51 protein-coding genes, 5 tRNA genes and 1 pseudogene (2 of these 57 running past the window's edge) are annotated in these 57671 nt (G+C 65.6%); 34 read left to right on the forward strand and 23 right to left on the reverse strand.

Annotated elements, in window-relative coordinates; all coding sequences use genetic code 11:
- The 5 genes from QTH86_RS19805 to QTH86_RS19825 form a co-directional block, all read right to left on the reverse strand.
- Window positions 1–569, reverse strand: the beginning of a protein-coding gene (locus tag QTH86_RS19805) for an ABC transporter substrate-binding protein (RefSeq protein WP_286647948.1). Its footprint begins 601 nt before the window's first position; the window shows 569 of its 1170 coding nt (coding positions 1–569); its start codon is at window positions 567–569; its stop codon lies off the left edge, out of view.
- On the reverse strand, window positions 566–1366 hold the full coding sequence (locus tag QTH86_RS19810; RefSeq protein ID WP_286647949.1) for an alpha/beta fold hydrolase: 801 nt from the start codon (window positions 1364–1366) through the stop codon (window positions 566–568). The genes QTH86_RS19805 and QTH86_RS19810 overlap by 4 nt, the downstream gene beginning before the upstream one ends.
- Entirely contained in the window at window positions 1363–2937 is a 1575-nt protein-coding gene (locus QTH86_RS19815) for a benzoate-CoA ligase family protein (protein ID WP_286647950.1), read from the reverse strand. The genes QTH86_RS19810 and QTH86_RS19815 overlap by 4 nt, the downstream gene beginning before the upstream one ends.
- A 61-nt stretch (window positions 2938–2998) precedes the next feature.
- Window positions 2999–4552 (reverse strand): 3,4-dehydroadipyl-CoA semialdehyde dehydrogenase, encoded by a 1554-nt coding sequence (locus tag QTH86_RS19820; RefSeq protein WP_286647951.1) that lies wholly within the window; start codon window positions 4550–4552, stop codon window positions 2999–3001.
- 4 nt (window positions 4553–4556) lie between these two features.
- Complete coding sequence (locus tag QTH86_RS19825; protein WP_286647952.1) at window positions 4557–5024, reverse strand: 4-hydroxylaminobenzoate lyase; 468 nt, start codon at window positions 5022–5024, stop codon at window positions 4557–4559.
- Window positions 5025–5235: 211 nt separating this feature from the next.
- Here QTH86_RS19825 and QTH86_RS19830 point away from each other — a divergent pair, with 211 nt between their 5' ends.
- The 33 genes from QTH86_RS19830 (at window position 5236) to QTH86_RS19990 (ending at window position 40084) form a co-directional block, all read left to right on the forward strand.
- Window positions 5236–6138, forward strand: coding sequence for a helix-turn-helix transcriptional regulator (locus tag QTH86_RS19830; protein WP_286648405.1), 903 nt, complete (start codon window positions 5236–5238; stop codon window positions 6136–6138).
- A gap of 154 nt (window positions 6139–6292) precedes the next feature.
- Window positions 6293–7966 (forward strand): 2,3-epoxybenzoyl-CoA dihydrolase, encoded by a 1674-nt coding sequence (boxC, locus tag QTH86_RS19835; protein WP_444813994.1) that lies wholly within the window; start codon window positions 6293–6295, stop codon window positions 7964–7966.
- A gap of 127 nt (window positions 7967–8093) precedes the next feature.
- The gene (boxB, locus tag QTH86_RS19840) at window positions 8094–9521 is read left to right on the forward strand and encodes a benzoyl-CoA 2,3-epoxidase subunit BoxB (protein ID WP_286647953.1); all 1428 of its coding nucleotides are present in this window, start codon (window positions 8094–8096) and stop codon (window positions 9519–9521) included.
- A 5-nt stretch (window positions 9522–9526) separates the two neighbouring features.
- Entirely contained in the window at window positions 9527–10804 is a 1278-nt protein-coding gene (gene boxA, locus QTH86_RS19845; RefSeq protein WP_286647954.1) for a benzoyl-CoA 2,3-epoxidase subunit BoxA, read from the forward strand.
- Between the two features lie 141 nt (window positions 10805–10945).
- The gene (gene gph, locus QTH86_RS19850) at window positions 10946–11575 is read left to right on the forward strand and encodes a phosphoglycolate phosphatase (RefSeq protein ID WP_444814040.1); all 630 of its coding nucleotides are present in this window, start codon (window positions 10946–10948) and stop codon (window positions 11573–11575) included.
- Between the two features lie 211 nt (window positions 11576–11786).
- Entirely contained in the window at window positions 11787–13289 is a 1503-nt protein-coding gene (trpE, locus tag QTH86_RS19855; protein WP_286647955.1) for an anthranilate synthase component I, read from the forward strand.
- A complete protein-coding gene (locus QTH86_RS19860; protein ID WP_286647956.1) occupies window positions 13289–13678 on the forward strand; it encodes a GxxExxY protein in 390 nt (129 codons plus the stop codon). Before trpE ends, QTH86_RS19860 begins: the two co-directional genes overlap by 1 nt.
- Window positions 13675–14259, forward strand: a complete 585-nt coding sequence (locus tag QTH86_RS19865; protein WP_286647957.1) for an aminodeoxychorismate/anthranilate synthase component II — start codon at window positions 13675–13677, stop codon at window positions 14257–14259. Before QTH86_RS19860 ends, QTH86_RS19865 begins: the two co-directional genes overlap by 4 nt.
- Before the next feature lie 4 nt (window positions 14260–14263).
- The gene (ltaE, locus tag QTH86_RS19870) at window positions 14264–15313 is read left to right on the forward strand and encodes a low-specificity L-threonine aldolase (RefSeq protein ID WP_286647958.1); all 1050 of its coding nucleotides are present in this window, start codon (window positions 14264–14266) and stop codon (window positions 15311–15313) included.
- Between the two features lie 10 nt (window positions 15314–15323).
- Window positions 15324–15983, forward strand: coding sequence for a LysE family translocator (locus QTH86_RS19875; protein ID WP_286647959.1), 660 nt, complete (start codon window positions 15324–15326; stop codon window positions 15981–15983).
- A 13-nt stretch (window positions 15984–15996) separates the two neighbouring features.
- Window positions 15997–17022, forward strand: a complete 1026-nt coding sequence (gene trpD, locus QTH86_RS19880; RefSeq protein ID WP_286647960.1) for an anthranilate phosphoribosyltransferase — start codon at window positions 15997–15999, stop codon at window positions 17020–17022.
- A gap of 20 nt (window positions 17023–17042) precedes the next feature.
- On the forward strand, window positions 17043–17843 hold the full coding sequence (trpC, locus tag QTH86_RS19885) for an indole-3-glycerol phosphate synthase TrpC (RefSeq protein WP_286647961.1): 801 nt from the start codon (window positions 17043–17045) through the stop codon (window positions 17841–17843).
- On the forward strand, window positions 17843–18550 hold the full coding sequence (locus QTH86_RS19890; protein WP_286647962.1) for a uracil-DNA glycosylase: 708 nt from the start codon (window positions 17843–17845) through the stop codon (window positions 18548–18550). The genes trpC and QTH86_RS19890 overlap by 1 nt, the downstream gene beginning before the upstream one ends.
- A gap of 135 nt (window positions 18551–18685) precedes the next feature.
- Window positions 18686–18771: transfer RNA gene (locus QTH86_RS19895), tRNA-Tyr, on the forward strand.
- A 65-nt stretch (window positions 18772–18836) separates the two neighbouring features.
- Window positions 18837–18910: transfer RNA gene (locus QTH86_RS19900), tRNA-Gly, on the forward strand.
- A gap of 38 nt (window positions 18911–18948) precedes the next feature.
- A tRNA-Thr gene (locus tag QTH86_RS19905) sits at window positions 18949–19023 on the forward strand.
- A gap of 75 nt (window positions 19024–19098) precedes the next feature.
- Window positions 19099–20292, forward strand: a complete 1194-nt coding sequence (gene tuf / locus QTH86_RS19910) for an elongation factor Tu (RefSeq protein WP_286647092.1) — start codon at window positions 19099–19101, stop codon at window positions 20290–20292.
- Window positions 20293–20301: 9 nt separating this feature from the next.
- A tRNA-Trp gene (locus QTH86_RS19915) sits at window positions 20302–20377 on the forward strand.
- 134 nt (window positions 20378–20511) lie between these two features.
- Window positions 20512–20895, forward strand: a complete 384-nt coding sequence (gene secE, locus QTH86_RS19920) for a preprotein translocase subunit SecE (protein WP_286648407.1) — start codon at window positions 20512–20514, stop codon at window positions 20893–20895.
- Window positions 20896–21501 (forward strand): transcription termination/antitermination protein NusG, encoded by a 606-nt coding sequence (gene nusG / locus QTH86_RS19925; protein WP_286647963.1) that lies wholly within the window; start codon window positions 20896–20898, stop codon window positions 21499–21501. It begins immediately after the preceding gene.
- 142 nt (window positions 21502–21643) lie between these two features.
- On the forward strand, window positions 21644–22075 hold the full coding sequence (gene rplK, locus QTH86_RS19930) for a 50S ribosomal protein L11 (protein WP_219211526.1): 432 nt from the start codon (window positions 21644–21646) through the stop codon (window positions 22073–22075).
- Entirely contained in the window at window positions 22076–22774 is a 699-nt protein-coding gene (rplA, locus tag QTH86_RS19935) for a 50S ribosomal protein L1 (protein ID WP_286647964.1), read from the forward strand.
- 252 nt (window positions 22775–23026) lie between these two features.
- A complete protein-coding gene (gene rplJ, locus QTH86_RS19940) occupies window positions 23027–23557 on the forward strand; it encodes a 50S ribosomal protein L10 (protein WP_262076741.1) in 531 nt (176 codons plus the stop codon).
- 44 nt (window positions 23558–23601) lie between these two features.
- Window positions 23602–23979: a 50S ribosomal protein L7/L12 gene (gene rplL, locus QTH86_RS19945; RefSeq protein ID WP_286647965.1), complete on the forward strand. Its 378-nt coding sequence runs from the start codon at window positions 23602–23604 to the stop codon at window positions 23977–23979.
- Window positions 23980–24229: 250 nt separating this feature from the next.
- Complete coding sequence (rpoB, locus tag QTH86_RS19950; protein ID WP_286647966.1) at window positions 24230–28354, forward strand: DNA-directed RNA polymerase subunit beta; 4125 nt, start codon at window positions 24230–24232, stop codon at window positions 28352–28354.
- Between the two features lie 21 nt (window positions 28355–28375).
- The gene (gene rpoC / locus QTH86_RS19955; RefSeq protein WP_286647967.1) at window positions 28376–32605 is read left to right on the forward strand and encodes a DNA-directed RNA polymerase subunit beta'; all 4230 of its coding nucleotides are present in this window, start codon (window positions 28376–28378) and stop codon (window positions 32603–32605) included.
- A gap of 134 nt (window positions 32606–32739) precedes the next feature.
- Complete coding sequence (locus tag QTH86_RS19960) at window positions 32740–33336, forward strand: lema family protein (protein WP_286647968.1); 597 nt, start codon at window positions 32740–32742, stop codon at window positions 33334–33336.
- A gap of 68 nt (window positions 33337–33404) precedes the next feature.
- Window positions 33405–34757, forward strand: a complete 1353-nt coding sequence (rsmB, locus tag QTH86_RS19965; protein WP_286647969.1) for a 16S rRNA (cytosine(967)-C(5))-methyltransferase RsmB — start codon at window positions 33405–33407, stop codon at window positions 34755–34757.
- Between the two features lie 43 nt (window positions 34758–34800).
- Entirely contained in the window at window positions 34801–35394 is a 594-nt protein-coding gene (locus tag QTH86_RS19970; protein WP_286647970.1) for a DUF4390 domain-containing protein, read from the forward strand.
- Window positions 35391–37709 carry a sensor histidine kinase gene (locus tag QTH86_RS19975; protein ID WP_286647971.1) on the forward strand — a complete coding sequence of 773 codons (2319 nt, stop codon included), beginning with the start codon at window positions 35391–35393 and terminating at the stop codon, window positions 37707–37709. Before QTH86_RS19970 ends, QTH86_RS19975 begins: the two co-directional genes overlap by 4 nt.
- Window positions 37710–37784: 75 nt before the next feature.
- Complete coding sequence (locus QTH86_RS19980) at window positions 37785–38483, forward strand: response regulator (RefSeq protein ID WP_286647972.1); 699 nt, start codon at window positions 37785–37787, stop codon at window positions 38481–38483.
- 18 nt (window positions 38484–38501) lie between these two features.
- Window positions 38502–38577 (forward strand) — tRNA-Phe (locus QTH86_RS19985).
- A 172-nt stretch (window positions 38578–38749) separates the two neighbouring features.
- The gene (locus QTH86_RS19990) at window positions 38750–40084 is read left to right on the forward strand and encodes a tyrosine-type recombinase/integrase (RefSeq protein ID WP_286624612.1); all 1335 of its coding nucleotides are present in this window, start codon (window positions 38750–38752) and stop codon (window positions 40082–40084) included.
- Here QTH86_RS19990 and QTH86_RS19995 read toward each other — a convergent pair.
- Window positions 40026–40388 carry a helix-turn-helix transcriptional regulator gene (locus QTH86_RS19995; protein WP_353505949.1) on the reverse strand — a complete coding sequence of 121 codons (363 nt, stop codon included), beginning with the start codon at window positions 40386–40388 and terminating at the stop codon, window positions 40026–40028. The genes QTH86_RS19990 and QTH86_RS19995 overlap by 59 nt on opposite strands.
- Window positions 40389–40447: 59 nt before the next feature.
- On the opposite strand from QTH86_RS19995, the gene QTH86_RS20000 reads away from it, so the two are divergent.
- Entirely contained in the window at window positions 40448–41587 is a 1140-nt protein-coding gene (locus tag QTH86_RS20000) for a hypothetical protein (protein ID WP_286624616.1), read from the forward strand.
- Here the strand turns inward: QTH86_RS20000 and QTH86_RS20005 are convergent.
- The 17 genes and pseudogenes from QTH86_RS20005 to QTH86_RS20085 form a co-directional block, all read right to left on the reverse strand.
- Window positions 41566–41796 (reverse strand): DUF2274 domain-containing protein, encoded by a 231-nt coding sequence (locus QTH86_RS20005; protein WP_286624617.1) that lies wholly within the window; start codon window positions 41794–41796, stop codon window positions 41566–41568. The genes QTH86_RS20000 and QTH86_RS20005 overlap by 22 nt on opposite strands.
- Window positions 41793–43079, reverse strand: coding sequence for a TraB/TrbI/VirB10 family type IV secretion system protein (locus QTH86_RS20010; RefSeq protein ID WP_286624619.1), 1287 nt, complete (start codon window positions 43077–43079; stop codon window positions 41793–41795). Before QTH86_RS20010 ends, QTH86_RS20005 begins: the two co-directional genes overlap by 4 nt.
- Before the next feature lie 2 nt (window positions 43080–43081).
- Window positions 43082–44104 (reverse strand): P-type conjugative transfer protein TrbG, encoded by a 1023-nt coding sequence (trbG, locus tag QTH86_RS20015; RefSeq protein WP_286539697.1) that lies wholly within the window; start codon window positions 44102–44104, stop codon window positions 43082–43084.
- Window positions 44101–44814, reverse strand: a complete 714-nt coding sequence (trbF, locus tag QTH86_RS20020; protein ID WP_076196625.1) for a conjugal transfer protein TrbF — start codon at window positions 44812–44814, stop codon at window positions 44101–44103. Before trbF ends, trbG begins: the two co-directional genes overlap by 4 nt.
- 22 nt (window positions 44815–44836) lie before the next feature.
- Complete coding sequence (gene trbL / locus QTH86_RS20025; RefSeq protein WP_286647973.1) at window positions 44837–46207, reverse strand: P-type conjugative transfer protein TrbL; 1371 nt, start codon at window positions 46205–46207, stop codon at window positions 44837–44839.
- A 3-nt stretch (window positions 46208–46210) separates the two neighbouring features.
- Window positions 46211–46549 carry an EexN family lipoprotein gene (locus QTH86_RS20030; RefSeq protein ID WP_353505977.1) on the reverse strand — a complete coding sequence of 113 codons (339 nt, stop codon included), beginning with the start codon at window positions 46547–46549 and terminating at the stop codon, window positions 46211–46213.
- Between the two features lie 9 nt (window positions 46550–46558).
- Window positions 46559–47287, reverse strand: a complete 729-nt coding sequence (gene trbJ, locus QTH86_RS20035; protein ID WP_286647974.1) for a P-type conjugative transfer protein TrbJ — start codon at window positions 47285–47287, stop codon at window positions 46559–46561.
- A complete protein-coding gene (trbE, locus tag QTH86_RS20040; RefSeq protein WP_286647975.1) occupies window positions 47284–49722 on the reverse strand; it encodes a conjugal transfer protein TrbE in 2439 nt (812 codons plus the stop codon). Before trbE ends, trbJ begins: the two co-directional genes overlap by 4 nt.
- A gap of 7 nt (window positions 49723–49729) precedes the next feature.
- Window positions 49730–50002 carry a VirB3 family type IV secretion system protein gene (locus QTH86_RS20045; RefSeq protein ID WP_076196635.1) on the reverse strand — a complete coding sequence of 91 codons (273 nt, stop codon included), beginning with the start codon at window positions 50000–50002 and terminating at the stop codon, window positions 49730–49732.
- Window positions 49999–50331, reverse strand: coding sequence for a TrbC/VirB2 family type IV secretion system protein (locus tag QTH86_RS20050; RefSeq protein ID WP_076196637.1), 333 nt, complete (start codon window positions 50329–50331; stop codon window positions 49999–50001). Before QTH86_RS20050 ends, QTH86_RS20045 begins: the two co-directional genes overlap by 4 nt.
- A pseudogene (trbB, locus tag QTH86_RS20055) lies at window positions 50328–51319 on the reverse strand (P-type conjugative transfer ATPase TrbB). Before trbB ends, QTH86_RS20050 begins: the two are co-directional and overlap by 4 nt.
- Window positions 51320–51329: 10 nt before the next feature.
- A complete protein-coding gene (locus QTH86_RS20060; protein WP_286625023.1) occupies window positions 51330–51815 on the reverse strand; it encodes a CopG family transcriptional regulator in 486 nt (161 codons plus the stop codon).
- Window positions 51812–53815 carry a conjugal transfer protein TraG gene (locus QTH86_RS20065; RefSeq protein WP_286625022.1) on the reverse strand — a complete coding sequence of 668 codons (2004 nt, stop codon included), beginning with the start codon at window positions 53813–53815 and terminating at the stop codon, window positions 51812–51814. Before QTH86_RS20065 ends, QTH86_RS20060 begins: the two co-directional genes overlap by 4 nt.
- Before the next feature lie 274 nt (window positions 53816–54089).
- Window positions 54090–54977, reverse strand: coding sequence for a LysR family transcriptional regulator (locus tag QTH86_RS20070; protein ID WP_286539704.1), 888 nt, complete (start codon window positions 54975–54977; stop codon window positions 54090–54092).
- A 649-nt stretch (window positions 54978–55626) separates the two neighbouring features.
- On the reverse strand, window positions 55627–56016 hold the full coding sequence (locus QTH86_RS20075; RefSeq protein WP_286539706.1) for a nuclear transport factor 2 family protein: 390 nt from the start codon (window positions 56014–56016) through the stop codon (window positions 55627–55629).
- A 568-nt stretch (window positions 56017–56584) separates the two neighbouring features.
- Window positions 56585–56986, reverse strand: a complete 402-nt coding sequence (locus QTH86_RS20080; protein ID WP_286539709.1) for a tautomerase family protein — start codon at window positions 56984–56986, stop codon at window positions 56585–56587.
- 88 nt (window positions 56987–57074) lie between these two features.
- Window positions 57075–57671: the 3' portion of a saccharopine dehydrogenase family protein gene (locus tag QTH86_RS20085; RefSeq protein ID WP_286647976.1), read on the reverse strand. 543 nt of this gene lie beyond the right edge of the window; only the last 597 of its 1140 coding nucleotides appear in the window; its start codon lies beyond the right edge, outside the window; it ends in the stop codon at window positions 57075–57077.

Consider the following 57671-nt stretch of genomic DNA (forward strand, 5'->3'; position numbering starts at 1 on the left):
TTCTCGAAGCCTTCCTTGAAGCCGTTCGTCGACTCGTCGCCGGCCGCGTACTTCCAGGTGATGGTGATCGCTTTCTTCTTCTTTTCCTGCTTGGCCGCGACCTCGCCCATCGCGTAGGCCGGTTGCCAGTTCGAGAAGGAGCTGCGGAAGATGTTGGGCGCGCACATCGGCCCGGTCACGGCGTCGGCGCCGGCGTTGGGCACGATCAGCGTGGTGCCGCTTTCCTTCGCGGCCTTGGCCATCGCCATGGCCACGCCGGAGTGCACGGTGCCGACGATGACGTCGACGTTGTCGCGCTTGATGAGCTTGTTGACGTTGTCGGTCGCCTTGGCCGGGTCGGACTCGTCGTCGACCTTCACGTACTCGATCTCGCGGCCGCCGAGCTTGCCGCCTTGCTCCTCGACGCGCAGCTTGAAGCCGTTCTCGATGGCGACGCCGAGCGCGGTGTAGGTGCCGCTGTAGGGCAGCATCAGGCCGACCTTCAGCTTGCCCTGCTGGGCGTGGCCGAGCGTGGCGATGCAGGCGAGGGTGAGCGCGGTCAGCGCGGTGCGAAGGTTCTTCTGGCTCATGGTTGTCTCCATTGATGGATGAACGAAAGGGTCGCGCTTATCACCTGCTCCGGCTGGTCCCGATGAGGGGAGTGGCCGCAGTCGGGCAATTCGAGGAGCTGCGTGCGATCGACCCGCGATGCGATGCCGCGGATCTGCTGCAGGGTGCCGTATTCGTCGTCCACGCCCTGGATGGCGAGCACCGGGCAGGCGATGCCGTCGAGTTCGGGCTCGATGTTCCACTGGCGGAACGGCGGATGCAGCCAGATGCGATTCCAGCCCCAGAAGGCCGAATCGGGGTCGTCGTGGTAGCGGCCGAGCTTCTTGGGCAGATCGGTCTGCAGGTACGCGACGCGCGCTTGCTCGATGTGCTCGACCGTGACGTCCTCCACCAGGATGTGCGGCGCCAGCAGCACCAGGCCGGCCACGCGCTGCGGAAAGCGCGCGGCATACAGCAGGGCGATCGATCCGCCATCGCTGTGGCCGAGGAGCCAGGGCGGCTCGTCGATGCCCAGGGCGTCGAACAGCGGCGGCAGCACCTCGTGCGCCTGGCGATGCATGAAGTCGACGTCCCAGACCTCATCGGCGCCGCGCGGCGTCGAGCGGCCGTAGCCGGGCCGCGAGAAGACCAGCCCGCGGAAGCCGCCGGCCTGGCACAGCCGTTCCGGGAAGTCCTTCCACATCGCGACCGAGCCGAGGCCTTCGTGCAGGAACACGACCAGCGGCGCATCCGCGCGCTCGGCCGGGATGTGCACGTACTCGACGCGCAGCTCCCGCTCCCGCCAGCGGATGGCGGCCCATCGCGTCTCGCCGCTCACGCGTGCTGCTCCTGCTCGCGCAGCCGGAAGCGCTGGATCTTGCCGGTCGCGGTCTTGGGCAACTCGTCGACGAACTCGATGAAGCGGGGGTACTTGTAGGCGGCCAGGTGTTCCTTCACGAAGACCTTCAGGTCTTCGGCGCTGCACGACTGGTTCGACTTCAGCACCACGAAGGCCTTGGTCTTGGTCAGGCCGTCGCTGTCCTGCTTGCCGATGACGGCGGCCTCGAGCACCGCCGGGTGCCGCATCAGCGTCGCCTCGACCTCGAAGGGCGAGACATAGATGCCGCTGACCTTCAGCATGTCGTCGCTGCGGCCGGCGTAGGTGTAGTAGCCGTCGGCATCGCGCGAGTACTTGTCGCCGCTCTGCGTCCAGCCGTCGCGGAAGGTCTGGCGGCTCTTCTCAGGGTTGCCCCAGTACATGAGCGCGCTGCTCGGGCCCTTGATGTAGAGGTCGCCGACCTCGCCGTCGGCGACCGGCCGACCGTCTTCCCCGCGCAGTTCGATCTCGTAGCCGTCCACGGGCCGGCCGGTGGTGCCGTAGCGAATGTCGCCGGGCCGGTTGGAGATGAAGATGTGCAGCATCTCGGTGGAACCGATGCCGTCGATGATCTCGCAGCCGAAGTGCGTCTTGAAGCGCTGGGCGATCTCGCCCGGTAGGGCCTCGCCGGCGGACGAGCACATGCGCAGCGCGACGCTGTCGCGCGCGGGCAGGGCGGGTGATGCGAGCATGCCCGCGAAGCCGGTGGGCGCGCCGAAGAAGACCGTGGGCTTCACGCCCGACGCTTCCGCCGGGAAGCCCGTGCCGGTCCAGCGCTTGAAGGTCGCGTCGGGGGTCGGGCGCTCGGCCATCAGCACCACGGTCGCGCCGACCGACAGCGGGAAGGTCAGCCCGTTGCCGAGGCCATAGGCGAAGTACAGCTTGGCCGCGGAGAAGCAGACGTCGTCCTCGGTGAGGCCGAGCACCGGCTTGCCGTAGAGCTCGGCGGTCCACCACGGGTTGCCGTGCGTGTGGACTGTGCCCTTGGGCCGGCCGGTCGAGCCCGACGAGTAGAGCCAGAAGGCATGGTCCTGCGGGCCGGTCGGTGCCGGCCTGGCCAGCGGCGGATGGGCGCCGATGACGGCGTCGAGGTCGCTGGCGCCGTTGGGCAGCGCGGCGGTGGGCTGCGAGACGAAGAGCTGACGCAGCGCATGCGGCGCCTTGGACATGGCGTCGTGCAGCACCGGCAGCAGCGCGCCCGATACCAGCGCAGCGACGGCGCCGCTGTGCTCGAGCATGTAGGCATAGTCGTCGGCCGTGAGCAGCGTGTTGACCGCGACGGGCACCACGCCGGCGTAGAGGCATCCCAGGAAGCTCACCGGCCAGTCATGGCTGTCGAGCTGCAGCAGCAGGACGCGTTCTTCGCGCTGGATGCCCGCCGACTGGAGCGCACCGGCCAGGCGACGGGCGCGGTCTTCCAGCGCGCCATAGCTGAGCGTGCCGCGGTCGTCGATGTAGGCGAGCTTGGCCGGCCGCCCGCGGTTGAGCGCGAACAGGTGTTCGGCGAAGTTGAAGTCGGTGGGCAGGCTCATCGTGTGTCTCCTGGTGTCATCGGCGCGGTGATGCGCTCTTGTGTGTTGCGTGCGCGGAGGGCTAGCGCAGGCCCAGCCCGGCCAGCGCCGCCGGACTGGCCTGTATCGCGCTTCGGCGGTGGTAGAAGTCCAGCGCCCGCAGGCCGCCGAGTTCCGCGCCGCCGCCGGCGCGCCCCGGGCCGCCATGCAGCGACATCGGCATCACGTTGCCGTGGCCGGTGTGGGTCTGCGCGACCTCGGGTGTGATCACGTGCACGCGGCCATGGCTGGCCGCGAGCTGCACGGCGGCGCGTGCCAGTGCCGCGTCGTCGCTCCCGTAGAGAGAGGTGACCAGCGAGCCCTGGCCGCGGTGCGCGAGCGCGATCGCATGGTCGACGTCGCGGTAGGCGAGCAAGGTGGCGACGGGGCCGAAGACCTCGACGTCGTGCACGCTGTCCGCGGCGTCGGCATCCTTCGCGCCCAGCAGCACCGGGCCGATGCAGGCGGCGATGGCGGGGTCCGCGTCGACCAGTGCTTGCGCGCTGCCGTCGTGCAGCAGGGTGGTCTGCCGCTGCAATGTCGCGAGGCCTTCGCGCACCGCGTTCAGCTGCGCACGGCTCACCAGCGAGCCCATGCGCACGCTCTCGTTGCGCGGGTTGCCGACCGTCACGCCGCGCAGCTTGGCGCCGATGGCCTCCGCTGCCGCGTCGTAGACGGTCGCCGGCACGAGGATGCGGCGGATGGCGGTGCATTTCTGGCCGCTCTTGACGGTCATCTCACGCACCACCTCGCGCACCAGCAGGTCGAAGGCGTCGGTGCCCGGCGTGGCGTCGGGCAGCAGCAGCGCGGAATTGAGGCTGTCCGCCTCGATGTTGACCCGCACCGAGCGCTGCGCTACCGCGGCATGCGATCGGATCAGCGCACCGGTCTCGGCCGAGCCGGTGAAGGAGACGACGTCGAAGGGCTGCAGTTGGTCCATCAGCCCGTTCGAGCTGCCGCAGATCACCGACAGCGCGCCGGCCGGCAGCACGCCGGCGTCGACCACGTCGCGCACCATGCGCTGCGTGAGCCAGGCGGTCGAGGTGCCGGGCTTGACGATGACGGGCACGCCCGACAGCAGGGCTGGGGCCGCCTTTTCCCACAGGCCCCAGGCCGGAAAGTTGAAGGCGTTGATGAACAGCGCGACGCCGCGCGTGGGGACCTGCAGGTGCTGCGAGAGGAAGACGGGTTCCTTGCCCAGCTTCACCGCGTCGCCGTCGCGCAGCGCGTGCACGTCGCCCAGCGCGTCGCCCCACTTGGCGTACTGGCCCAGCGTGAAGATCGCGCCGTCGATATCGACGGCCGAGTCGTTCTTCACGGTGCCCGAGTTGGCCGTGGCGATTTCGTAGTAGCTGTCGCGATGCGTCTGCAGCACCTTGACGACGGCGGCGAGCAGTCCGGCGCGCTGCTGATAGCTCAGCGCGCGCAGCGCGGCACCGCCGACGTCGCGCGCAAAGCCGAAGGCGGCCGGCAGGTCGAGCCCGGTCGCGTCGACGCGTGCCAGTTCGGTGCCGAGCACCGGGTCGAACAGCGGCACGCCGGCGCCGCTGCCGGTTTGCCAGCGACCGCCGACGTGGTTGGGAAGAAGCTCGGTCATGGGGTCAACTTTTGGTGAACTGGATCTGCCCTTCGGGCAGCAGGTAGAGAACGAGCGCGCGGCCGTTGTCGACGGTCGGGTGGTGGGCGCTGCCCGGCGGGTACACGCACCAGCCAGCCGGACGGCCGTCGAAGGTCGCGTCGCCCTCGATCGGCATGATCAGGTCGATCTCGCCGTTGGGATGCGTATGGTGCGGGCCGGCGAGATCGGCCATGTCGACCACGTCCACCGAGAAGCGGTGCAGCGCGTCCTCGGGCTTGAAGGGGCGGCCGTAGCGGATGCCGCCGCCTTCCCGTTCGCAGAGCCAGCCCTCGGCCACGCCCTCGATGCAGGCGGCCTTGAGTTGGGTGTAGGTCTGGCTGCCGACACCGTGCTGCGCGTTGAGCCAGCGGTCCAGCGAGGCGTCCAACGGCCGGCCCGCGATCTGGGCGCTGAGTCCGGCGATCAGGTGGTGAAAGGCTTCCTTGGACATGTCGTCTCGTGTGGCTTTGTGGTGTGCGTGGGATCGGCGCAGTTGCAGCATCCGGCGGTGTGCAGTATCTTGCGCTCGATCAAACAATAAGCAGCAAAATGCAGCGTGTCAAGCAACATAATGCATGTATGGCGTTTACCCTGAGCGCGCAAAATCAAGGCATCGAATGAGGAGTTCCATGACTGAGGAAGCAGGGCGGAGTGGCGGCGCCATGGCGGGTGCGATCGACACGGTCACCGCGGAAGCGCCGCGACATCCCCTGCTCGCCGTGCTCGGCGAACGCGTCCGCAGCCTGCGTGCACAGCGTGGCCTCACCCGCAAGGCGGTGGCGGTGGCGGCCGATGTGTCGGAGCGCCACCTGGCGAACCTCGAGTACGGCACCGGCAATGCTTCGATCCTGGTGCTGCAGCAGGTGGCGCAGGCCTTGCACTGCTCGCTCGCCGAGCTCGTCGGCGACGTCACGACCAGTTCGCCCGAGTGGTTGCTGATCCGCGAACTGCTCGAGCACCGCAGCGAAGCCGATCTGCGCCGTGCGCGCATCGCCCTGGGTGAACTGCTGGGCAACGGCCGCGGCGATGCCGCGCGCCACCGTCGCATCGCATTGATCGGCCTGCGCGGAGCCGGCAAGTCGACCCTGGGGCCGATGCTGGCGCAGGATCTCGACGTGCCGTTCATCGAACTGAGCCGCGAGATCGAGAAGCTCGCCGGCTGCAGCGTGCGCGAGATCCATGACCTCTACGGCACCAACGCCTACCGGCGTTACGAGCGTCGCGCGCTGGAGGAAACGGTGCAGATCCACAGCGAGGTGGTGATCGCCACGCCGGGCGGCATCGTGTCCGATCCGGCCACCTTCAACGAGTTGCTGGCGCACTGCACCACCGTCTGGCTGCGTGCCGCGCCCGAGGAGCACATGGGGCGCGTCGTGGCGCAGGGCGACACGCGCCCCATCGCCGCCAGCAAGGAGGCGATGGAGGACCTGCACCGCATCCTCGACGGGCGCGCGGCCTTCTATTCGAAGGCCGACCTGACGGTCGACACCAGCGGCCAGACGCTGGCGCAGAGCTTCGACGTGCTGCGCGGCGCCGTGCGCGCGGCGATCGCCGCAGCGGTCTGATCCCTGCCTGCTGGCGGCGCGCCAGCCCGGGTTTTCCTGAACTGCAGAAAAGTGCAACAGGCATTGACTTGGCTGTTGATGTGCATGATGATGCATGCACTGATCGCAAGAAATGCATTATGTTTCTTGTTTCTGCTGTCAACGGAGACAACCCATGACCGAAACCACGACCCCAGCACCGCGTGTCGACTACCGCACCGAGCCCGCCCAGTACCGGCACTGGCAACTCGCCGTCGAGGGCGCGGTCGCGCGCCTGACCCTCGACATCGCGGAAGACGGTGGCATCCGCCCTGGCTACAAGCTCAAGCTCAACAGCTACGACCTCGGGGTCGACATCGAGCTCAACGATGCGCTCAACCGCGTGCGCTTCGAGCACCCGGAAGTCCAGTCGGTCATCGTGACCAGCGGCAAGGACCGCATCTTCTGCTCCGGCGCCAACATCTTCATGCTCGGTGTCTCCAGCCATGCCTGGAAGGTGAACTTCTGCAAGTTCACCAACGAGACGCGCAACGGCATCGAAGACAGCTCCAAGCATTCGGGCCTGAAGTTCCTGGCCGCGGTCAACGGCGCCTGTGCGGGCGGCGGCTACGAACTGGCGCTGGCCTGCGACGAGATCGTGCTGGTCGACGACCGTTCTTCCGCCGTCTCGCTGCCCGAAGTGCCGCTGCTGGGCGTGCTGCCCGGCACCGGTGGCCTCACGCGGGTGACCGATAAGCGCCATGTGCGGCATGACCTGGCCGACATCTTCTGCACCAGCGTCGAAGGCGTGCGCGGCCAGCGCGCGGTCGACTGGCGCCTGGTCGACGCGATCGCCAAGCCGGCCCAGTTCGCCGCCACCGTGCAGGAACGCGCCGCCAAGCTGGCCGAGGGCAGCCAGCGGCCCGGCAAGGGCGCGAAGGGCGTGACGCTCGCGCGCATCGAGCGCGAAGACGGGGCCGACACGCTGCGCTATGCGCATGTGCAGGTCGACATCGACCGCACCCGCCGGACCGCGACGCTCACCGTCAAGGCGCCGACGGGCGCGCAGCCGACCGACATCGCGGGCATCGAGGCCGCGGGTGCGGCCTGGTGGCCGCTCGCCATGTGCCGCCAACTGGACGACGCCATCCTGAACCTGCGCACCAACGAACTGGACATCGGCACTTGGCTGCTGAAGACCGAAGGCGACGCGCAAGCCGTGCTGGCCAGCGACGCGCTGATGCTCGCCCACCAGGACCACTGGCTGGTGCGCGAGACCATCGGCGCGCTGCGCCGCACGCTGGCGCGGCTGGACGTCTCGTCGCGCAGCCTCTTCGCGCTGATCGAGCCGGGTTCCGCCTTCGCCGGCACGCTGGCGGAGATCGCCTTTGCAGCCGATCGCACCTACATGCTCGCGCTGCCCGACGACGCGGCGCGTGCGCCCAAGCTCACGCTCAACGAGTTCAACTTCGGCTTCTATCCGCTGGTGAACGACCAGAGCCGCCTGCAGCGCCGCTTCTATGAAGAGGTCGCGCCGCTCGAAGCCGCCCGCGCGGCCGTCGGCCAGGCGCTGGACGCCGATGCGGCGCTGGCACTCGGCCTGGTGACGGCGGCACCCGACGACATCGACTGGGAAGATGAACTGCGCATGGCCATCGAGGAGCGCGTGGCGATGTCCCCCGACGCGCTGACCGGGTTGGAAGCCAACCTGCGCTTCGCCAGCAAGGAAAACATGAACACCCGCATCTTCGGCCGGCTCACCGCCTGGCAGAACTGGATCTTCAACCGGCCGAATGCCGTTGGTGCGAAGGGGGCCTTGAAGGTCTACGGCACCGGCGAGAAGGCCGGCTTCGACATGGATCGGGTCTGACCCCCGGGGCTTGCGCACTTCGTGTCGCAGCGCCCACCCCCTTCCAGGGGGCGACGCCAGCGGCCCGGCAAAGCCGGTTCCGCGGCATCTCCCGAACAGACATTTCTTAGCTTTTGAGAGGTCCCACATGAGCACCGTCAACTACAGCGACAAGATCCCGAACAACGTCAACCTCAGCGAAGACCGCACCCTGCAGCGCGCGCTCGAAGGCTGGCAGCCCAACTTCGTGAACTGGTGGGACGACGTCGGCCCGGACGGTTCGACCGCCTACGACGTCTACCTGCGCACTGCGGTCAGTGTCGACCCGCAGGGCTGGGCCCAGTTCGGCCACGTGAAGATGCGCGACTACCGCTGGGGCATCTTCCTGAATCCTGGGGATGCGAATCGCGAGATCCATTTCGGGGACCACAAGGGCGAAAAGGCCTGGCAGGACGTGCCCGGCGAGCACCGCGCCAACCTGCGCCGCATCATCGTGACGCAGGGCGACACCGAACCGGCCTCGGTCGAGCAGCAGCGCCACCTGGGCCTGACCGCGCCCAGCATGTACGACCTGCGCAACCTGTATCAGATCAACGTGGAGGAGGGCCGCCACCTGTGGGCGATGGTCTACCTGCTGCACAAGCACTTCGGCCGCGACGGCCGAGAGGAGGCCGAGGCGCTGCTGCAGCGCACGTCCGGTGATCAGGACAACCCGCGCATCCTGGGTGCCTTCAACGAGAAGACGCCCGACTGGCTGGCCTTCTTCATGTTCACCTACTTCACCGACCGCGACGGCAAGTTCCAGTTGTCGGCGCTGGCGGAGAGTGCCTTCGATCCGTTGGCACGCACCACCAAGTTCATGCTGACCGAGGAGGCGCACCACATGTTCGTCGGCGAGAGCGGCGTGTCGCGGGTGCTGGCCCGCACCGCGCAGGTGATGAACGAGTTGAAGACAGACGACGCGCAGAAAGTGCGCGCTGCCGGCGCCATCGACCTGGGCACTGTCCAGCGCTACCTGAACTTCCACTACAGCGTGACCATCGACCTGTTCGGCGCCGACCAGTCGAGCAACGCGGCGATCTTCTACAGCTCGGGCCTCAAGGGCCGCTACGAAGAAGGCAAGCGCACCGACGACCATGTCCTCAAGGGCCAGACCTACAAGGTGCTGGAGGTGCAGAACGGCCAGTTGGTCGAGAAGGACGTGCCGATGCTCAACGCCCTGAACGAGGTGCTGCGCGACGACTTCATCAAGGACTCGGTGGCCGGCGTGAACCGCTGGAACAAGGTGCTGGAGAAGGCGGGCATCCCGACGCGCCTGACCGTGCCGCACAAGGCCTTCAACCGCCAGATCGGCGCGCTCGCCGGCATCAAGATGTCGCCGGACGGCCGGGTCGTAGGCGAGGCGGAATGGGCAGCGAAGAAGAGCGAATGGTTGCCGACATCCGAGGACTTCGCCTTCGTCGCCTCGCTGATGGGCCGCGTGATCGAACCCGGCAAGTTCGCCGGCTGGATCGCGCCGCCGGTGATGGGCATCAACCGCCAGCCGGTCGACTTCGAGTACGTGCGTTTCGGGTGATTGCGATGGACATGCTTGTCGAGGCCGGCGTGATCAAGCAGCATCTGATCGACCCGGAAATCTGCATCCGCTGTAACACCTGCGAGGCCACGTGCCCGGTGAATGCCATCACGCACGACGACAACAACTATGTCGTCCGGGCGGATGTCTGCAACGGGTGCATGGCCTGCATCTCGCCGTGCCCCACCGGCTCCATCGACAACTGGCGCAACATGCCCGTGCAACGGGCCTACTCCATTGAGGAGCAACTCGGCTGGGAGGAACTGCCGCCCGAACTGAGCGCGGAAGAACTCGAGGCTGCCGGTGTGACGGATGCCGGCGGCGGCCTCGATGCGGCGGTGCAGGTCGAGGTCGAGCCGGTCGTGACGCCCGGCGAGGCGCCGTTCATGTCGACGAGCTACGGTGCGACCACGCCGCCGTGGTCCGCCGCCCATGCCTACACCAACCTCTACGCGCCGAAACGGCCGGTGACGGCGACCGTGACCGGCAACTTCAACTGCACCGAAGCCGGCTTCGAGAACGAGACCCATCACGTGGTGCTGGACTTCGGCGCGATGCCCTTCCCCGTGCTGGAGGGGCAATCGATCGGCATCGTGCCGCCCGGCATCGACGCGCTGGGCAAGGCGCACCATCCGCGCCAGTACTCGATCGCCAGCCCGCGCAACGGCGAGCGCCCGGGGTACAACAATGTCTCTTTGACCGTCAAGCGCGTGACACACGACCACCAGGGCAACGCGGTGCGGGGCATCGCCTCCAACTACGTCTGCGACCTGAAGGTCGGCGACACGGTGACGGTGGTTGGGCCCTTCGGTTCCACCTTCCTGATGCCGAACCACCCGAAGTCGAACATCGTGATGATCTGCACCGGCACGGGCAGCGCACCGATGCGCGCCATGACCGAATGGCGGCGCCGCCTGCGCAAGAGCGGCAAGTTCGACGGCGGCAAGCTGATGCTCTTCTTCGGCGCGCGCACGCAGCAGGAACTCCCGTACTTCGGCCCGCTGCAGAGCCTGCCCAAGGACTTCATCGACATCAACCTGGTCTTCTCCCGTGTTCCGGGACAGCCGCGGCGCTATGTGCAGGACGCCGTGCGCGAGCGCGCCGCGGACCTGGCATCGCTGCTGCGCGATGCCGACACGCACTTCTACGTGTGCGGCCTCAAGAGCATGGAGGAGGGCGTGTTGCTGGCATTGCGCGATGTCGCGCAGGAGGCCGGCCTGCCCTGGGAACAGCTCGCCGCCACGTTGAAGAAACAGGGGCGCCTGCACCTGGAGACCTATTGACGGCGATGAGGGCGCAGGAGTTCGGGGCCGCGGATCTCGATAGAGTCGAGTGTTCTTCTTGGACTCTTCTTGATCAATGTGAATGCCAGTTTTTTGAGCCGGGTCGATGTGGATGCCGCCATCGTCGACCTCGACGGCACCATGGTCGACACCCTGGGTGATTTCGTCGCCGCCCTGCGCGCCATGCTCGCCGACCTCGGTTTGCCGACGGTGGACGCCGCCGCCGTGGGACGCATGGTCGGCAAAGGCTCCGAGCACCTGATCCATGCCGTGCTGCATCACGTCGGGGCGCCGGACACGCGCTACCCGCAGGCCTACGCGCGCTACCAGCACCACTACCTGGGCATCAACGGCCGGCACGCGACGGTCTACGACGGGGTGATCGCGGGCCTGCAGGCGATGCGCGAGCGTGGCTGGCGCCTGGCGTGCCTGACCAACAAGCCGACCGCGTTCGCCCGGCCGCTGCTCGCCCAGAAAGGCCTGGCCGGCTTCTTCGAGGTGGTGTTCGGCGGCGATGCCTTCGAACGCAAGAAGCCCGACCCGCTGCCGCTCCTCAAAACCTGCGAAGCGCTCGGCACGACGCCGGCCCGCACGCTGATGGTCGGCGATTCGAGCAACGACGCGCAGGCCGCGCGCGCCGCCGGTTGCCCCGTGGTGCTGGTGAGCTACGGCTACAACCACGGCCAGCCGGTGCGCCAGGTCGATGCCGATGCGGTCGTCGATTCGCTCACCGAACTGACAGAACTGGCCGACGGCGCGACGCTCGGCTAAACTCGCCGCTCCATGTTCATTCATCACGTCATCAAGACAGGTCAAGGCTGCCGGGGAGCCTGGCTTTGGCGTACGCCATCGTCATTGCCTGTTTGATGGCACGGCGCACGCCGTGCGCCCGCGGCCCCGGTCCGAACGACCCGGCGCCAGATCCTTGAATGACCCGCCAGCGACCGAACGAAGCGTCTGCTGGCCGACGGAGACCCCCACCGTGATCACCGAACTCGAATTCAAAAGCCTCAGCGCGCAGGGCTACAACCGCATCCCGCTGATGGCCGAGGCCTTTGCCGACCTCGAAACCCCGCTCTCGCTCTATCTCAAGCTGGCCCACACCAAGGACGGCGGCAAGTACAGCTTCCTGCTCGAATCCGTGGTCGGCGGCGAGCGCTTCGGCCGCTACAGCTTCATCGGCCTGCCGGCGCGCACCCTGATCCGCGCGAGCGGCTTCGGCGCCGCGGCGCGCACCGAGGTCGTAACCGACGGCCAGGTCGTCGAGACGGCCGAAGGCAACCCGCTGGACTTCATCGCGGCTTATCAGAAGCGCTTCAAGGTCGCGCTGCGGCCCGGCCTGCCGCGCTTCTGTGGCGGCTTGGCCGGCTACTTCGGCTACGACGCGGTGCGCTACGTCGAGAAGAAGCTCGAGAACTCCTGCCCGCCCGACACGCTCGGCTGCCCCGACATCCTGCTGCTGCAGTGCGAGGAACTGGCCGTCATCGACAACCTGTCGGGCAAGCTCTACCTGATCGTCTACGCCGACCCGGCGCAGCCCGAGGCGTATGCGGTGGCCAAGCGCCGGCTGCGCGAACTGCGCGAGCAATTGAAGTACTCGGTGAGCGCGCCGCAGGTGAAGCCGTCGCAGGCGCATCCGGCGGAACGCAGCTTCGCCAAGGCCGACTACATCGCCGCGGTCGAGCGTGCCAAGGAATTGATCGCCGCGGGCGACTTCATGCAGGTGCAGATCGGCCAGCGCATCAGCAAGCGCTACACCGAGTCGCCGCTGTCGCTGTACCGGGCGCTGCGTTCGCTCAACCCGTCGCCGTACATGTTCTATTACCACCTGGGCGATTTCCACGTGGTGGCCGCGTCGCCCGAGATCCTGGTGCGCCAGGAGAACACGGCCGATGGCGAGCAGAAGGTGACGATCCGCCCGCTGGCCGGCACGCGGCCGCGCGGCGCGTCGATGGAACTCGACAAGGCCGCTGAGCTGGAACTCATCAACGACCCGAAGGAGCGTGCCGAGCACGTGATGCTGATCGACTTGGCGCGCAACGACATCGGGCGCATCGCGAAGACCGGCACCGTGAAGGTGACCGAGGCCTTCGCGGTCGAACGCTACAGCCACGTGATGCACATCGTGAGCAACGTCGAAGGCACGTTGAAGGACGGCATGACCGCTATCGACGTGCTCAAGGCCACCTTCCCCGCCGGCACGCTGACCGGCGCGCCGAAGGTGCATGCGATGGAGCTCATCGACCAGCTCGAGCCGATCAAGCGCGGCCTCTACGGTGGCGCCTGCGGCTACATCAGCTACGCGGGCGACATGGATGTCGCCATCACGATCCGCACCGGCGTCATCAAGGACCAGGTGCTGCACGTGCAGGCCGCGGCCGGCGTGGTCGCCGACTCGGTGCCGGAGCTGGAATGGAAAGAGACCGAGGCCAAGGCGCGTGCGCTGCTGCGCGCGGCCGAACTGGTGGAAGAGGGACTGGAATGATGGCCGACGACATTCAGAACAACGATTTCTCGCACGAGATCATCGGCGCTGCCGTCGAGGTGCAGCGCGTGCTGGGCACCGGCTTGCCGGAAGCGGTGTACGCCGCCGCGCTCGCCATCGAACTGGCCGAGCGCGAGATCGGCTTCGAGCGCGACGTGCCGGTCGCGGCCAGCTACAAGGGCCGGGCGCTCGGCGACGTGTGCCGCGCCGATTTCGTCATCGAACAGGCGATGGTGGTGCAGGTGCGAGCGGTCGATACGCTCGACGACCTGCACCGTGCGCAGGCGCAGGCCGCGGTGCGGCTGTCGGGCCATCGGATCGGCCTGCTCATCAACTTCAACGTCTTCCCCGTGGTGAAGGGCGTGCATCGGATCGGAGCCAAGCCATGAAGCTGCTGATGGTCGACAACTACGACTCCTTCACCTACAACATCGTCCAGTACTTCGGCGAGCTGGGGGCGGACGTGGAGGTGGTGCGCAACGACGAAGTCACCGTCGCGCAGATCGGCGAGCGCATCGCGGCCGGCACGGCGCGGCTGGTGATCTCGCCCGGGCCGTGCTCGCCGGCGGAGGCGGGCGTGTCGGTGGTGGCGATCCAGGCCTTCGCGGGCAAGCTGCCGATCCTCGGCGTGTGCCTCGGCCACCAGGCGATCGGCGCGGCCTTCGGCGGCAGGATCGTGCGCGCGCAGCAGCTCATGCACGGCAAGACCAGCGAGATCACGACCACGCGCGAAGGCGTGTTCGCCGGGCTGCCCGAGAAGTTCGTCGTCAACCGCTACCACTCGCTGGCGATCGAGCGTGCGAGTTGCCCGGCCGAACTGGCCATCACGGCGAGCACCTACGATGGCGAGATCATGGGCGTGCGCCACGCCGGCTTCGCGCATGACGTGCGGATCGAGGGCGTGCAGTTCCATCCCGAATCCATCCTCACCGAGCACGGCCACGCCATGCTGAAAAATTTCCTGGACTGAGCCCATGCCGAATACCGCCGTCGACCTGCGCAGCGACACCGTCACCCAGCCCACGCCAGCCATGCGCGCCGCGATGGCCGCTGCGCCCCTGGGCGACGACGTGTTCGGCGCCGACCCGAGCGTCAATGCGCTGCAGGAGAAGATCGCGGGCATGCTCGGCTTCGAGGCCGCGCTCTTCATGCCCACTGGCACGCAGAGCAACCTCTGCGCGATCCTCGCGCACTGCGGCCGGGGCGACGAGTACATCGTGGGCCAGATGGCGCATTGCTACCGCTGGGAAGGCGGCGGCGCCGCGGTCTTCGGCAGCGTGCAGCCGCAGCCGCTCGACCATGCGCCGGACGGCACGCTGCCGCTCGCGCAGATCGAGGCGTCCATCAAGCCCGACGATGCGCACTTCGCGCGCACGAAGCTCTTGGCGCTGGAGAACACGCTGGGCGGCAAGCTGCTGCCCTTCGGCTACGTGCAGGCCGCCACCGACCTGGCCAGGTCGCGCGGGCTGCAGCGCCACCTCGACGGCGCGCGTCTCTTCAACGCTGCGACGGCGCAGGCCGTGGCGCTGGGCACCGACGTGCGCGCCGAGGCGCGCCGCATCGCGCAGTGTTTCGACAGCGTGTCGGTGTGCTTCAGCAAGGGCCTGGGCGCGCCGGTCGGCTCGGCCCTGTGCGGCTCGCGCGAGTTGATCGCGCGGGCGCACCGCATCCGCAAGATGGCGGGCGGCGGCATGCGCCAGGCCGGGCTGCTGTCGGCTGCCGCATCGCATGCGCTGGACCACCACATCGACCGGCTCGCCAGCGACCACGCCCTGGCGCAGCGGCTCGCAGCGGGTCTGGCCGGCATCGAGGGGCTGCGGGTCGAGGCGCCGCAGACCAACATCGTCTTCGTCGACCTGGAGGGCGCGGCGGCCGCGCGCGCCACGGAGCTGCTGGCGCACCTGAACGCGCGCGGCATCCTGGCGACGGGGCTGTACCGGCTGCGCTTCGTCACGCACCTGGACGTGGATGCGGGCGGGGTCGATCGCGCGCTCGTCGCGATCCGCGACTTCTTCGCGCGCTGAGGGCTTGCGCATGCCGGACACCGCGCACCTCATCGCCTTCATCGTCGCGGGCTGGCTGCTCAACCTGACGCCCGGCCCCGATGTGCTCTACATCGTGAGCAACGCGCTGCGCTCGGGCGTGCGTGCGGGCATCGTGGCCGGGCTGGGCATCACCGCCGGTTGCTTCGTGCACATCGTGGCGGCCGCGGTGGGCGTGGGCACCTTGCTGGTCGCCTCGACGGAAGCCTTCACGGTGCTCAAATACCTCGGCGCCGGCTACCTTCTGTATCTGGGCGCGCGCATGCTGTTCGCCAAGCCGATGCCTGCGGTCGTGACCGATGCCGCACCGGTCGTTGATTCGCCGCGCGGGTTGAAGGCCATCTTCATGGGCGGCTTCTGGACGAACGTGCTCAACCCCAAGGTGGCGCTGTTCTTCCTGGCCTTCGTGCCGCAGTTCATCGCACCGGACGCCAGCAACAAGGCGATGGCCTTCGTGCTGCTGGGGCTGCTGTTCAACCTCAACGCCATTCCGGTCAACACCGGCTGGGCCGTGGCGGCCGGCTGGCTGGCACGGCGCGGCACCGTGCGCCAGTGGATGCGCGTGCTCGACCGCGTGGCCGGCGCCATGTTCATCGGCTTCGGCATCAAGCTCGCACTGTCCGACAACCCGCTTTCTTCGTCCACACACTGACACGGGAGACACCATGCCCATCACCCCCCAGGAAGCGCTGCAGCGCACCATCGAGCACCGCGAGGTGTTCCACGACGAGATGCTGCACATCGTGCGGCTCATCATGAGCGGCGAGTGCTCGCCGGTGATGATGGCCGCGCTGATCACCGGCCTGCGCGTGAAGAAGGAAACCATCGGCGAGATCACCGCCGCTGCGCAGGTGATGCGCGAGGTGGCGACCAAGGTGGCGGTGGCGGACACAACGCACCTGGTCGACATCGTCGGCACCGGCGGCGACGGCTCGCACACCTTCAACATCTCGACCTGCTCGATGTTCGTGGCGGCCGCCGCGGGCGCCAAGGTGAGCAAGCACGGCGGGCGCAGCGTGAGCAGCAAGTCGGGCAGTGCCGACGTGCTCGAGGCGCTGGGCGTCAACATCAACCTCAAGCCCGATCAGATCGCCCGCTGCATCGCCGACGTCGGCATCGGCTTCATGTTCGCGCCCAACCACCATCCGGCGATGAAGAACGTCGCGCCGGTGCGCAAGGAGCTGGGCATCAAGACCATCTTCAACATCCTCGGGCCGCTGACCAATCCGGCCGGCGCGCCGAACATCCTGATGGGCGTGTTCCACCCGGACCTCGTGGGCATCCAGGTGCGCGCACTGCAGCGGCTCGGCGCCGAACACGCGCTCGTGGTCTACGGCCGCGACGGCATGGACGAGATCTCGCTCGGCGCGGCCACGATGGTCGGCGAACTCAAGGACGGCGAGATCCGCGAATACGAACTGCATCCCGAGGACTTCGGCTTCGCGATGTCGAGCAACCGCGCGCTGCGCGTCGAGACGCCCGAGCAGTCGATGGCGATGCTGCGCGGCGTGCTCGACAACGAGCCGGGCGCGGCCCGCGACATCGTGCTGCTCAACGCGGGTGCCGCGCTGTATGCGGCCAACGTGGCCACTTCGATCGCGGACGGCGTGGCGAAGTCGCGCGCCGCGCTCGACAGCGGCGCCGCCAAGGCCAAGCTGGCCGAGCTCGTGGCCGCCACCGCCGCCTTCTGACGAGAGAGAAAGACCGATCCATGTCCGACATCCTGAACAAGATCGTGGCCGTCAAGCACGAGGAAATCGCCGCTGCCATGAAGCGCAGCCCGCTGGAGGCCGTGCGCTTCGACGCCGAGAGCCGCGTACTCACCCGCGACTTCGTCGGCGCCCTGCGCAGCAAGATCGCTGCACGCCAGGCCGCGGTGATCGCCGAGGTCAAGAAGGCCAGCCCGAGCAAGGGCGTGCTGCGCGCCGACTTCATCCCGGCCGACATCGCCCAGAGCTATGCCGAGGGTGATGGCGCCATCAGCGCGGCCTGCCTGTCGGTGCTGACCGATCGGCAGTTCTTCCAGGGCGGTATCGACTTCCTGAAGCAGGCGCGCGCATCGTGCGACCTGCCGGTGCTGCGCAAGGACTTCATGGTCGACGCCTACCAGATCTACGAATCGCGCGCGATGGGCGCCGACGCGGTGCTGCTGATCGCGGCCTGCCTCGACGATGCGCAGATGAAGGACTTCGAGGCGATCGCGCTCGGCCTGGGCATGGCGGTGCTGGTCGAGGTGCATGACGGCGTCGAACTCGACCGCGCGCTGAGGCTGAAGACGCCGCTCATCGGCGTCAACAACCGCAACCTGCGCAGCTTCGAGGTGTCGATCCAGACCACGCTCGACCTGCGTTCGCGCGTGCCGGCCGAGCGCCTGCTGGTCACCGAATCGGGCATCACGACACGCGAGGACGTGGCGCGGCTGCGTGCCGCGGACATCCATGCCTTCCTGGTCGGTGAAGCCTTCATGCGCGCGCCCGAACCCGGGGAGGCGCTGGCGGAGCTGTTCCGGTGATGGCGGCGACGCAACTCACGCAACTCGCGAGTGCCGACCCGGCGGACTGGCCGGTCGCGCCGGGCTGGCAGGCGCTGGTCGACGACTTCTTCGCGAGCGCGGTGGGCGTGAAGCTGCAAGGCTTCCTGCGCGAACGGCTGGAGGCTGGCGCGGTCATCTTCCCTCCGCAGCCGCTGCGTGCGCTGGAACTCACGCCGCCCGAGCAGGTGCGCGTCGTCATCCTCGGGCAGGACCCGTACCACGGCCGCGGGCAGGCCGAAGGCCTGGCCTTCTCGGTGGCGCCCGGCGTGCCGCTGCCGCCGTCGCTGCGCAACATCTTCAAGGAATTGCAGCGCGACCTGGGCACGCCGCCACCGGCCTTCCCGCAACCCGGCGGCAGCCTGGTTAAGTGGGCCACACACGGCGTGCTGCTGCTCAACACCTGCCTGACGGTGGAGGAGGGGCAGGCGGCCAGCCATGCGGGGCGCGGCTGGGAAGTGCTGACCGACGCGGTGATCCGGCAGGTGGCCGCGGGCGATCGCCCGGTCGTGTTCATGCTGTGGGGTTCGCACGCGCAGAGCAAGCGGGCGCTGATCGACGCAGATCGCCACCGGCTGCTGACCGCCAACCATCCGTCGCCGCTGTCGGCCTTGCGTCCGCCGCTGCCTTTCATCGGTTGCGGGCACTTCGGCGAGGCGCGTGCCTGGCGGGAGCAGCATTCAGGCTGAAGGCGATGCTCCTGTTTTTGTAGCCCGTCGCATGCGTGCAACGGCCCGAGGGGAGAAAACACGGGTTTCCACGTCTTGGCGCGACGCCGCGGCTTCGGAACCGACATCAAACCGTGCTATATTTCGAGGTTCGCCGGAGAGGTGGCCGAGTGGTTAATGGCAGCAGACTGTAAATCTGCCCTCTTACGAGTACGCTGGTTCGAATCCAGCCCTCTCCACCAGCGATGAATTTGGTTTCTAGGAGCGATTGGATCTAGCGCTTTGGGTGCCTTGAAATGCCCCCGATGCGGGAGTAGTTCAATGGTAGAACCCCAGCCTTCCAAGCTGATGACGCGGGTTCGATTCCCGTCTCCCGCTCCATGAGACCCGGTTCCTGGTTGGTGTCTTCGGTGTTGATTGCCCTTTTGGCTCAGTGGTAGAGCACTCCCTTGGTAAGGGAGAGGTCGCGGGTCCGATTCCCGCAAAGGGCACCAGATTTCGGGGTTGCAGCCGTCGCGCGTGCGGCCCCATGTGAATGTGTTGATCTCGTTTTTTTCGGAGTCGAGAAAATGGCAAAAGGTAAATTCACCCGCACCAAGCCGCACGTGAACGTGGGCACGATCGGTCACGTTGACCATGGCAAGACCACGCTGACGGCGGCGATCGCGACCGTTCTGTCGGCCAAGTTCGGCGGCGAAGCCAAGGCGTACGACCAGATCGACGCGGCGCCCGAAGAAAAGGCCCGCGGCATCACGATCAACACCGCGCACGTCGAGTACGAAACGGCCAACCGCCACTACGCCCACGTCGACTGCCCCGGCCACGCCGACTATGTGAAGAACATGATCACCGGCGCCGCCCAGATGGACGGCGCCATCCTGGTGTGCTCGGCCGCCGACGGCCCGATGCCCCAGACCCGTGAACACATCCTGCTGGCACGCCAGGTGGGTGTGGGCTACATCATCGTGTTCCTGAACAAGTGCGACATGGTCGACGACGCCGAGCTGCTCGAGCTGGTCGAAATGGAAGTGCGCGAGCTGCTGGACAAGTACGAATTCCCGGGCGACGACACCCCCATCATCCACGGCTCGGCCAAGCTCGCCCTGGAAGGCGACAAGGGCCCGCTGGGTGAGCAAGCCATCATGAAGCTGGCCGACGCCCTGGACACCTACATCCCGACGCCCGAGCGCGCCGTGGACGGCACCTTCCTGATGCCTGTGGAAGACGTCTTCTCGATCTCGGGTCGCGGCACGGTCGTGACCGGTGCTGTCGAGCGCGGCATCATCAAGGTCGGCGAGGAAATCGAGATCGTGGGCATCCGCCCGACCGTCAAGACCACCTGCACCGGCGTGGAAATGTTCCGCAAGCTGCTGGACCAGGGCCAGGCTGGCGACAACGTGGGCGTGCTGCTGCGCGGCACGAAGCGCGAAGAAGTCGAGCGCGGCCAGGTGCTGTGCAAGCCCGGTTCGATCAAGCCGCACGTGCACTTCACCGCTGAAGTCTATGTGCTGAGCAAGGACGAAGGCGGCCGCCACACGCCGTTCTTCAACAACTACCGCCCGCAGTTCTACTTCCGCACGACGGACGTGACCGGCGCGATCGAGCTGCCCAAGGACAAGGAAATGGTCATGCCTGGCGACAACGTCAGCATCACCGTGAAGCTGATCAACCCGATCGCCATGGAAGAAGGCCTGCGCTTCGCCATCCGCGAAGGCGGCCGCACCGTGGGTTCGGGCGTCGTGGCCAAGATCCTCGATATCTAAGGATTGCACAGGGGTATAGCTCAATTGGCAGAGCGTCGGTCTCCAAAACCGAAGGTTGTAGGTTCGATTCCTACTGCCCCTGCCACTCAGGTGGCACCCTGACAAGCCCATCGGTTGACCCGATGGCGAGGCTAAAAAGCCCATCGTGACCCGATGGGCTTCGCCGTCTCAAGAGACACTTTGAATCGAAGGCCGCAAGGCCGCAGGAAATCAGCCGAAATGGCCACCTCTCAAATCGAAACCGTGAGCACCGGCGCCGACAAAGCCAAACTGGCTGCAGCGGTCGTTCTGGCCGTGGGCGCGGTCGTGGCCTTCTACCTGCTGTCGCGCCAGGGTGCGCTGGTGCAGTGGGTCGCGCTGCTCGTCGGTCTGGCGGCAGCCGTGGGCACGTTTGCGAGTTCCGAAAGCGGACGGCAGCTGTGGGCCTTCGGCCGCGATGCCTGGCGCGAAGTCAAGAAGGTCGTCTGGCCCACCCGCAAGGAAGCCATCCAGATGACGGCGTACGTGTTCGCTTTCGTGGCGATCATGTCGATTTTCCTGTGGGCGACCGACAAGACCCTCGAGTGGGTGTTCTTCGACCTCATTCTGGGCTGGAGAAAATAAATGACTGACGCTGTCGAAACCACCCCGGAAGCCACGCCGGAAAGCACCCCGGTGCTGGCCGCCCCGACCAACCCGGACTTCCGCTGGTATGTCGTTCATGCCTATTCCGGCATGGAAAAGGCGGTCGAACGCAACATCACCGAACGCATCAACCGCGCGGCGATGCAGGACAAGTTCGGCCGCATCATGGTGCCGACCGAGGAAGTCGTCGAGATCAAGAACGGCCAGAAGCGCACCACCGAGCGCCGCTTCTTTCCCGGCTACGTCCTGGTCGAGATGATCATGGACGACGAGAGCTGGCACCTGGTGAAGCACACCAACAAGGTGACGGGTTTCGTCGGCGGCGCGAAAAACCGCCCGGCCCCGATCTCGCAGAAAGAGGTCGAGGACATCGTCAGCCAGATGCAGCAGGGCACCGAGAAGCCGCGCCACAAGGTCGAGTTCACCGTCGGTGAGTTCGTGCGCGTCAAGGAAGGCCCGTTCACCGACTTCAACGGCACCGTGGAAGAAGTGAACTACGACAAGAACAAGGTGCGTGTGTCCGTGATGATCTTCGGACGCGCCACCCCGGTCGAACTGGGCTTCGCGGAAGTCGAGAAGACCTGATTCAGCGGGCGGCACCGAACGCTTCGGTGCCGCCCTCCCGGTTTCCTGCCTCCCGACTCGGCAGGAAACGTCACCCTAGAGTCGTCAACCCCGGGGAGCCGCGGCCGAGTGCCGAGGCGTTATCACCCGCAAGGAGCAAAGCATGGCGAAAAAAATCGTCGGCTTCATCAAGCTGCAAGTGCCAGCTGGTAAGGCCAACCCGTCACCACCCATCGGTCCCGCACTGGGCCAGCGTGGTTTGAACATCATGGAGTTCTGCAAGGCGTTCAACGCCCAGACCCAAGGCGTCGAGCCGGGTCTGCCGCTGCCGGTGGTCATCACCGCGTTCGCGGACAAGAGCTTCACCTTCATCATCAAGACGCCGCCCGCGGTCACCTTGATCAAGAAGGCCATCAAGCTGGACAAGGGTTCGGCCACGCCGCACACCACCAAGGTCGGCAAGATCACGCGCGCTCAGCTCGAAGAGATCGCCAAGGCCAAGATGAAGGATTTGACGGCAGCCGACCTGGATGCCGCCGTTCGCACCATCGCCGGCTCTGCCCGTTCGATGGGCGTGACTGTGGAGGGCGTGTAAATGTCCAAGCTCACCAAGAAGCAAAAAGCGCTCGTCGGCAAGGTCGACAGCAACAAGTTGTACGCGCTGGTCGATGCGATCGGTCTCATCAAGGAAGCCGCCACCGCCAAGTTCGATGAGTCCATCGACGTGGCCGTGCAGCTGGGCATCGACGCGAAGAAGTCGGACCAGGTCGTGCGTGGCGCCGTCGTGCTGCCCAATGGCACCGGCAAGACCAAGCGCGTCGCCGTGTTCGCCCAGGGCGCCAAGGCGGAAGAAGCCAAGGCCGCCGGTGCCGACATCGTCGGCATGGACGACCTGGCTGCCATGGTGAAGGCCGGCGACATGCCGTTCGACGTCGTGATCGCTGCCCCCGATGCCATGCGTGTCGTCGGTACGCTGGGTCAGATCCTCGGTCCGCGCGGCCTGATGCCCAACCCGAAGGTCGGCACCGTCACGCCGGACGTCGCCACGGCCGTGAAGAACGCCAAGGCCGGTCAGGTGCAGTTCCGCGTCGACAAGGCCGGCATCGTGCACGGCACGATCGGCCGTCGCTCGTTCGACACCGACAAGCTGCAGGGCAACCTGGCTGCGCTGATCGATGCGCTGGTCAAGGCCAAGCCGGCAACCAGCAAGGGCGTGTATCTGCGCAAGGTCGCCGTGTCGTCGACGATGGGCCTCGGCGTGCGCGTCGACACCCAGTCGATCGCACAGAGCTGATCTGAAGAATTTGCCGCGCCTCTCGAGGTGCGGCGATGTGGTGGGCCAGCGCGGCGTCGTCTTCGGATGACGGGCGCGCTGGGCCATCCAAGACCGCTGGCGTGCAGTTCGCTGCACTTAATCGAATCCCCTCGGGGACTCACCAGCGCAGATGGCGATCCCGCTGCAAGGAATCCGTTTCCGAAACAGTTGGTCGCTGCATGTAGCGCGTCTCGAGGCCCCGGCCGAAGGACGCATTAAAAGGAGTAGACCTTGAGTCTGAATCGCAGTGAGAAAGAAGCGGTCATCAGTGATGTGACCAGCCTCGCCGCAAAAGCTCAAACGCTCGTGATGGCGGAATACCGTGGTATCACGGTGGCTGACATGACCAAATTGCGCAATACCGCGCGCAGCCAGGGCGTGACGCTCAGCGTGTTGAAGAACACGCTGGCACGCCGTGCTGTCGCCGGAAGCGCATTTGAGATCGTCGGCGACCAGATGACCGGTCCGCTGATCTATGGCTTCTCCGAAGACGCCGTGGCCGCCGCGAAAGTGGTGGCCGATTTCGCGAAGACCAACGACAAGTTGGTGATCCGCGGCGGTGCATTCGGTGGCAAGGCCCTGGACGTCAATGGCGTGAAGCAACTGGCCAACATCCCTTCGAAGGAAGTGCTGCTGGCGCAATTGCTGGGCTTGATGCAATCCCCCATTTCCCGCACCGCCCGCGTTCTCGCGGCGCTGGCCGAGAAGCGTGGTGGTGGCGAAGCACCGGCCGAGGCTCCGGCCGAAGCGCAAGCTGCTTAAAGCCTTGCGTTCGAGAAATTCAACCCAATTGTTAGGAAACCAAAATGGCATTCGATAAAGACGCATTTTTGACCGCGCTGGACAGCATGACGGTCCTGGAACTCAACGACTTGGTCAAGGCCATCGAAGAGAAGTTCGGCGTGAGCGCCGCTGCAATGTCGGCACCCGCCGGTGCTGGCGGTGGCGCTGCCGCCGCTGTGGCCGAAGAGCAGACCGAATTCAACGTCATGCTGATGGATGCTGGCGCGAACAAGGTGTCGGCGATCAAGGCCGTGCGCGAAATCACCGGCCTGGGCCTCAAGGAAGCCAAGGACTTGGTGGAAGCCGCTCCCAAGGCCGTCAAGGAAGGCCTGTCGAAGGCTGACGCTGAAGCCGCCAAGAAGAAGCTGGAAGATGCCGGCGCCAAGGTGGAACTGAAGTAATTCAGTCTCCCTGAAGGGCTGGAGGTGCTCGAAAGAGCCCTCCAGCCTTTGCCGCTTTCAGAGCGCACCCACAAGCCGACGTCGCGACGCGGCTTTTGAGTGTCTTCTGACCCCGACTGCAGAAGACCCCTTGGTTCGGGTGATGTGCAACGCATCACTGTCCGCCAACGGCTGGTAGTGGCCAGCCGCCAAGCAGTGGCGCGAAAGCGCTGCTGACAAGTCGCGCAAGATCTCAAGCACCGGAGCTCTCATGGCCCAAACGTCCACGTACAGTTACACCGAACGCAAGCGCATCCGAAAGAATTTCGGCAGCCGCGACAGCGTCGTTGAAATCCCCTACCTGCTGCAGATGCAGAAGGACGCGTACACCGCGTTCCTGCAAGCGGGCATCGCGCCGCAGAAGCGCACGGTCGAAGGCCTGCAGGCCGCGTTCGACGCCGCGTTCCCGATCGTCTCGCACAACGGTTTCGTGGAGATGAAGTTCCTCGAGTACAACCTGGCGAAACCGGCGTTCGACGTGCGCGAGTGCCAGACGCGGGGCCTGACCTTCGCGTCGGCCGTGCGCGCCAAGGTCCAGCTCATCATCTATGACCGCGAGTCGTCGACCTCGCAGTCGAAGGTGGTCAAGGAAGTCAAGGAGCAAGAGGTCTACATGGGCGAAGTGCCGCTCATGACCGAGAAGGGCTCCTTCATCATCAACGGCACCGAGCGCGTCATCGTGTCGCAGCTCCACCGTTCGCCGGGCGTGTTCTTCGAACATGACAAGGGCAAGACGCACAGCTCGGGCAAGCTGCTGTTCTCGGCCCGCGTGATCCCCTACCGCGGCTCGTGGCTCGACTTCGAGTTCGACCCGAAGGACATGCTGTACTTCCGCGTCGACCGCCGTCGCAAGATGCCGGTCACGATCCTCTTGAAGGCCATCGGCCTGAACCCGGAATCGATCCTCGCGAACTTCTTCGTGAACGACAACTTCCGCCTGATGGACAGCGGCGCGCAGATGGAGTTCGTCTCCGAGCGCCTGCGCGGCGAAGTCGCGCGCTTCGACATCACCGACAAGTCGGGCAAGGTCGTGGTCGCCAAGGACAAGCGCGTCACCGCGCGCCACACGCGTGAACTCGAGCAGTCGGGCACGACCCACATCAGCGTGCCGGAAGACTTCCTGGTCGGCCGCGTGGTCGCCCGCAACATCGTCGACGCCGACTCCGGCGAAATCCTGGCCAAGGCCAACGACGAGCTGACCGAAGCACTGCTCAAGAAGCTGCGCACCGCCGGCGTGCAGGACATCCAGGTCATCTACACGAACGAACTGGACCAGGGCGCTTACATCTCGCAGACGCTGCGCATCGACGAAACCGTCGACGAGTTCGCCGCGCGCGTGGCCATCTACCGCATGATGCGTCCCGGCGAACCGCCGACGGAAGACGCCGTGCAGGCCTTGTTCCAGCGCCTGTTCTACAACCCGGACACGTACGACCTGTCGCGCGTCGGCCGCATGAAGTTCAACGCCAAGGTCGGCCGCGACGAGTCGACCGGCCCGATGGTGCTGACCAACGAAGACATCCTGCATGTCGTCAAGATCCTGGTCGACCTGCGCAACGGCAACGGCGAAGTCGACGACATCGACCACCTGGGCAACCGCCGCGTGCGTTGCGTCGGCGAACTGGCCGAGAACCAGTACCGCACCGGCCTGGCCCGCATCGAGAAGGCCGTGAAGGAACGTCTGGGTCAAGCGGAGCAAGAGCCGCTGATGCCGCACGACCTGATCAACAGCAAGCCGATCTCGGCCGCGCTGAAGGAATTCTTCGGTGCCTCGCAGCTGTCGCAGTTCATGGACCAGACGAACCCGCTGTCCGAAATCACCCACAAGCGCCGCGTGTCGGCCCTTGGCCCGGGCGGTCTGACGCGTGAACGCGCCGGCTTCGAAGTGCGCGACGTGCACGTGACCCATTACGGCCGCGTCTGCCCGATCGAAACGCCCGAAGGCCCGAACATCGGCCTGATCAACTCGCTGGCCCTGTACGCCCGCCTGAACGAATACGGCTTCATCGAGACGCCGTACCGTCGCGTGGTCGACAGCAAGGTCACGATGGACATCGACTACCTGTCGGCCATCGAAGAAGGCAAGTACGTCATCGCCCAGGCCAACGCGGCCCTGGACAAGGACGGCAAGCTGACCGGCGACCTGGTCTCCGCGCGTGAAGCCGGCGAGTCGATCCTGGTGGGGGCAGAGCGCGTCCAGTACATGGACGTTTCGCCCGCGCAGATCGTGTCGGTGGCGGCCTCGCTCGTGCCCTTCCTGGAGCACGACGATGCGAACCGCGCGCTGATGGGCGCCAACATGCAGCGCCAGGCCGTGCCGGTGCTGCGCCCCGAGAAGCCCTTCGTCGGTACCGGCATCGAGCGCGTTTCCGCGGTCGACTCGGGCACCGTGGTGACCGCGACCCGCGGCGGTATCGTCGACTACGTCGATGCGACCCGTGTCGTGGTGCGCGTGAACGACGCCGAAGCAGCGGCCGGTGAAGTCGGTGTGGACATCTACAACCTGATCAAGTACCAGCGTTCGAACCAGAACACCAACATCCACCAGCGCCCGATCGTCAAGCGCGGCGACAAGATCGCCAAGGGCGACGTGGTGGCCGACGGTGCGTCCACCGACCTCGGCGAACTGGCCCTCGGCCAGAACATGCTGATCGGCTTCATGCCGTGGAACGGCTACAACTTCGAAGACTCGATCCTGATCTCCGAACGCGTCGTCGCCGAAGACCGCTACACATCGATCCACATCGAGGAACTGGTGGTGATGGCCCGCGACACCAAGCTGGGCGCCGAAGAAATCACGCGGGACATCCCGAACCTGGCCGAGCAGCAGCTCAACCGCCTCGACGAGTCCGGCATCATCTACGTCGGCGCCGAAGTGCAGCCGGGCGACACGCTGGTGGGCAAGGTCACGCCGAAGGGCGAGACCACGCTGACGCCTGAAGAGAAGCTGCTTCGCGCCATCTTCGGCGAGAAGGCTTCCGACGTGAAGGACACCTCGCTGCGCGTGGACCAGGGCTCGCAAGGCACCGTGATCGACGTGCAGGTGTTCACCCGCGAAGGCATCACGCGCGACAAGCGCGCCCAGCAGATCATCGACGATGAGCTCAAGCGCTTCCGCTTGGACCTGAACGACCAGCTGCGCATCGTCGAAGCCGACGCGTTCGACCGGATCGAGAAGCTCCTGACCGGCAAGGCGGCCAACGGCGGCCCGAACAAGCTGGCCAAGGGCACCAAGCTCGACAAGGCCTACCTGTCGTCGATCGAGAAGTTCCACTGGTTCGACATCCGCCCGGCGGACGACGAAGTGGCTTCGCAGCTCGAGTCGATCAAGAACTCGCTCGAGCAGACGCGCCACAGCTTCGACCTCGCGTTCGAAGAAAAGCGCAAGAAGCTCACGCAGGGCGACGAGCTGCCCGCAGGCGTGCTCAAGATGGTCAAGGTCTACCTGGCCGTCAAGCGCCGCCTGCAGCCGGGCGACAAGATGGCCGGCCGTCACGGCAACAAGGGTGTGGTGTCGAAGATCGTTCCGGTCGAAGACATGCCTCACATGGCCGACGGCACGCCGTGCGACATCTGCCTGAACCCGCTGGGCGTGCCTTCGCGGATGAACGTGGGCCAGGTGCTCGAAGTGCATCTGGGCTGGGCCGGCAAGGGCATCGGCCAGCGCATCGGCGACCTGCTGCAGGCCGAAGCGAAGATCGCGGAACTCCGCGCCTTCCTCGACAAGCTCTACAACGGCTCGGGCCGCAAGGAAGACCTGAGCAAGCTGAGCGACGGTGAAGTGGTCGAGATGGCCAGCAACCTGTCGAACGGCGTGACCTTCGCCACGCCGGTGTTCGACGGCGCCACGGAAGAAGAAATCCGCGGCATGCTGCAGCTCGCCTACCCGGACGAGATCGCCAAGCTCAAGGGCCTGACCGACACCCGCACGCAAGCCTACCTGTACGACGGCCGCACCGGCGACCAGTTCGAGCGTCCGGTCACCGTGGGCTACATGCACTTCTTGAAGCTGCACCACTTGGTGGACGACAAGATGCACGCCCGCTCGACCGGCCCGTACTCGCTGGTCACGCAGCAACCGCTGGGCGGCAAGGCCCAGTTCGGCGGCCAGCGTTTCGGCGAAATGGAAGTGTGGGCGCTCGAGGCCTACGGCGCCGCCTACGTCCTGCAGGAAATGCTGACGGTGAAGTCCGACGACGTGCAAGGCCGTACCAAGGTGTACGAGAGCATCGTCAAGGGCGAACACTCCATCGAAGCCGGCATGCCGGAATCGTTCAATGTGCTGGTCAAGGAAATCCGTTCCCTGGGCCTGGACATCGAACTCGAACGTTCATAAGCAAGACAAGGAAAGAGTCCCATGAAGTCATTACTCGACCTGTTCAAGCAATTCACGCCCGATGAGCATTTCGATGCCATCAGCATCCGCATGGCTTCGCCCGAGAAGATCCGTTCGTGGTCCTTCGGCGAAGTGAAGAAGCCCGAGACGATCAACTACCGCACCTTCAAGCCCGAACGCGACGGCCTGTTCTGCGCCAAGATCTTCGGGCCCATCAAGGACTACGAATGCCTGTGCGGCAAGTACAAGCGCCTCAAGCACCGCGGTGTCATCTGCGAGAAGTGCGGCGTTGAAGTCACGCAGACCAAGGTGCGTCGCGAGCGCATGGGTCACATCGACCTGGCCGCGCCCTGCGCCCACATCTGGTTCCTGAAGTCGCTGCCGTCGCGTCTGGGTCTGGTGCTCGACATGACGCTGCGCGACATCGAACGCGTGCTGTACTTCGAAGCCTACGTGGTGACCGACCCCGGCATGACCCCGCTGAAGAAGTTCAGCATCATGTCCGAGGACGACTACGACACGAAGCGCAAGGAATTCGGCGACGAATTCGTCGCCAAGATGGGCGCCGAAGGCATCAAGGACCTGCTGGAAGGCATCGAGCTGGACAGCGAGATCGAGCGCCTGCGCGGCGACCTGACCGGCTCCGAAGTCAAGGTCAAGAAGAACTCCAAGCGCCTCAAGGTGCTGGAAGCCTTCCGCAAGTCGGGCATCAAGCCCCAGTGGATGGTGCTCGAAGTGCTGCCCGTGCTGCCGCCGGACCTGCGTCCGCTGGTGCCGCTGGACGGTGGCCGCTTCGCCACGTCGGACCTGAACGACCTGTACCGCCGCGTCATCAACCGCAATTCGCGTCTGCGTCGCCTGCTGGAGCTCAAGGCCCCGGAAATCATCGCGCGCAACGAAAAGCGGATGCTGCAGGAAGCGGTCGATTCGTTGCTGGACAACGGCCGTCGCGGCAAGGCCATGACGGGCGCCAACAAGCGCGCACTGAAGTCGCTGGCCGACATGATCAAGGGCAAGGGCGGTCGCTTCCGTCAGAACTTGCTGGGCAAGCGCGTGGACTACTCGGGCCGTTCGGTCATCGTGGTGGGCCCGACGCTCAAGCTGCACCAGTGCGGCCTGCCCAAGCTGATGGCGCTCGAGCTCTTCAAGCCCTTCATCTTCTCGCGCCTCGAAGCCATGGGCATCGCGACGACGATCAAGGCCGCCAAGAAGGAAGTCGAATCCGGCACGCCGGTCGTGTGGGACATCCTGGAAGAGGTCATCAAGGAACACCCGGTGATGCTCAACCGTGCGCCGACGCTGCACCGTCTGGGCATCCAGGCCTTCGAACCCATCCTGATCGAAGGCAAGGCGATCCAGCTGCACCCGCTCGTCTGCGCGGCGTTCAACGCCGACTTCGACGGCGACCAGATGGCCGTCCACGTGCCGCTGTCGGTGGAAGCGCAGATGGAAGCCCGCACGCTGATGCTGGCCTCCAACAACGTGCTGTTCCCGGCGTCGGGCGAACCGTCGATCGTGCCGTCGCAGGACGTGGTGCTGGGTCTGTACTACACGACCCGCGACCGCATCAACGGCAAGGGCGAGGGCCTGATCTTCTCCGACATCGGTGAGGTCCAGCGTGCACTCGACGCCAACGAGGTCGAGCTGACCGCCAAGGTCGCCGTGCGCATCACGGAGTACACCAAGGACAAGGAAACCGGCGAATTCACGCCGTCGACTGCCCTGGTGGACACGACCGTGGGCCGCGCGCTGCTGTCCGAGATCCTGCCGAAGGGCCTGCCGTTCTCGAACATCAACAAGGCGCTCAAGAAGAAGGAAATCTCCAAGCTCATCAACGTCTCGTTCCGCAAGTGCGGTCTGAAAGAGACCGTGGTGTTCGCCGACAAGCTGCTGCAGAACGGTTTCCGTCTCGCGACGAAGGCCGGTATCTCGATTGCCATCGACGACATGCTGGTGCCCGCCGAGAAGCACGGCATCATCGAGCGTTCGGCCAAGGAAGTGAAGGAGATCGAACAGCAGTACGTCTCCGGTCTCGTGACCTCCGGCGAGCGCTACAACAAGGTGGTGGACATCTGGGGCAAGGCCGGCGACGAAGTGTCGAAGGTCATGATGTCCAAGCTGTCGAAGGAACGGGTCATCGATCGCCACGGCAAGGACGTCGAGCAGGAGTCCTTCAACTCGATCTACATGATGGCCGACTCGGGTGCACGCGGTTCTGCCGCGCAGATCCGTCAGGTCGCCGGCATGCGGGGCCTGATGGCCAAGCCCGACGGCTCGATCATCGAGACGCCCATCACCGCGAACTTCCGCGAAGGTCTGAACGTGCTGGAGTACTTCATCTCCACCCACGGTGCCCGTAAGGGTCTGGCCGACACCGCGCTGAAGACCGCGAACTCGGGTTACCTGACGCGTCGTCTGGTCGACGTGACGCAGGATCTGGTCGTGATCGAGCAGGACTGCGGCACGCACGGCGGCTACGTGATGCGCGCCATCGTCGAAGGCGGTGAAGTCATCGAATCGCTGCGCGACCGTATCCTCGGCCGTTCCGCTGCCGACGACGTGCTGCACCCCGAAACCCAGGCCGTGCTGCTCGCGGCCGGCGAGATGTTCGACGAAGACAACATCGAGATGCTCGAGGCCCAGGGCGTCGACGAGGTCAAGGTGCGTACCGCGCTCACGTGCGAGACGCGCTTCGGCATCTGCGCGACCTGCTACGGCCGCGACCTGGGCCGTGGCGGCCTGATCAACATCGGCGAAGCCGTCGGTGTGATCGCTGCCCAGTCGATCGGTGAACCCGGTACGCAGCTGACGATGCGGACCTTCCACATCGGTGGTGCGGCGTCGCGTGCGGCGATCGCCTCCAGCGTGGAAGCCAAGTCGAACGGTTCGATCGGTTTCAACGCCACGATGCGCTACGTGACGAACAGCAAGAACGAGCTGGTCGTGATCTCGCGTTCGGGTGAAATCATCATTCACGACGAACATGGTCGCGAGCGCGAACGCCACAAGGTGCCGTACGGCGCCATCCTGGCGGTGAAGGCCGACCAGCAGGTCAAGGCCGGCTTCATCCTCGCCAACTGGGACCCGCTGACGCGTCCCATCATCACCGAGTTCGCTGGCAAGACGCAGTTCGAGAACGTCGAGGAAGGCCTCACGGTCGCCAAGCAGGTGGACGAGGTCACCGGTCTGTCGACCCTGGTCGTGATCGATCCGAAGCGCCGCGGCGCTGCCAAGGTCGTGCGTCCGCAGGTCAAGCTGATCGACGCCTCCGGCGCTGAGGTGAAGATCCCCGGCACCGACCACTCGGTGACGATCGGCTTCCCGATCGGCGCACTGGTGCAGATCCGCGACGGCCAGGACGTGGGCCCCGGCGAAGTGCTGGCCCGCATCCCGGTCGAAGGCCAGAAGACGCGCGACATCACCGGCGGTCTGCCGCGTGTGGCCGAACTCTTCGAAGCCCGCTCGCCGAAGGACAAGGGCATGCTGGCCGAGATGACCGGTACCGTGTCGTTCGGCAAGGAGACCAAGGGCAAGCTGCGCCTGCAGATCACCGACCCCGAAGGCGGCGTCTACGAAGAGCTCGTGCCGAAGGAAAAGAACATCCTGGTGCACGAAGGCCAGGTGGTGAACAAGGGCGAGTCCGTGGTCGACGGCCCGGCGGATCCGCAGGACATCCTGCGCCTGCTGGGTTCGGAAGAACTGGCGCGCTACATCGTGGACGAGGTGCAGGACGTGTACCGCCTGCAGGGTGTGAAGATCAACGACAAGCACATCGAGGTGATCGTTCGCCAGATGCTGCGCCGCGTCGTGGTCGACAACATCGGCGACACGAACTACATCTCGGGCGAACAGGTCGAACGCAGCGAAATGCTCAACACCAACGACGCCCTGCGCGCCGAAGGCAAGATCCCCGCGACGTTCACCAACCTGCTGCTCGGTATCACGAAGGCATCGCTCTCGACCGACTCGTTCATCTCCGCGGCGTCCTTCCAGGAAACGACGCGCGTGCTGACCGAAGCCGCGATCATGGGCAAGCGCGACGAGCTGCGCGGCCTGAAGGAAAACGTGATCGTGGGTCGTCTGATCCCGGCCGGCACCGGCATGGCGTACCACCAGGCACGCCGCGCGAAGGACCAGATGGACGAGGCCGAGCGCCGCGCCATCGCCGAGTCCGAAGCCGCCGAACTGGCCGGCAACGGCTCGGACGATGCGAGCACCGTCGATGCCAGCGAAGGTGCTGCGACCGAGTAACCGGTCGCTGATCCACAGGCCATGACCGGCCCCCAGACGCCCCCTGTCCGTTCGCGGACCGGGGGCGTTTTTATGGTTCTGTTCCCCGTGGCGCGCATGCGGCGCCCCGGGGTGTGGCAGGTGGACGCGCCGTGATGGACCGTCTGCCGCCGGAGCTGCCGTGGTGGATCGCCGCGGCCGTGCTTCTTTTTTGGTTTGTGGGTGCTTACAACCGGCTAGTGCGCCTGCGCTCGGCCGCCCTGCAGGCCTACGTCACGCTCGACGCCGCCCTGGCGCGCCAGCTGGAATTCGTCCAGGCGCGCGCGCTGGCCGCCGACGACGCCGTCTTCGGTCGCGGCCCGATCGTGCAACTGCACGCCACCGCCCTCCAGCTGACCACGCTGCTGGGCGCGACACGGCAGCGCCCGCTCGACCCCGAGCGCATGGCCGCGCTGGCCACGGCGCTGCACGTCATGCTGGCCGCCTGGCAGCGGCTCTTTCCCGACGAGGTCGTCAGCTTCGACGCCGACGGCATGCTGTCCAGGCCGGTCCCGCTGGGCGGTGTCGTGACCGACGCCTCGCCCGCGCCCAGCCCCGGCGCGATCGCCTGGCCGGAGCCTTCGGCGGCCGCTGAGATCGCACGCGGCCAGTTCAACCAGGCGGTCCGCCAGTACAACGCGGCGGTCGGCCAGATTCCGGCCGTGCTGGTGGCATGGGTGATGCAACTGAGACGGGCGGCCGAACTGATCTGACGCACCGGCCAATCCTCGGCTTCTTTCACCCCGCGGCGTCCACGGACGCCGTTGTTACCATCCATCGCTTGTCAGACCTCTCCGAATCCTCCCTCTCGCCGCCGCTCTGGCGCCAGTTGCAGCTCACCGCCCAGGCGCTGGCTGCGATCCGTTCCGGCACCTCCGGCAGCGTCGCCTTCGAGGCCATCGAGCCGGCGATGCGGCCGGGCGTGCAATCGCTCGGCTTCCAGGTGCTGCGCCGCCTCGGCCGGGCGGAAGCGCTGCGCCGTCATCTGGCCAAGCGCACGCCGCCGCCGCCGGCCGACGCGCTGCTGTGCACGGCCCTGGCGCTCGCCTGGGAGGCCGAGTCCTCACCCTACGAGCCCTTCACGCTGGTCGACCAGGCCGTGGAAGCCGCCAAGCGCAACCCGGTCACGCGGGCGCAGGCCAGCTTTATCAACGCCTGCCTGCGCCGCTTCCTGCGCGAGCGGGATGCGCTGGTCACGGCCACCGAAAAGGAGCCGGTTGCGCAGTGGAACCATCCCCGCTGGTGGATCGAGCGCCTGCGGCGCGACCACCCGCGCGAATGGCAGCGCGTGCTGGCCGCCGACAACCAGCAGGCGCCCATGACGCTGCGGGTCAACCGCCGCAAGGGCTCCGTCGCGTCGTACCTGCTTGCGCTCAAGCACGTCGGGCTGGACGGCCATGCGGTGGGCGCCGACGGCGTGCAGTTGCATCAGGCGCGGCCGGTGCAGCAGCTCCCGGGCTTCGCGGACGGCGAGGTGTCGGTGCAGGACGCGGCGGCCCAGCTCGCGGCGCCCCTGCTGCTCGACGGCCTCGCCGCGCCGGCTGCCGGTGCGCCGCTGCGGGTGCTCGACGCCTGCGCCGCCCCCGGCGGCAAGACGGCGCATCTGCTCGAACACGCCGGCGACATGCCGATCGAGGTGACCGCCCTGGAGGTCGACGCCCAGCGCAGTCGCCGCATCGGCGAGACCCTGGCCCGGCTCGGCCTCGAGGCGCGGGTGGTCGTGGCCGACGCCGGCCGTCCGGCCGAGTGGTGGGACGGCCAACTCTTCGATGCCATCCTGCTCGACGCGCCGTGCACCGCCTCCGGCATCGTCCGCCGCCATCCCGACGTGCGCTGGCTGCGCCGCGAAAGCGATACCGCGCAGCTGGCGCTCCAGCAGGCGATGCTGCTCGCGGCGCTGTGGCCGCTGCTGAAGCCGGGCGGTCGACTGCTCTATTGCACATGCTCGGTGTTCCGGGAAGAAGGTGCGCACCAGATCGATGCGTTCCTTGCGCACAACACCGACGCCCGATTCAAGCCGTCGCCCGGCCATTTGCTCCCCCAAAACGGCGGGAATGCCCGTGGCGTCCCAGACAATGACCTGGGTGATCACGACGGTTTCTTCTACGCCTTGCTTGAAAAGCACGCACGCTGACCCGCGTCGCGGGGGGGAGCGTGGCGGTGCGGCGTCGCCCTGGATGGCGCTGCTGCTCCTGGGCCTCGTGCTTTGGTTGGGCGTGGTGTGGCCCGTGGCGGCGCAGTCGCGTGGCGCCTCCGTCACCCAGATGCGCCTGGAAAACGGCGATGACGGCGTCTATCTCAGCGCCACCGTCCAGTTCGAGCTGCCAACCCTGGTCGAGGACGTGCTCGACAAGGGCATCGCCCTGCATTTCGTCGCCGAGGCCGAGCTCTACCGCGAGCGCTGGTACTGGACCGACCGCAAGGTGGCGCAGGTCAGCCGCTACATGCGCCTGGCCTACCAGCCCTTGACCCGCCGCTGGCGGCTCAACGTGGCGCCGGTGCCCATCACCGGCAACGCCGGCTTCGGCGTGTCGCTCAACCAGAACTTCGACAGCCTCGACGAGGCGCTGGACGCCGTCAAGCGCATCGGGCGCCTGCGCCTGGGCGATGTGGCCGAGATCGGCGAAGACGGCCAGCACCCGGTCGTCTTCCGCTTCCGGCTCGACACCACGCAGTTGCCGCGCCCGTTCCAGATCGGCATGGTCGGCCAGTCCGAGTGGGACATCGCCACCGAGCGCAGCGTGCGCCTGGCCGTGGAGAAGCCGCGGTGAGCACCCAGCCGCGCGACACCCCGGCTTCCCAGGCTGCGCGCCGCGCCAAGGCGGTTCGCTGGGCGGTCGGCGTGATCGCCGCGCTGGTCACCGCCGTCGGCCTGGTGCTGATGTTCCTGCTGGCGCTGTCGACCAACAACCGCACGCTGTACGAGGAGAACTACGCGCGGCTCTTCGGCATCAACGTCGTCGTGGCCGTGCTGCTGTCGCTGGTGCTCGCCTGGGTGATCTTCCGGCTGCTGCGGCGGCTGCGGCAGGGCAAATTCGGCAGCCGGCTGCTGATCAAGCTCGCGGCCATCTTCGCGCTGGTTGGCGTGGTGCCGGGCGTGCTGGTGTACTTCGTGTCGTACCAGTTCGTGTCCCGCTCGATCGAGAGCTGGTTCGACGTCAAGGTCGAAGGCGCGCTCGACGCCGGCCTCAACCTGGGCCGCGCGACGCTCGACTCGCTTTCCGCCGACCTGATGAACAAGACCCGGGGGGCCAGCAACCAGCTGGCCGATGTGCCGGACACCAGCGCCGGCTTGGTGTTGGAGCGCATCCGCGACCAGCTGGGCGCCACCGACGTGGTGCTCTGGACTGGCGCCGGCCAGTTGATCGCCGGCGCCGGTGCCTCGCGCTTCCAGCTCAACCCCGAGCGGCCCACGCCCCAGCAGTTCCGGCAGGCGCGGGCCGACCGGGCGGTGGCGCACATCGAGGGCCTCGACGAGACGCCGGCCGCGCAGGGCGCGCAGCCGCCCGCGTCGGTGCGGGCCCTGGCGCTGGTGCAGCGCCCCGGTTTCGAATTCAACACCGAGCCGCGCTTCCTCCAGGTGGTGCAGCCGTTGCCGCCCGCGGTCGTGGCCAACGCCCTGGCGGTGCAGGAGGCCAACCGCGAGTACCAGGAGCGCTCGCTCGCGCGCGACGGGCTGCGCCGCATGTACATCGGCACGCTCACGCTGTGCCTGTTCCTTGCGGTGTTCGGTGCCGTGCTGCTCGCCGTGCTCTTCGGCAACGGGTTGGCCCGCCCGCTGCTGGTGCTGGCCGACGGCGTGCGCCAGGTGGCCGCCGGCGACCTGCGCCCGACCGCCGTGCTGCAGGGCAAGGACGAACTGGGGGGGCTGACGCGTTCGTTCGCGGTCATGACGCAGCAGCTGGCCGATGCGCGCGCCGCGGTCGAGAAGACCGTGGGCGAGCTCGACGCCGCGCGTGGCAACCTGCAGACCATCCTCGACAACCTGACTTCGGGGGTGATCGTGCTCGACGACACCGGTCGCGTGCTCTCGACCAATCCGGGCGCCACACGCGTGCTGCGCGCGCCCCTGGCGGCCTACGAAGGACAGCCCTTCGCCGACGTGCCTGGTCTGGCCACCTTCGCGCAGAGTGTGCAGCAGCAGTTCGACGACTTCGAGGTCGAGCGCGCCCAGCACGGCCTCGACCACTGGCAGCACGCCTTCGAACTGAACGCCGGCAATTCAGGCATGTCGCAGGATGCGATCAGCATCGTCGCGCGTGGCGCCGAACTGCCGGGCGCCGCGCGGCTGCTGGTGTTCGACGACATCTCCGAGATCGTCTCGGCGCAGCGCGCGCAGGCCTGGGGCGAGGTCGCGCGCCGGCTGGCCCACGAGATCAAGAACCCCCTCACCCCGATCCAGCTGTCGGCCGAGCGCCTCGAGATGAAGTTGTCCGGCAAGGTGCCGGCGCCCGAGCAGGCCATCCTCACCAAGTCGGTCAAGACCATCGTCGACCAGGTCGACGCGATGAAGCGGCTGGTCAACGAATTCCGCGACTATGCCCGGCTGCCGGCGGCCGACCTCAAGCCGGTCGACCTCAATGGGCTGGTGACCGACGTGCTCCAGCTCTACGGCCACGAGAACGCTCCGAACGCGCTGCACTGCGAACTCGACCCGCGCTGCCCGCCGATCCGTGGCGATGCCCAGCAGATCCGCCAGGTGATCCACAACCTGCTGCAGAACGCGCAAGACGCCGCGGAGGCCACCGCCGCCCAGGGGCGCCACGGCGAGGTCGTGGTACGTACACGCCTGGGTGATTCGGGTCGGCGCGTGCGCCTGACCGTGCAGGACAGCGGACCCGGCTTCGCCGAGAACATCCTCAAGCGCGCCTTCGAGCCTTACGTCACCACCAAGAGCAAGGGCACCGGCCTGGGCCTTGCGGTGGTCAAGAAGATCGCCGACGAGCACGGGGCGCGCATCGAGCTTTCGAACCGCATCGTGGATGGGGCTGTGGCAGGCGCGCAAGTCTCGTTATCATTCGCGCTGGCCGGCGAACCGCAGGTAGCGCTCGCTCACACCGACGATTCGAAGCCATCCACCGCCTGAGCCCTGCGCCGCGCGAGGATGGTCCGTCCGACGGACACGTCTCACCCCGCACAACGCAGCAGCAAAAAAAGACTCATGGCAAATATCCTCGTGGTCGACGACGAGCTGGGCATCCGGGACCTGCTCTTCGAAATTCTCAATGACGAAGGCCACCACGTGGAACTCGCCGAGAACGCCGCCGAAGCGCGGGCCGCCCGGCAGCGCGCGCGGCCCGACCTCGTGCTGCTCGACATCTGGATGCCCGACACCGACGGCGTGACGTTGTTGAAGGAATGGTCCACCGCCGGCCTGCTGAGCATGCCTGTCGTCATGATGAGCGGTCACGCCACCATCGACACGGCCGTCGACGCCACCCGCATCGGTGCCTTCGCCTTTCTCGAGAAACCCATCACCATGCAGAAGCTGCTCAAGGCGGTGGAGCAGGGTCTGGCGCGCGAGACCGCACGCCGCGCGGCGGCCAGTGTCGTGCCCGCCACGAGCGGCATGTCGGCGGTCGTCACCACCATCGGCGACGCATCGCTGGTGCAACCGATGGCGGCAGTGGCGGCCGTGGTCGACAGCGGCCCGCAGTCGCGCCAGAGCTTTGACCTCGACCGTCCGCTGCGCGATGCGCGCGACGGCTTCGAGAAGGCGTACTTCGAATTCCATCTCGCGATGGAGAACGGGTCCATGACCCGCGTGGCGGAGAAGACCGGCCTCGAGCGAACCCATCTCTACAGAAAACTCAAGCAGTTGGGCGTGGACCTTTCCAGAGGCCGCCGAAGCGCTGTATAATCGCAGGCTGCACACCATGGCCCGGTAGCTCAGTTGGTAGAGCAGCGGATTGAAAATCCGCGTGTCGGTGGTTCGATTCCGCCCCAGGCCACCATCTTTCTTTCTCAAGCGGTTCCGCTGAAGCTCAAGGTCCTTGCAAATCAAGGACTTAGCCTGAAAAGGCGGCTCAGACGGTGTCGCCAAATCCCACCAAGTCCCGCATTTGCGTGTACCCACGCCGGTACCCCAGACTGTGTTTCATCAACAGTCTTTTTCTGGGTACCAAAATGGGACGTCTCAACGACCTGAAGATCAAGTCCGCGAAGCCGCGCGACAAGGAATACTTGCTGGCTGACGGGGAGGGCCTCTACCTTCGCGTGCGGCCCACCGGCAAGGCATGGGCCTTTCGATATCGGAGCGGTACAGAGGAGGTGAAGCTCAGCCTCGGCGCCTACCCCGCGGTGCCGCTGGCCGAAGCACGTACCAAGGCGCGGATTGAAGCCGGCAAGCTTGCCGCCGGGATCGACGTGCGCCTGGCCCGGCGTGAGCAGGACGAGAAGCGCCGCGTCCAGCGCCTCAACACTTTCGAGCTGCTGGCGCGAGCCTGGCATGCACAGGCGCAAAAGGACCGTCAGTGGTCGTCCGGCTACGCGCAAAAGGTTCTGCGCCACCTCGAAGTCCACGTCTTCCCCTGGCTGGGGGGCTTGCCCATGCCCTCCATCCTTCCGACGGAGGCGGTTCGCTGCCTGCACCGGATCAAGGACCGCGGGACGCTCGAAACGGCACTGCGGGTGCGCGAAGCCATGATCCATGTGTTTCAGTACGCGGTGGACGTTGGCGCGCTTGAGCCGGCGGCGAACTTCATGAACAGCCGCACAGGGGGCCTGCCGCCGCCGCGCTCTCGGCACTATGCGGCCATCACGGATGCCGGCCAACTCGCGCAGCTTCTGCGTGACATCCAAGCCTACAACGGCAATATTCTCACGCGCATGGCGCTGCGGCTGATGCCCATGCTGTTCCAACGCCCTGGCCAGTTGCGCCTGTCGCACTGGGAGGACTTCGACCTGGATGCGGCCATGTGGCGTTGCCCGCCCGAGAAGATGAAGCTGCGAGAGTGGCAAAAGCGTGACGCGCGCACGCCGGCGCACCTGGTGCCGTTGCCGAAGCAAGCCGTGGCCATCCTTCGCGACATCCTGCCGCTGACGGGTCCAGAGGGGCCTGTGTTCCGCAGCATCTCGCGCCGTTCCGAAGCGAGCCGCTACATGAGCGACAACACCGTCAACGCGGCGCTGCGCACCATGGGCTACGACACCAAGGAGGACATCACGGGGCATGGCTTCCGGGCGACTGCCCGGACACTGATCCGTGAACTGCTCGGCTGGGATCGCGAGGTCATCGAGCGCCACCTGGCGCATGTGTCCGACGAGGAACTCGGGGGTAGCTATGACCGCGCCGTCTTTCTTGAGCAGCGTCGGGAAATGGCGCAGGCTTGGGCTGATCTGCTGGACGACCTGGAGGCTGGGCGCGAGGTCATGCCCATGCCGCGAGAAGTCCGCGCTGGTGCTACGGCTGCGCGCCAGCCCTCGGAAGCCCGTGGTCTGCAGCGGCTTGCGGTGGCGTAGGGGCGGTATAGCAGGCCGGGTCCTCGATCCAGCGTTGCAGCGCCTCTCTGGCCCAGCCAGAGGCCTTGCCACCCAAATGGACTGGGGCAGGGAACCGGCCCTCCGCGACGCGCCGGTAGATCGTGGACCGGCTCAGCGCCGTGATTCGCACCACGTCGCGCAGCCGGTAGTACGCCGGTTGGGCCTTGCTGGTCACCGGAGGCGGTGGAGGCGGGGGAAAGATCATGCAAACTCCATCAGACAAGAATGAGTGCAAGCATGCGTTTAATGGCGTTCCGTGTGAACCCAGCGCGTCGCAAGCCATCGCAGACAGGCGCAGGTCCCGTATTCAGTCGCGGATGGCGCCGAGCATTAGGAACATTTATGAATCTGTTTGAACCGGTCGTCGATGAGGGCAGACAACACCAGCACTTCAAAACAGTGCTGGCACCGGAACACGCAGCAAGCCGTCAGGTCGTGGAGGCCTGGGCGGATGGGTTTCCGAATCGAGACGGGAAGTTTGTCCAGGAATTTCAGCTCTCGTTCAACTCGCCCTTTTGGGAGATCTACCTTTACGCCGTTTTTCGCGAGTACGGTTTTGGCTTCGATTGGTCGCACGCGTCCCCTGACTTTGCACTGGCGCACCATGGGCAATTCTTTTGCGTGGAGGCGGTGACGGCGAATGCGGCTGATGGCAAGCCCAACGAATGGGATATCAGGTTTAACCCCGAGAAGCCGCTCGAGTTTGAACTCGACCTCGAAGCGCTGAACCGCGAAGCGATGGTGCGGCTGGCCAATGCGATCTACGGCAAGCACCGCAAGTACCTGAACTCCTATTCGAAACTCGGGCATGTTGCTGGCAAGCCGTTCGTGCTAGCCGTTGCCCCATTCGAGCAGCCGCGTTTCAATCACCAGTACAACCGGCCCATCAAGGCTGTGCTCTATGACCACTACGTGGATGAACCTGCGTACCAGAAGAATCCTGCAGCGTATCCAAATGGGCCGCCGAATAGGAATCTCGGTTTCGTCACTAAGGATAATGGAGCCGACATCGAACTGGGCGTGTTCAATGATGACCGCATGCGCCACATCAGCGCGGTGCTGTTCTCATGCACCGCAACCTATGGCAAGGTCGACGCTCTAGCGCCGCCGTCGGACGGGCGACGCACCATAGTTCAAACCATCTGGGGTTCAGAGCCGGACGGACGGCCCGTAATGCGTGCGGGCTATGCGGAGGAAACGGGCGAGACGCTCACCGACGGGTTGCAGATTTATCACAATCCGTATGCGCAGAATCCACTCGACCCCACAGTGTTCCGTCGGCGTGGAGTGGTGCAAAACTATTTGGATGAGCAGGCTGGTCGGTGGGTCGAGGAGGAGTTGACCCGCAGTTTGTACTTCCGGTTCGCGGTGACAGTGGTGGGGCGCGACGACACCACCGATGCCACCGGCCCAAATGAACCTGAGTCCGCGGAGAACGAATCCCCTCCGCCCCTTGGTGATCAGGAGCCCGCAATAGATTGACGCATAGCCTTGAAAGCACGATCGCGTGCCATGAAAGCTGCCAACATGTGCGGAACAAGTGCAACTGCATCAACCTTCTCGCCGTATGTCTGCGAATGTTGTGCGGCATAGCGATCGAGCATGATCTGCAGATCCCTAGGCACGGTTATCGTGAGCTTCACCGTCGTTGACTTGGGTAATGGACCGAGGCGAAGTTTGGCTGCGCTCATTGCGATGAACCTCTCTGAAAGAACAATGGTTGATAGGGTCGAAGCACCAGGTCTTTGCTCACCATCACTCGCATGGGAAAGCCAGGCCGGATCGTCAATGTTGGCTGAATACTGACGTTGCGTTTTGTGATCTCCTGCCCGACTTGGTTAACTGTGTCCTGGGCACTCTCACGTCCGGCGATGACGATTCGGTTCCCATCGGTGCGGCTCTCCGGCGCTGCCAGCTCGGCACCGATGCCCAGCAGTGTGGACAGCGCAGCGCCAGCCAGGATGCGGTCCCAATGCCAATCGACACCATCTTCAAGCCCGGCGTAGCCTGCAGGATCGATGCCGGGCAGGCGATCCAGTGCCACCGACGACGTGTCGGGCAGGATCAGCCTGGTCCATACCAGCAGGACGCGCCGCTGTCCGAAGGTCACTTGGCTGTCGTAGCGGCCGATCAGTCGCGAACCCTGCGGAATCAGCAGATGACGCCCTGTGGCAGTGTCGTAGACCGCTTCGGACACATTGGCAATGACCTGGCCAGGCAGGTCAGAGTTGATGCCGGTCACCAGCGCCGCCGGGATGATCGTGCCTGCCATCACCTGGTAGGGCGACAACGGCAACTGCAAGCTGCCGGGATTGAGCGTCGCTGCGTCACCCACCTTGGCGACGAACGCCTCCTTCTGATCCTGCCGGTTCTGCACCGCCGTTGGATCAGGGTGCTGCGCTGCGGTGGCAGTGGTCCCCATCGGGTTGAACGGCTGATTGCCTGAAGCCAGTGCCGGAGGATCAACGACGGTCTGCGCGGCGCTCGGCTTCGGTCCGCCGCTGCTTGCACCGCTTCGGAAAAACACTGAAGACCGCGCTGCTTCTTCGGCCGCCAGACGCTCGGCCTGGGCCGGATCGACGCCGCCGCCCGGCGGGCGCGTCTCCATCGGCTGCTGCGCTTTGACGATGGCAGGTCCCAAGTCTCCGGGCAGCGGCTCGCCCAGCACTGGCGGCCCTTGCTTCACAGCCGGCGGAATCCCGGCATAGTCCTTGGGGAGCTGGTCCAGGTTCTCGGCGCGAGAGACGCGATCGACGTTGAACAGCTCGGTGGCCAGATTGCGCTCGCGCTTGTTCGGCTGCAGCGACCACAGGGTGCCGCCGAGCACGGCAGCGGCCAGGACGCCGGCACCGACGGCCAGCATGCGGCGGTTCAGGCGCGTGACGGGGCGCGGCGAAGCGCGCAAGGCCACGGATTCGGGTTCGACCTTCGGGGCTGCGGCCGGCGCCGTATCGGGCATGTCGGACGTCGCCATGCTCAGTTCCTCCGGTTTGCGCCTGTTCCAGCGCCCGCACTGACACCATCGGTGCGCTCGATGCGCACCACCTGCGCCTTGTCGCCGCCCAGCCGCAGTTCGGCCGCGCCGAACAGGCGGTCCACCACGTAGTACGGCGAACGGAAGCGGTAGTTCACCAGTTGCCCATCGCCTTGCGGCCCGATCACGAATAGCGGCGGCAACTCACCTTGGGTGATGCCGCCTGGGAACTGGATGTAGACGCGCTCGCCATCGTCGAAGGCGCGCAGCGGCTTCCACGGCGGACTGTCGCCACTGACGGCGTAGCGAAATCTGATCTGCTCGAGCGTCATGCCGGTTTCCACCGGCGCGCTGGCCTGGGCTTGCTGCGCCTGCTTCTGCAGGGCCTGCATCCGGTCCTTCGGGTAGTCCCAGGACACAGAGGCCATCCAGGCCTGCGGCGTCGACGAGAGTTCGAGCAGGTAGGTGCGACGGTTCGTCGTCACCACCAGGTTGGTCTTCAAGCCAATGCGCGTGGGCTTGACCAGGATGTTCACGCGCAGCGTCACACCTGACCCGCTGGCTGTATCCCCCACGATCCAGCGCACCGTGTCGCCGGCCGAAACCGTCACCAGCTCCTCGCCCTGCTGCAGGGCAATGACGGTGACGCGTCCCGGACTGGTGTAGACCTGATACAGCGCGCCGTCAGCGTAGGGCCAGACCTGGATCGCATTGACATAGCCCTCGCGCGTCGGTGCGATGCGGGCCTCCAGGTTGGCACGGGAAACGCGGAGCTTTTCGTCCGCGGGTTCCGGTGTCAGCTTCGCGTCGGACTCGCTTGGCAGCGCTTTCATCTGCTCGGGCAGCGGCAAGGGCTTCGGCATCTCAACCACTTCGATGGGCTTCGGTGGATCCGGTAGCGGCTGCGCGGCAACGGCAACGGGCTCGTCCAGCGAGATCGTGGGCGGGGCCTTGCCCTGCGTGGCGCAGCCAGCGAGGACCAGCAAGATCAATGGCAGTACGGATTTACGGAGATGCGTGTTCACGGCTTTGTTCCTTTCATTGCATCGGTGGATTCGAGTTCACGGCTCCAGGACAGCCCGTTGACATAGATGCCCAGTGGGTTCTTGCGCAGCCGCTGCTCGGTGCGCGGCGGCTGCAGCACGACGGCCAGCACGGCCGTCCAGCGCTCCATGCCAGAGGGCGAGCCGTTCGCGAAGCTGCGCTCGATCCAGCGCACCTGGAAAGACGTGTCGCTGGCTCGCACAACGCTCGTCACCTCCACGGCCACCGAGCTTTGCCCAATGCGCGAGAACGGATCGTTCGCTCGCGCGTAGTCGTTCAAGGTGGCCGCTCCACGGTCCGTCGTGTACTCGTAGGCCTCGAGCCAGTTCTGCCGCACCACGATCGGGTCGATAGACAGCGAACGCACGTCGGTGACGAAGCGCGCCAAGTGGTGCGCGATCTGCGCGTCGTTGGGCTTGTAGGGCGTGGCCGCCTCGCCCACAGCACGCACCTGACCGGCGTTGTCCACCTCGACGACGAATGGCGTCACGATGGACTGGGCCGAACGCCACACGAGGCCGCCGGCCATCAGCAGCGCGAGGGACAGGCAACCGAAAGCCATCAGCCTCCAGTTCTTCGCCTGAACGCGCGCGCTGCCGATGCGCTGGTCCCAGACCTGCGCGGCGGCCTGGTAGGGGGTGACGGGTTCGGGCGTCGCCGAGTACCGCACCTGGGGTCGTTTGAACCGCATCTGGATCTCCTATGAATTTGAGTCAGGTATTCGAGCTGTCATGCAGGCTCGGGCTGGCGCCACTTCCTCCGGCATCGCCCGAACGCAACGTGTGCGCAGCCGTCGTCGCCGCATGCGTCATCTGCTGTTTGCGGCGCATCTGCTTGGCCCACGCGGGCTCAGCAGTTGGCGCATGGGCTTCGGACCCATCGGCCGCGGGCTTGGCAGCGGCAGGCGCAGCCGCATCGGCAACGAAGCTCGCCACCCCGTCTTTGACGGCTCTGGCGCCGGACGCGACGCGCTGGCCCACGGCGCTGGTACCACTGCGCGCGACGTTGGCAAGGCCTGCACCGGCCGCGCGCATGCCGCTGGCGCCCGATGCTGCAGCGCCGGCTTGGTAGGCGGATTTCGCCCCGCTGGCCACGGCCGTTGCAGAGCGCGCGGCGCTTGCGCCGCCGCCGATGGCTGATCGCGCGGCACCCGGCGCCATGCGAGCGCCAGCGGCCACCGCAGAACCCGCACCTGCCACAGCAGCACCGCCGGCCACGGCCAAGCCGGCGGCACCCAGCGCCGTCCCCGCCGCCGCACCCGCTCCGAGCTGGGGTGCGCCAGACACCAGACCCGTCGCAATGCCCGGCCCGAAGATCCCCAGACCCAGCATCGCCAGCGCGGCCAGCATGATGACCAGCGCATGGTCGATGGAGGGCTCGGCGCCCGGCGGCACTGTGAACTCGGCGAACAGGCCTGTGCCGATGCCCACGATCACGGCCAGCACCAGCACCTTGATGCCCGAAGACACCACGTTGCCCAGCACCCGTTCGGCCAGGAACGCCGTCTTGTTCCAGAGCGCGAACGGCACGAGCACGAAGCCTGCGAGCGTGGTCAGCTTGAACTCGATCAGCGTCACGAACAGCTGCACCGCGAGCACGAAGAAGCTCACGATCAGCACCAGCCAGGCCAGGAACAGCACGGTGATGACATCGAGGTTCGCGAGCACCTCCGGAAAGCCCGTCAGGTCGCTGATCTGCTTCATGATCGGCGCGCCGGCCTCCACGCCCACGCGCGCCAGCCGGCCCGGCTGCAGCAACTGGCCCTGGGTCATCGACGAGCCCGACGCCACCAGCCCCAGTCCGGCGAACGACCGGAACACGATCCCCGACAAGCTGTTGAAGTTATTCAGGATGAAGGCGAAGGCGCCGACGTACAGCACCTTCTTGATCAGCTTGCCGATCACGTCGTCGCCACTGCCGCCGCTGGCGTTGCTCATCGCCCAGAAGAGGCCTGCCAGCGTCATGTCTATCGCGACCAGCGTGGCTGTCAGGAACCCCACCTCGCCGCCCAGCAGGCCGAAGCCCGAGTCGATGTAGCGCGAGAAGACGTCCAGGAAGCGGTCGATGACCGACAGGTCGTTCATCGGTCAGTCCTTGGGCGCCGATGGAGGCACGGGAGACGGTGCTGCGGGCGCCGATGCCGCGGGCGGAGAGAACGCTGCCGGCGGCGGGGATGTGGTCGAAGAGGGCGGCGTGTACTTCGGCCCGTCGCTGCCAAAGAACCGCTGGCGCGTTGCCTCTGCCACCGCGTTGCACTGGGCATCGCCGACCTTGGCGTGGTCAACCTTGCATTGCGCGCGCAGTTCCTTCAGGCGCTCGGGATTGGCCATCAGCGACTCGACGGACTCGATGGGCGCGGGCTTGCTGCAGGCAGCAACCAACACCGCTGCGACAGCGGCCAGGATCATGATCAGAAGCTGTCTCATGGCCGCCCCTCAGTTGCTGTAGAAGTTGACCGTGTAGGGCGTGTACGTCGTGCCGTCGCCCTGGAAACGCCGGCGCACCTCGCGTGCGCGCTCCTGCACCGCGACCTGCCGCGCCTGCTCCAGCGCCGTCGCACGATCCTGCGTGATCTGGAGCTGCTGCGCCTGCATCGCCTGGCGCGATTGCAGGGCCAGCAACTGGTTCGTCGCTTGCATTGCCTGCAGGGCCCCGGCGGCCGACTGGCTGCGGTTCACCAGGTCGGTCAGGGTCCGCTCGTCGGACGTGAAGCTCTGCACTGCCTGGGACTGCACCTTGGCCGCGGTGCGCAGCGCTTCGAGGGAGTTGGTCCAGCGCGTGCGCGCGTCGGTCGCCATCTGCGTGCCCGAGATCGCCGCCGAATAAGACTCGGGGTACAGCCGACGGAAATCCGTCTCCATCTGCGCAACGTTGAAGGCCAGGCCCTGGCCCTGCTGGATCAACTGGTTCGTCGCCGATAGGGCTGCGCGCAGCTCATTGAGCGCGCTGAAATCCAGGCTGGTCAGATTGCGTGCCTGATTCATCAGCGATTGCGCCTGGTTCTGCAACTGTTTGATCTGGTTGTTGATCTGCTCAAGCGTGTTGGCGGCCGTCATGATGTTCTGCGCCAGATTGGTGGGATCGATCACGACCCACTGCGCATGCGCGGCGGGAGCAATGGCGATCAGCGACGCCGCAGCGGCGGCGAGAAGCTGCTTCTTCATGGTGAGTTCTCCTGAAGTGACGAAGGAATGAATGGAAACGATGGGATGAGGTCAGCGGCCCAATCGAGGTCGCGGTGGCGCAGCCAAGCTGCTGCGAAGCCCGAGGAAGTGGCGGCTGCGGACACGGCGTCGATGGCCCGTTGGTCTTCGGGTGTGGACGCTCCGGCAAACGCCAGCGCCACCGGCCCCAGTCCGAGGTCGAAAACCCGGTTGCCCAGCCGCGACTGGTAGTAGTAGTCGCGTTTGGGTTGCGCAGTCGCGACGATTTCCATCTGCCGCCCGTTGAGTCCGAAACCCTCGTAGATCACCCGAATCTGCGGCTCGGTCGCCTGCGGGTTCGGCAGGAAAATGCGGCTTGCGCAGCTCTCCACGATGGCCGGCGCAATCGTCGAATCCTTGATGTCCGCCAGCGACTGCGTGGCGAAGATCACCGAGACGTTCTTCTTGCGAAGCGTCTTGAGCCACTGACGGATGCGCGAGGCGAACACCGGGTCGTCCAGGAACAGCCAGGCCTCATCCAGGATCAGCAACGTAGGCGCGCCATCGAAGCGCTCGTCGAAGCGGGAAAACAGGTAGCCGAGCACCGCCAGCACTGCCGCCTTGCTGTGCATCAGCTCTTCCATCTCGAAGCCCTGCACGGATGAGGAGCCGAGTCGGTCCGTATCAGCATCGAGCAGTTTGCCGTGAGCGCCACCCAGCACGTAAGGCTGCAGAGCCTGCCGCAGTGCGTTGGACTGCAGCAGCACCGACAAGCCGGTCATGGTGCGCTGTTCGACGGGCGCGCTGGCCAGGCTGTTGAGCGCGGACCAGACAGCATCCTTCTCGGGCGGGCCGACGGCAATGCCTTCCTGCAACAGCCGGCCCTCGATCCACTCAGCCGCCCAGGTGCGATAGCCGTGCTGGTCGATGCGGGCTAGCGGCTGGAAAGCAATGGCTCCTTCAGCGCCCAGGTCATAGTGCTCTCCACCGAGCCCCAAGATTGTGGCCCGCATAGAGCGCCCCATGTCGAAGGCGAAGATGCGCGAGTCCGGGTAGCGGCGAAACTGCATCGCCAGCGTCGAGAGCAGCACCGACTTGCCCATGCCGGTTGGTCCGACGATCAGCGTGTGACCCACGTCGCCGATATGCGTGACCAGACGAAACGGCGTGGCTCCATCGGTTCGGGTGACGATCAACGGCGGGCCATCAAGATGCGCATTGCGCTCCGGACCGGCCCACACTGCCGACACCGGCATCATGTGCGCAAGGTTCAGCGTTGAAACAATCGGCTGTCGCACATTCGCATAGGCATGGCCCGGCACGGACGACAACCAGGCATCGACCGCGTTCAGGGTCTCGGGAATGGTGACAAAGCCGCGGCCCTGGATGGCTCGCTCCACGGCACGCAGCTTCTCGTCGGCCGCCGTGGCGTCGGCGTCGAGCACGGTCACTGTGGCCGTGACGTAGCCGAAGGCCACCTGGTCGCTACCCAGCTCCTGCAGCGCCGCGTCGGCATCCGATGCCTTGTTCGAGGCATCGGAATCCACCAGCGGGCTCTCCTGCTGGAAGATGGTCTCGCGCAGCAGTGCGACGATGTTCTTGCGCTTGGCGAACCATTGGCGGCGCAGGCGCCGCAACTCCTTCTCTGCTTCGGCCTTGTCCAGGCACAGGAATCGCGTGCTCCAGCGGTAGGCGAAGCCTAAGCGGTTCAGATCGTCGAGCAGGCCCGGCCAAGTGGAGGTCGGAAACCCGCGAATCGACAGCGCCCGCAGGTGCTGATTTCCGAGCATCGGCGCCAGACCGCCCACTAACGGTTCGTCGGCCAGCAGCGCGTCCAGATGCATGGCTACCTCGGGCACGGCCACCGCATGCCGGCGCGTGGACACGCAGCCATGCAGGTAGGTCAAGGTCTGCGCGTCGTCGAGCCATGAGATCTCCGGCATCACGCCGTCGAGCAGACCGAAGAGGCGTTCGGTCTCGGACACGAAGGTTTCGAGCCGCTCACGCCAATCCACGCCTTCGGACCGGTGGTTCTCATAGAGCATCCGGGCCGCGCGGGCCGTCGACTCCTCAGGCGGCAGGTACAGCAGCGTCACGTGGTAGCTGCTTTCGAAGTGGCTGGCGTCCTCCTCGAAAGCGGCACGGCGTTCTTCGTCAACCAGCCACGAGAGCGGCTCGGGAAAGCTCGAATCGGGATAGTCAGCCGCTTCGCGTCGCACGGCGTCGACGAACAAGGCCCAACCGGAGCCGAGACGCCGTAGCGCGTTGTTGAGCCGCGCCGACGTGGCGACCAACTCTCCTTGTGTCGCGCTGTCCAGGTCCGGCCCCCGGAACCGTGCCGTGCGCTGGAACGAGCCATCCTTGTTGAGCACGACGCCGGGCGCCACCATTCCGGCCCACGGTAACCAGTCGGCCAGCAACGCGGGGCGCTTGCGGTATTCGGTGAGATTCAACATCGTGACCTCACACGTCCAGCAACTGCCGGTGCTTGATGTGTCGCGCGAAGACCTGCATGAATTGCGGGTCCAGGCGAGCTCCCCAGACGGCGAGCGAATGTCCGATGACCCATAGCCCGAAGCCGGGAAGCCAGAGCTGCAGGCCCAAGCCGACTGCGGCGGCCAGCGTGCCGTTGGCGATCGCCACGGTGCGCGGTGCCCCACCCAGCAGGATCGGCTCGGTCAAAGACCGGTGCAGCGGCACCTCGAAGCCGGCCAGACTTCCGATGGTGGAGTTCATGCCAGCACCGCCCCGCCCGTGAAGCTGAAGAAGGTCAGGAAGAAACTGGACGCGGCGAAAGCGATCGACAGACCAAACACGATCTGGATCAATTTCCGGAAGCCGCCGCTGGTGTCGCCGAAGGCTAGGGCCAGGCCAGTCGAAATGATGACGATCACTGCAATGATCCGTGCCACCGGTCCCTGAATGGATTCGAGCACCGATTGCAGCGGTGCCTCCCAAGGCATGTTCGAGCCGGCCGCATGCGCGGGCAGCGCCACGGCGAGCAGCAGCGCCGCTGCGGCGGCAACGTAGAGAAGCGGTTTTGCGGAAACGCGTGAAGTCGTCATGAAGGATCTCCTGTGGAAGAAGGGTTGGAAGGAGGAAGCGACGGGAAGAAAGACAGCTCGGTATCGAGCTGGTAGCCGTGGCTGTCATGGCCGACGACGCGCGCGATCTCTCGCACGCGGCGCGAGCGGCCACGGCCGGCAATGAAGACGATGACGTTGACCGCCTCGGCAATCAGGGCGCGCGGGATGGTCACGCTGACCTCCTGCACCAGTTGCTCCAGCCGCGTGAGCGCGCCGTGCGCCGAGCCGGCATGCACGGTGGCAATGCCGCCGGGTGTCCAGTGCCCCAGGCCTTGAGCAGGTCCAGTGCTTCGGAGCCGCGCACCTCGCCGACGACAATGCGGTCCGGTCGCAGCCGCAAGGTGGCACGCACCAGGTCGGCCATGGTGCTCACGCCCGGCTCGGTGCGCATGCACACATGGTCGTCGCTGCGGCACTGGAGCTCCACCGTGTCTTCGAGGATCAGCACACGGTCGCGCGTCTCTGCGATCTCGTCGAGCAAGGCATTGGCCAGCGTGGTCTTGCCGGTGCTGGTGCCGCCCGCGATGACGACGTTCAGGCGCTCGCGCACCGCGCGGCGCAGGAACGCCGCCTGCTCCTCGGTCATCACGCCATCGGCCACGTAATGGGCCAGCGTCATGATGTGCAGCGCCCGCTTGCGGATCGCAAACGACGGCGCGCGCACGACGGGCGGCAGCACCCCAAGGAAGCGTTCACCAGTCTCAGGCAGCTCGGCCGACAGGATCGGTGCGCCCGGATGCACCTCGGTCCGCACGTGCGCGGCCACCAGCCGGATGATCCGTTCGGCCACTGCGGGCGGAATCGCTGCGCCGGTGGCCTCCCGGCCCGAGCCCAGCCGGTCCACCCAAAGCGAGCCGTCCGGGTTCAGCAGCACTTCGACGACTTCGGGGTCCTCCAACGCGGCCGCAATCTCCGGCCCCATGGCTGTGCGCAGCATGCGGATGCGCCGCTCCAACGAGGCGTCCATGCCGTTCGGATCAGGCAGGTTCACGAGGAACCTCCATGGCGTCGGCATCGGTCCCCGACTGGGCATCCGCCTGCGTCGGGTCAGCTGCAGCGGGTCCAATGTCCTCATGGACTTCGCGCACCAGGCTGCGCCCGCGCTGGATCTGGCGCGCGAGCTGTTCGATGAACTGCACGTAGCGGGCGCGCCCCTGCGCGCGAGCGGCCTCCTGCTGTCCCTCGGGAACAGGGATCGAGACCGTCAAGAAGTAGCGGACGTAGAGCGCCACCGTCTCGATCAGCACGTTCTGGTCGCGCTCCAGGCGGTCGAACTGGCGTGAAAGCTGGTCCAGGCGTTTGGCGATGGCGGCCTCACGCTGGTCCTCCCCATCGGGCGAGAGGAACGAAGCCAGCGCCGCAGCGATCACGGCGGACTTCGACACGCCCTTGTGCGTCGCGATCTGGTCCAGACGCTTCGCGTGCTCCGGCTCGATGAAGATGTTCAGCCGGGCGCGGGTCATAGCGCGATCCCGTCATCAGGGTCCAGTGCGACCAAACGCGCGGTGCGCATCAACTTCCGGTCCACGTCTTGCGGCCGCAGCGGCACGTCGTCTTCGTCATCAAGCACCAGCAGGCCCTCGCCGTCAGGCACCAAGGGCGCATCGGCGGTGAAATCCAGTTCGGGTTTGAGCTGGTGGCCACCCTCGTCGGCAAGACCGCCCGCATCGCCGCCAGAAGAAGTCGACAGTGCAGCCAGCGGTGGCAATCCGCTCCAGTCGTCAGGGCGCGTCGCGGGACGGTCCGCGTACGCGCCGGCAACCAGCACGGGCGCGGGCAGGACGCGCGTGGTGAAGTTCCGGTCCTGGTAGTACCGCAGCTTCTTCGCCTTGATCGGCGGATGGCCGGAGACCATCACGACCGCGTCGTCCTGCGGCAACTGCATCACCTCGCCAGGCGTGAGCAGAGGACGGGCCGTCTCCTGGCGCGACACCATGAGGTGGCCGAGCCATGGCGCGAGCCGGTGCCCGGCGTAGTTGCGCTGGGCGCGCAGCTCGGTCGCTGTGCCAAGCGCCTCGGAGATACGCTTGGCCGTGCGCTCATCGTTCGTCGCGAACGCGATGCGCACGTGGCAGTTGTCCAGGATGGAGTGGTTCTGGCCGTAGGCCTTGTCGATCTGGTTGAGCGACTGCGCGATCAGGAAGGCACGCAGGCCGTAGCCCGCCATGAAAGCCAGTGCGGATTCGAAGAAGTCCAGCCGCCCAAGCGCAGGGAACTCGTCCAGCATCAGCAGCAGCTTGTGCTTGCGTGCAATGCCGTCTGAGCCGTCCAGCGACTCCGTCAATCGCCGGCCGACCTGGTTGAGGATCAAGCGAATCAGCGGCTTGGTGCGGCTGATGTCCGAGGGCGGCACGACCAGGTAGAGCGAGACCGGATGGGCAGCCGAGATGAGGTCGGCGATCCGCCAGTCGCAGCGCGAGGTGACTTCGGCGACCGTGGGGTCACGGTACAGGCCCAGAAAACTCATCGCGGTGGATAGCACCCCCGAGCGCTCGTTGTCGCTCTTGTTCAGCACTTCACGTGCAGCCGAGGCGACGACGGGATGGACCTCTTCACCCAGATGCCCGGTGGTCATCATCCGGTGCAGCGTCATCTCGAATGGGCATGCCGGATCGGACAGGAAGTTGGCCACACCGCGCAGCGTCTTGTCCTCGCCGGCGTAGAGCACGTGCAAGATGGCACCGACCAGCAGGGCATGGCTGGTCTTCTCCCAGTGGTTGCGCCGCTCCAACGCGCCTTCAGGATCGACCAGAATGTCGGCGATGTTCTGCACATCTCGGACTTCGTACATGCCTCGCCGTACTTCGAGCAGCGGGTTGTACGCTGCAGACTTGGCGTCAGTCGGGTTGAATAGCAGGCAATGCGAAGACCGCGCGCGCCAGCCGGCAGTGAGGTTCCAGTTTTCGCCCTTGATGTCGTGGATCACTGCCGAGCCTGGCCAGGACAGCAGAGTCGGTACGACCAGGCCCACACCCTTGCCGGAACGCGTCGGAGCAAAGGCCATCACGTGCTCTGGACCCTCGTGGCGCAGGTATTTGGCGTCCCTGTGCGCGGTCTTGCCAAGGAACACACCGGCAGGCCGAGTCAAGCCGGTTTCGGCAATCTCCTCGTTCTCGGCCCATCGAGCGGAACCGTAGGTTGTGACGTGCTTGGCCAACCGTGAGCGCCAGATCGCCATGCCAATGGCCGCGCCCGTGGCCAGCAATCCGCTCGACGCGGCGATGACCCCGCCGCGCTCAAATACCTCGGGTGCATAGGCACCATAGAAATACCACCACTCGAAAAGCTTCCACGGCTGGTAAACCGGCGAATGCGAAACGCGGAACCAAGGTGGTCCAAGCCTGGCCTGATTGCCAAGCGCATGCGCCGTCCACTGCGTGCCAGTCCATAGGCCGGCGAGGGCGATACCCAGCACCACAACAATCTGTCCGAACAAAATACCGGTCGCACCCCGAGTCGGCATGGGCTACTCCTCCTTTGCGTCTGGATTCCAGCGCGTGCATGCTCCAGCGGCACCGCTTGCCCGAGTTTGGAATCGAGGCCCCAAACCGCACACCCATGGAAGCGCGATGGGGCGGGTTGTGGCGTAAGCTGGCGGAAGAAGCTGGGGCCGTACGACAGAGTTGCGCTTTTAATGCGTTTAACTCGTCAGCGAGTAGCAGCATCGAGGCAACTGCGCGAACTGTCCAAGACCGATCACGCCATGCGGCGCGTCGTAGGAGCGATAGCTGTAACGACTAATGCAAAGTTTTGGTGTGCGCAACAAATCGTTGCAGCGAATGCGGTAGACCGAAGCGCTGGTGTTTGTGCAGCACGAACGTGGTGATACGCTCGTCCTCGTGCAGTGGTACGGCCACAACATCCGAGCGGCACAGCGTGGCAACGTGACCCGCGTCTGCCAAGCCCACTCCCAGGCCTGCAGCGATGCGCGTGAAGTAGCCGCTCAGCGTGGAGGCTTCCCCTGCGAATGTAGGAATCGTCGAGTGGCGTTGCGCGATAGCCCGAATCTGATGCAGAAGGCCCGGCAGCCGATCGGCATGGCAGGACAGGAGCGGAAAGGCCAGCACCTCGGTGATAGGTAGCGTAGGCTGCAATGCGAGTTCATGCCCAAACGGCAGCAGTGCCATGGCGCGGTAACTCCACGCGGGCTGCTGCGAGATGGTGTCGTCATTCGGTAGACCGAATGAAAAGCCTGCATCGAGCTGTTCGCGCTGCAATGCTGCCGCCAACTCCGAAGCACGCATCTCGGTCAGCTCCAGGGGCACCTCCGGGGCCACTTCGCGCCAGCGTACCAAGCACTCGGAAAGTTTGGGTTGCGCGATTCCGTCGGCCACCCCGATTCGCAACGGTGCGCGGAAGCGGACGTCCGTATCGCGTACGGCGCGATAAGTGCGTTCGACGCGGATGAAAAGCTTCCGTACCTCCTTGAGCAAACGCAGACCGGCAGGCGTCAAATGCAACTTGCGCGGGGTGCGGACAAATAACTGCACGCCCAGCTGATCTTCGAGATCGCGGATGGTCCGCGATAGCGGGGTCTGATCGATGTGCACGCGTTCTGCGGCACGGCGAAAGCTAAGTTCCTCAGCGACTGCGATGAAGTAGCGTAGGTGCCGCAGCTCGATCATTGCCACCTCACCGTGTCTGCTAGAAAACGCACGGTGATGAAGGTGGCAAGACGATAGAGAGAAAGCGTCAGGCTAGTGACATCAGTGCGATTCATTTTTTTCACTCCTTGATCTTGCCTTTCGGCAAGGTGCCCTGACTCGAACACGCCAGGTCGACATCGATGCAGTTCACGCCGCGCTGAAAAATGGCTCGATTGGTATCTCTTGCTCCCCCTTTCCGCGGGACCCCGAAGACTCGGCACTGTCGATGCCTAGCCCACAATCCAGTTGTCTTCGCAGTCGGACCTAGTCAACTTGTCTGCATGCGCGAGTGGGGCCTACACACCAAGCACAACAAGGCGAAGCGGGCGGGAGACGCGAGAGTTGAGCATCCACTTCCCTTCCATGGAGACTTATTGGTGGTCGAAGAGCAAATCGCCCAGCAGTCGCGCGACATGCACCGCATCTCGACCGACCCATCGGCGATCTGGGTAACTCGGGTTGTGCTTCGGGAACGAGCTTGAGCGCTTTGAGGATTGACTCGTCCATCCCGTTTGCTTGGCGGATAACGATTCGAAGTTCCTGCGATGGACATACGTGCTCTATACCTACGCATATGCAAAACTCGTACTGCTTCCCCTGCAAAACCGGGGCTCGTGCGGGGCAAGGACTAGAACATCGTATTGCTGTTGGCCGATTCCGCGGGCACTTCCTGGATGACATCCCAGTGCTCGACGATCTTTCCGTTCTCGACACGGAATATTTCGACCGTCGCAAGTTCCTTGCCGAAGAAGAAGCTCTTCGCGTGAATCCAGACGAGGTCGCCCTCTGCGACCACTCGCTTCACTTCTGCCTTGGTCGGAACGCCGCTGTCAATTGCGCCTTGGATAAGTGCGCGAATTTGTTCCTTCCCGTCCGGGTAGAGCGGGTTGTGCTGTATGTATGAATCCCCCCAGTAGCGATCAATTGCGGTCAGATCCAGATTCCCGAAGAGTTCTTGCGCCGCCTTGAGGACGAGCCGCTTATTGGCGTCGGCCGTTGATGTTGATGCTGTTGTCATGAAGTTAGCCCTTTCAGTTGTTTGTAGTTACATTGCTGGTCGTTCAGAGACTTGAGCGATTGGTGTGTCGCACGAAGCCACTCTTATACGAGTACGCCAATTGCGGCGGGATCGAACTCTTTCATAGCGTAGCCAGGGTTGGCGCCTACCTTCTCTGTCCAGTGGATATCGCACATTGGGACTCGTCCGACAGCGATCAGATCGAACTCCTCGCACTCCGTCCGATCGACCAATTGGTCGAGGCTTGCGGCTTCTGAGCGCTCTCCGCCTGTGTGTGCTGAGGAACTCGTTGTTATGTCCAATAGCATCGACGCTGATGGTCGGCGCCCCCATGGGCTTTTTCGCCCATCCGGTGATGGTTGAGGCCGTTTTCGCCATGCCACGTTCAAATGACTCCACGCGGCAGGCGCGAAACAGAACGTCATTTGGGGTCGAGGACACTTTGAAAGGCTCCACTGGGAAATGACCCGACATTCACAGGAAGAACATCGAGAAAGGTTCGCCGCTTCTCGAGCAACTTGGCGGTCGATCTTTCGATCATCTTGAGGAGCCGCCAACCGCCCGCATCTCATCCCGCCGGATATTCGATGTCGGAGGCAACCTTGCCGCCCCCGAACGACCAATCTTCCATTACGGTATTCGCCGAGAGGCGGACGAAAACATCGTCCGGCGACAGGCCTGGTAATACCGAAAGCTTCTCCACGAGACGGGCCACAAACGCCTTCTTCTCATCACGCCGCCTTGCGTCGGACTCGATGTTGATGAGGATGAAATCGTCACTTCGCTCGCCGTCGATCCCAAATCGTCGATCGTATATAAGCGTCCCGGGCTCCAACTGTTCGATGATCTGGAACATGTCGTTCTCAGGCATGAGATAAGCCTCAACGAGGGCTTCATAAATGCTCTGTGATAGCTGCTTGATGTATTCTGAAGACTTACCCTTCAGCATAGTTACGCGAACGAGTGGCATGGTTTTTCCTTTTCTGTGGTTTGGGGATGAATTGGCGAAAAACGAACATCAGAGTGGCACGCCTATCTGGCCACGATGGTTTGAACAGCTATTCCTCAACGCTGAAGCTCACGCCGGCGTGCCGCCTCAATCGCTCGACCAGGCTGCCGCGCAGCGCAGCGCCAGGGGTCCAGATGCCACCTGGCACATCCGGCGCACCCATCAGAGCGATCGCCGTTTCAGCGAGCATTTTTGATGACGCGCCATAACCGGGGTCGATATCGCCCTTCACTGACGTGCGCACCTTCCGCCCGTCCGTTCCGATTCCGATGAACAGGATGTCGTAAAAGCCGGCCTCACGCTCATCCTTAGTCGGCCCCTCGCCGGGCTTGGGCAGGAGGCTCATATCCCCTACGCTCGGTATTTCGCCACCGCCAACCACCATCTCGTCGTAAAGGAAATCCCTGCCATAAGGATGACCCATCAAGAGGTTCGAGCGATGGACGTTCTTGGTATCGAGCGCCGCCATGATGAACGGCCCAACGGGCCCCACGTCGGGGTCATCTCTGACCGCGTCGCCTTGAGGTTGGGTTGGCCCCTCGAAGCCAGGCGTTAAGCCAAACGGGCTCATAAAGACCGCGCGCTGCACAGCATCGTTTTGAACCGCCGCCATTGTGGCCATCACACTCGCGACAGAGCCCCCCGA

Origin of the sequence: Variovorax sp. J2L1-78, assembly GCF_030317205.1 — a bacterium.
GTDB classification, from domain to species: domain Bacteria; phylum Pseudomonadota; class Gammaproteobacteria; order Burkholderiales; family Burkholderiaceae_C; genus Variovorax; species Variovorax arabinosiphilus.

Coding starts and splice junctions, on each gene's coding strand:
- QTH86_RS19815 (WP_286647950.1), bottom strand. CDS start 2,937: ATGAGCCTGCCCACCGACTTCAACTTCGCCGAACACCTGTTCGCGCTC.
- QTH86_RS19820 (WP_286647951.1), bottom strand. CDS start 4,552: ATGACCGAGCTTCTTCCCAACCACGTCGGCGGTCGCTGGCAAACCGGC.
- QTH86_RS19825 (WP_286647952.1), bottom strand. CDS start 5,024: ATGTCCAAGGAAGCCTTTCACCACCTGATCGCCGGACTCAGCGCCCAG.
- QTH86_RS19830 (WP_286648405.1), top strand. CDS start 5,236: ATGGCGGGTGCGATCGACACGGTCACCGCGGAAGCGCCGCGACATCCC.
- boxC (WP_444813994.1), top strand. CDS start 6,293: ATGACCGAAACCACGACCCCAGCACCGCGTGTCGACTACCGCACCGAG.
- boxB (WP_286647953.1), top strand. CDS start 8,094: ATGAGCACCGTCAACTACAGCGACAAGATCCCGAACAACGTCAACCTC.
- boxA (WP_286647954.1), top strand. CDS start 9,527: ATGGACATGCTTGTCGAGGCCGGCGTGATCAAGCAGCATCTGATCGAC.
- gph (WP_444814040.1), top strand. CDS start 10,946: ATGGTCGACACCCTGGGTGATTTCGTCGCCGCCCTGCGCGCCATGCTC.
- QTH86_RS19860 (WP_286647956.1), top strand. CDS start 13,289: ATGGCCGACGACATTCAGAACAACGATTTCTCGCACGAGATCATCGGC.
- QTH86_RS19865 (WP_286647957.1), top strand. CDS start 13,675: ATGAAGCTGCTGATGGTCGACAACTACGACTCCTTCACCTACAACATC.
- ltaE (WP_286647958.1), top strand. CDS start 14,264: ATGCCGAATACCGCCGTCGACCTGCGCAGCGACACCGTCACCCAGCCC.
- QTH86_RS19875 (WP_286647959.1), top strand. CDS start 15,324: ATGCCGGACACCGCGCACCTCATCGCCTTCATCGTCGCGGGCTGGCTG.
- trpD (WP_286647960.1), top strand. CDS start 15,997: ATGCCCATCACCCCCCAGGAAGCGCTGCAGCGCACCATCGAGCACCGC.
- trpC (WP_286647961.1), top strand. CDS start 17,043: ATGTCCGACATCCTGAACAAGATCGTGGCCGTCAAGCACGAGGAAATC.
- QTH86_RS19890 (WP_286647962.1), top strand. CDS start 17,843: ATGGCGGCGACGCAACTCACGCAACTCGCGAGTGCCGACCCGGCGGAC.
- tuf (WP_286647092.1), top strand. CDS start 19,099: ATGGCAAAAGGTAAATTCACCCGCACCAAGCCGCACGTGAACGTGGGC.
- secE (WP_286648407.1), top strand. CDS start 20,512: ATGGCCACCTCTCAAATCGAAACCGTGAGCACCGGCGCCGACAAAGCC.
- nusG (WP_286647963.1), top strand. CDS start 20,896: ATGACTGACGCTGTCGAAACCACCCCGGAAGCCACGCCGGAAAGCACC.
- rplK (WP_219211526.1), top strand. CDS start 21,644: ATGGCGAAAAAAATCGTCGGCTTCATCAAGCTGCAAGTGCCAGCTGGT.
- rplA (WP_286647964.1), top strand. CDS start 22,076: ATGTCCAAGCTCACCAAGAAGCAAAAAGCGCTCGTCGGCAAGGTCGAC.
- rplL (WP_286647965.1), top strand. CDS start 23,602: ATGGCATTCGATAAAGACGCATTTTTGACCGCGCTGGACAGCATGACG.
- rpoB (WP_286647966.1), top strand. CDS start 24,230: ATGGCCCAAACGTCCACGTACAGTTACACCGAACGCAAGCGCATCCGA.
- rpoC (WP_286647967.1), top strand. CDS start 28,376: ATGAAGTCATTACTCGACCTGTTCAAGCAATTCACGCCCGATGAGCAT.
- QTH86_RS19960 (WP_286647968.1), top strand. CDS start 32,740: ATGGACCGTCTGCCGCCGGAGCTGCCGTGGTGGATCGCCGCGGCCGTG.
- QTH86_RS19970 (WP_286647970.1), top strand. CDS start 34,801: ATGGCGCTGCTGCTCCTGGGCCTCGTGCTTTGGTTGGGCGTGGTGTGG.
- QTH86_RS19980 (WP_286647972.1), top strand. CDS start 37,785: ATGGCAAATATCCTCGTGGTCGACGACGAGCTGGGCATCCGGGACCTG.
- QTH86_RS19990 (WP_286624612.1), top strand. CDS start 38,750: ATGGGACGTCTCAACGACCTGAAGATCAAGTCCGCGAAGCCGCGCGAC.
- QTH86_RS19995 (WP_353505949.1), bottom strand. CDS start 40,388: ATGGCTTGCGACGCGCTGGGTTCACACGGAACGCCATTAAACGCATGC.
- QTH86_RS20000 (WP_286624616.1), top strand. CDS start 40,448: ATGAATCTGTTTGAACCGGTCGTCGATGAGGGCAGACAACACCAGCAC.
- QTH86_RS20005 (WP_286624617.1), bottom strand. CDS start 41,796: ATGAGCGCAGCCAAACTTCGCCTCGGTCCATTACCCAAGTCAACGACG.
- QTH86_RS20010 (WP_286624619.1), bottom strand. CDS start 43,079: ATGGCGACGTCCGACATGCCCGATACGGCGCCGGCCGCAGCCCCGAAG.
- trbF (WP_076196625.1), bottom strand. CDS start 44,814: ATGCGGTTCAAACGACCCCAGGTGCGGTACTCGGCGACGCCCGAACCC.
- trbL (WP_286647973.1), bottom strand. CDS start 46,207: ATGAACGACCTGTCGGTCATCGACCGCTTCCTGGACGTCTTCTCGCGC.
- QTH86_RS20030 (WP_353505977.1), bottom strand. CDS start 46,549: ATGAGACAGCTTCTGATCATGATCCTGGCCGCTGTCGCAGCGGTGTTG.
- trbJ (WP_286647974.1), bottom strand. CDS start 47,287: ATGAAGAAGCAGCTTCTCGCCGCCGCTGCGGCGTCGCTGATCGCCATT.
- trbE (WP_286647975.1), bottom strand. CDS start 49,722: ATGTTGAATCTCACCGAATACCGCAAGCGCCCCGCGTTGCTGGCCGAC.
- QTH86_RS20045 (WP_076196635.1), bottom strand. CDS start 50,002: ATGAACTCCACCATCGGAAGTCTGGCCGGCTTCGAGGTGCCGCTGCAC.
- QTH86_RS20050 (WP_076196637.1), bottom strand. CDS start 50,331: ATGACGACTTCACGCGTTTCCGCAAAACCGCTTCTCTACGTTGCCGCC.
- QTH86_RS20060 (WP_286625023.1), bottom strand. CDS start 51,815: ATGACCCGCGCCCGGCTGAACATCTTCATCGAGCCGGAGCACGCGAAG.
- QTH86_RS20065 (WP_286625022.1), bottom strand. CDS start 53,815: ATGCCGACTCGGGGTGCGACCGGTATTTTGTTCGGACAGATTGTTGTG.
- QTH86_RS20070 (WP_286539704.1), bottom strand. CDS start 54,977: ATGATCGAGCTGCGGCACCTACGCTACTTCATCGCAGTCGCTGAGGAA.
- QTH86_RS20075 (WP_286539706.1), bottom strand. CDS start 56,016: ATGACAACAGCATCAACATCAACGGCCGACGCCAATAAGCGGCTCGTC.
- QTH86_RS20080 (WP_286539709.1), bottom strand. CDS start 56,986: ATGCCACTCGTTCGCGTAACTATGCTGAAGGGTAAGTCTTCAGAATAC.